Annotated in this window: 55 protein-coding genes and 2 pseudogenes; 3 read left to right on the top strand and 54 right to left on the bottom strand. The window is 42.5% G+C overall.

What is annotated here, in order from left to right; genetic code table 11:
* Positions 1-271 (bottom strand): annotated as a pseudogene (locus LG34_RS01860) (hypothetical protein); the annotation flags it as partial.
* A 330-nt stretch (positions 272-601) separates the two neighbouring features.
* Positions 602-1,024 carry a cell division suppressor protein YneA gene (gene yneA, locus LG34_RS01855; RefSeq protein WP_109214619.1) on the bottom strand — a complete coding sequence of 141 codons (423 nt, stop codon included), beginning with the start codon at positions 1,022-1,024 and terminating at the stop codon, positions 602-604.
* A gap of 268 nt (positions 1,025-1,292) precedes the next feature.
* Here yneA and lexA point away from each other — a divergent pair, with 268 nt between their 5' ends.
* A complete protein-coding gene (lexA, locus tag LG34_RS01850) occupies positions 1,293-1,910 on the top strand; it encodes a transcriptional repressor LexA (protein WP_109214618.1) in 618 nt (205 codons plus the stop codon).
* Between the two features lie 335 nt (positions 1,911-2,245).
* On the opposite strand, the gene LG34_RS01845 is transcribed toward lexA, so the two are convergent.
* From LG34_RS01845 to LG34_RS01715, 28 genes are all read right to left on the bottom strand, one after another.
* Positions 2,246-2,923, bottom strand: coding sequence for a hypothetical protein (locus tag LG34_RS01845; RefSeq protein WP_109214617.1), 678 nt, complete (start codon positions 2,921-2,923; stop codon positions 2,246-2,248).
* 104 nt (positions 2,924-3,027) lie between these two features.
* Positions 3,028-3,174, bottom strand: coding sequence for a hypothetical protein (locus tag LG34_RS16585; protein WP_015529224.1), 147 nt, complete (start codon positions 3,172-3,174; stop codon positions 3,028-3,030).
* Between the two features lie 131 nt (positions 3,175-3,305).
* Positions 3,306-3,659, bottom strand: coding sequence for a ribosome silencing factor (gene rsfS / locus LG34_RS01840; RefSeq protein WP_109214616.1), 354 nt, complete (start codon positions 3,657-3,659; stop codon positions 3,306-3,308).
* A gap of 4 nt (positions 3,660-3,663) precedes the next feature.
* The gene (yqeK, locus tag LG34_RS01835) at positions 3,664-4,257 is read right to left on the bottom strand and encodes a bis(5'-nucleosyl)-tetraphosphatase (symmetrical) YqeK (protein ID WP_109214615.1); all 594 of its coding nucleotides are present in this window, start codon (positions 4,255-4,257) and stop codon (positions 3,664-3,666) included.
* Positions 4,254-4,877, bottom strand: a complete 624-nt coding sequence (gene nadD, locus LG34_RS01830) for a nicotinate-nucleotide adenylyltransferase (RefSeq protein WP_109214614.1) — start codon at positions 4,875-4,877, stop codon at positions 4,254-4,256. The genes yqeK and nadD overlap by 4 nt, the downstream gene beginning before the upstream one ends.
* A 24-nt stretch (positions 4,878-4,901) precedes the next feature.
* Positions 4,902-5,189, bottom strand: coding sequence for a ribosome assembly RNA-binding protein YhbY (gene yhbY / locus LG34_RS01825; RefSeq protein ID WP_109214613.1), 288 nt, complete (start codon positions 5,187-5,189; stop codon positions 4,902-4,904).
* Positions 5,190-5,268: 79 nt separating this feature from the next.
* Positions 5,269-6,555 carry a GTPase ObgE gene (obgE, locus tag LG34_RS01820; RefSeq protein WP_109214612.1) on the bottom strand — a complete coding sequence of 429 codons (1,287 nt, stop codon included), beginning with the start codon at positions 6,553-6,555 and terminating at the stop codon, positions 5,269-5,271.
* Between the two features lie 70 nt (positions 6,556-6,625).
* A complete protein-coding gene (gene rpmA / locus LG34_RS01815; RefSeq protein ID WP_021738743.1) occupies positions 6,626-6,916 on the bottom strand; it encodes a 50S ribosomal protein L27 in 291 nt (96 codons plus the stop codon).
* A gap of 5 nt (positions 6,917-6,921) precedes the next feature.
* Positions 6,922-7,245: a ribosomal-processing cysteine protease Prp gene (locus LG34_RS01810; RefSeq protein WP_109214611.1), complete on the bottom strand. Its 324-nt coding sequence runs from the start codon at positions 7,243-7,245 to the stop codon at positions 6,922-6,924.
* A gap of 24 nt (positions 7,246-7,269) precedes the next feature.
* A complete protein-coding gene (gene rplU, locus LG34_RS01805; protein ID WP_109214610.1) occupies positions 7,270-7,578 on the bottom strand; it encodes a 50S ribosomal protein L21 in 309 nt (102 codons plus the stop codon).
* A gap of 101 nt (positions 7,579-7,679) precedes the next feature.
* Positions 7,680-8,873 carry a ribonuclease E/G gene (locus tag LG34_RS01800; protein ID WP_242979771.1) on the bottom strand — a complete coding sequence of 398 codons (1,194 nt, stop codon included), beginning with the start codon at positions 8,871-8,873 and terminating at the stop codon, positions 7,680-7,682.
* Complete coding sequence (locus LG34_RS01795) at positions 8,863-9,582, bottom strand: TIGR03936 family radical SAM-associated protein (protein ID WP_109214609.1); 720 nt, start codon at positions 9,580-9,582, stop codon at positions 8,863-8,865. The genes LG34_RS01800 and LG34_RS01795 overlap by 11 nt, the downstream gene beginning before the upstream one ends.
* A complete protein-coding gene (locus LG34_RS01790) occupies positions 9,566-11,437 on the bottom strand; it encodes a TIGR03960 family B12-binding radical SAM protein (RefSeq protein WP_109214608.1) in 1,872 nt (623 codons plus the stop codon). Before LG34_RS01790 ends, LG34_RS01795 begins: the two co-directional genes overlap by 17 nt.
* Positions 11,438-11,590: 153 nt before the next feature.
* Complete coding sequence (locus tag LG34_RS01785; protein WP_109214607.1) at positions 11,591-15,154, bottom strand: FtsX-like permease family protein; 3,564 nt, start codon at positions 15,152-15,154, stop codon at positions 11,591-11,593.
* 10 nt (positions 15,155-15,164) lie between these two features.
* Positions 15,165-15,869, bottom strand: coding sequence for an ABC transporter ATP-binding protein (locus tag LG34_RS01780; RefSeq protein ID WP_333491037.1), 705 nt, complete (start codon positions 15,867-15,869; stop codon positions 15,165-15,167).
* A gap of 151 nt (positions 15,870-16,020) precedes the next feature.
* Positions 16,021-16,299 carry a hypothetical protein gene (locus LG34_RS01775; protein WP_109214605.1) on the bottom strand — a complete coding sequence of 93 codons (279 nt, stop codon included), beginning with the start codon at positions 16,297-16,299 and terminating at the stop codon, positions 16,021-16,023.
* Positions 16,300-16,542: 243 nt separating this feature from the next.
* Entirely contained in the window at positions 16,543-17,826 is a 1,284-nt protein-coding gene (gene hisIE / locus LG34_RS01770; protein WP_109214604.1) for a bifunctional phosphoribosyl-AMP cyclohydrolase/phosphoribosyl-ATP diphosphatase HisIE, read from the bottom strand.
* 2 nt (positions 17,827-17,828) lie between these two features.
* Positions 17,829-18,422 carry an imidazoleglycerol-phosphate dehydratase HisB gene (gene hisB, locus LG34_RS01765; RefSeq protein WP_109214603.1) on the bottom strand — a complete coding sequence of 198 codons (594 nt, stop codon included), beginning with the start codon at positions 18,420-18,422 and terminating at the stop codon, positions 17,829-17,831.
* Between the two features lie 16 nt (positions 18,423-18,438).
* Positions 18,439-19,740: a histidinol dehydrogenase gene (hisD, locus tag LG34_RS01760; protein WP_109214602.1), complete on the bottom strand. Its 1,302-nt coding sequence runs from the start codon at positions 19,738-19,740 to the stop codon at positions 18,439-18,441.
* A gap of 1 nt (position 19,741) precedes the next feature.
* Positions 19,742-20,392, bottom strand: coding sequence for an ATP phosphoribosyltransferase (hisG, locus tag LG34_RS01755; RefSeq protein ID WP_109214601.1), 651 nt, complete (start codon positions 20,390-20,392; stop codon positions 19,742-19,744).
* 12 nt (positions 20,393-20,404) lie between these two features.
* Complete coding sequence (gene hisZ, locus LG34_RS01750; protein WP_109214600.1) at positions 20,405-21,589, bottom strand: ATP phosphoribosyltransferase regulatory subunit; 1,185 nt, start codon at positions 21,587-21,589, stop codon at positions 20,405-20,407.
* Positions 21,590-21,717: 128 nt separating this feature from the next.
* A complete protein-coding gene (locus LG34_RS01745; RefSeq protein ID WP_109214599.1) occupies positions 21,718-22,251 on the bottom strand; it encodes a Holliday junction resolvase RecU in 534 nt (177 codons plus the stop codon).
* Positions 22,251-22,898 carry a histidine phosphatase family protein gene (locus tag LG34_RS01740; RefSeq protein ID WP_181369250.1) on the bottom strand — a complete coding sequence of 216 codons (648 nt, stop codon included), beginning with the start codon at positions 22,896-22,898 and terminating at the stop codon, positions 22,251-22,253. The genes LG34_RS01745 and LG34_RS01740 overlap by 1 nt, the downstream gene beginning before the upstream one ends.
* A gap of 7 nt (positions 22,899-22,905) precedes the next feature.
* Positions 22,906-23,943 (bottom strand): RluA family pseudouridine synthase, encoded by a 1,038-nt coding sequence (locus LG34_RS01735; RefSeq protein ID WP_109214597.1) that lies wholly within the window; start codon positions 23,941-23,943, stop codon positions 22,906-22,908.
* Between the two features lie 117 nt (positions 23,944-24,060).
* The gene (locus tag LG34_RS01730) at positions 24,061-26,088 is read right to left on the bottom strand and encodes a YgiQ family radical SAM protein (protein ID WP_109214596.1); all 2,028 of its coding nucleotides are present in this window, start codon (positions 26,086-26,088) and stop codon (positions 24,061-24,063) included.
* On the bottom strand, positions 26,085-26,759 hold the full coding sequence (locus LG34_RS01725) for an HAD family hydrolase (protein WP_330427469.1): 675 nt from the start codon (positions 26,757-26,759) through the stop codon (positions 26,085-26,087). Before LG34_RS01725 ends, LG34_RS01730 begins: the two co-directional genes overlap by 4 nt.
* The gene (locus tag LG34_RS01720) at positions 26,756-27,490 is read right to left on the bottom strand and encodes a pseudouridine synthase (RefSeq protein WP_242979770.1); all 735 of its coding nucleotides are present in this window, start codon (positions 27,488-27,490) and stop codon (positions 26,756-26,758) included. The genes LG34_RS01725 and LG34_RS01720 overlap by 4 nt, the downstream gene beginning before the upstream one ends.
* A gap of 40 nt (positions 27,491-27,530) precedes the next feature.
* Complete coding sequence (locus tag LG34_RS01715; RefSeq protein WP_109214595.1) at positions 27,531-28,190, bottom strand: M23 family metallopeptidase; 660 nt, start codon at positions 28,188-28,190, stop codon at positions 27,531-27,533.
* Positions 28,191-28,218: 28 nt separating this feature from the next.
* Between LG34_RS01715 and LG34_RS01710 the strand changes: the two genes are divergently transcribed.
* Positions 28,219-29,178 carry a hypothetical protein gene (locus LG34_RS01710; protein WP_146190166.1) on the top strand — a complete coding sequence of 320 codons (960 nt, stop codon included), beginning with the start codon at positions 28,219-28,221 and terminating at the stop codon, positions 29,176-29,178.
* Between the two features lie 24 nt (positions 29,179-29,202).
* Here LG34_RS01710 and LG34_RS01705 read toward each other — a convergent pair whose 3' ends face one another.
* The 10 genes from LG34_RS01705 to LG34_RS01660 all read right to left on the bottom strand — a co-directional run bounded on the left by LG34_RS01705 (position 29,203) and on the right by LG34_RS01660 (position 36,541).
* Positions 29,203-29,850, bottom strand: a complete 648-nt coding sequence (locus LG34_RS01705; RefSeq protein ID WP_109214593.1) for an ATPase — start codon at positions 29,848-29,850, stop codon at positions 29,203-29,205.
* A 15-nt stretch (positions 29,851-29,865) separates the two neighbouring features.
* On the bottom strand, positions 29,866-30,351 hold the full coding sequence (gene coaD, locus LG34_RS01700) for a pantetheine-phosphate adenylyltransferase (RefSeq protein WP_109214592.1): 486 nt from the start codon (positions 30,349-30,351) through the stop codon (positions 29,866-29,868).
* A gap of 33 nt (positions 30,352-30,384) precedes the next feature.
* Positions 30,385-30,939 (bottom strand): 16S rRNA (guanine(966)-N(2))-methyltransferase RsmD, encoded by a 555-nt coding sequence (gene rsmD, locus LG34_RS01695; protein ID WP_109214591.1) that lies wholly within the window; start codon positions 30,937-30,939, stop codon positions 30,385-30,387.
* 54 nt (positions 30,940-30,993) lie between these two features.
* On the bottom strand, positions 30,994-31,557 hold the full coding sequence (gene pgsA / locus LG34_RS01690; protein WP_109214590.1) for a CDP-diacylglycerol--glycerol-3-phosphate 3-phosphatidyltransferase: 564 nt from the start codon (positions 31,555-31,557) through the stop codon (positions 30,994-30,996).
* Between the two features lie 19 nt (positions 31,558-31,576).
* The gene (gene rimO, locus LG34_RS01685) at positions 31,577-32,899 is read right to left on the bottom strand and encodes a 30S ribosomal protein S12 methylthiotransferase RimO (RefSeq protein WP_109214589.1); all 1,323 of its coding nucleotides are present in this window, start codon (positions 32,897-32,899) and stop codon (positions 31,577-31,579) included.
* A 116-nt stretch (positions 32,900-33,015) separates the two neighbouring features.
* Positions 33,016-33,276 carry a DNA-directed RNA polymerase subunit omega gene (rpoZ, locus tag LG34_RS01680; protein WP_109214588.1) on the bottom strand — a complete coding sequence of 87 codons (261 nt, stop codon included), beginning with the start codon at positions 33,274-33,276 and terminating at the stop codon, positions 33,016-33,018.
* Positions 33,273-33,914: a guanylate kinase gene (gene gmk / locus LG34_RS01675; RefSeq protein ID WP_109214587.1), complete on the bottom strand. Its 642-nt coding sequence runs from the start codon at positions 33,912-33,914 to the stop codon at positions 33,273-33,275. Before gmk ends, rpoZ begins: the two co-directional genes overlap by 4 nt.
* A 15-nt stretch (positions 33,915-33,929) precedes the next feature.
* Positions 33,930-34,181, bottom strand: coding sequence for a DUF370 domain-containing protein (locus LG34_RS01670; RefSeq protein WP_109214586.1), 252 nt, complete (start codon positions 34,179-34,181; stop codon positions 33,930-33,932).
* 11 nt (positions 34,182-34,192) lie between these two features.
* Positions 34,193-35,071 carry a YicC/YloC family endoribonuclease gene (locus LG34_RS01665; RefSeq protein WP_109214585.1) on the bottom strand — a complete coding sequence of 293 codons (879 nt, stop codon included), beginning with the start codon at positions 35,069-35,071 and terminating at the stop codon, positions 34,193-34,195.
* A gap of 93 nt (positions 35,072-35,164) precedes the next feature.
* A complete protein-coding gene (locus LG34_RS01660; protein ID WP_109214584.1) occupies positions 35,165-36,541 on the bottom strand; it encodes an MATE family efflux transporter in 1,377 nt (458 codons plus the stop codon).
* A 275-nt stretch (positions 36,542-36,816) separates the two neighbouring features.
* On the opposite strand from LG34_RS01660, the gene LG34_RS01655 reads away from it, so the two are divergent.
* Complete coding sequence (locus LG34_RS01655) at positions 36,817-38,556, top strand: Rqc2 family fibronectin-binding protein (RefSeq protein ID WP_109214583.1); 1,740 nt, start codon at positions 36,817-36,819, stop codon at positions 38,554-38,556.
* 257 nt (positions 38,557-38,813) lie between these two features.
* Here LG34_RS01655 and LG34_RS01650 read toward each other — a convergent pair whose 3' ends face one another.
* The 14 genes and pseudogenes from LG34_RS01650 to LG34_RS01585 form a co-directional block, all read right to left on the bottom strand.
* A complete protein-coding gene (locus LG34_RS01650) occupies positions 38,814-39,215 on the bottom strand; it encodes a P-II family nitrogen regulator (RefSeq protein WP_109214582.1) in 402 nt (133 codons plus the stop codon).
* 98 nt (positions 39,216-39,313) lie between these two features.
* The gene (locus tag LG34_RS01645) at positions 39,314-40,555 is read right to left on the bottom strand and encodes an ammonium transporter (RefSeq protein WP_109214581.1); all 1,242 of its coding nucleotides are present in this window, start codon (positions 40,553-40,555) and stop codon (positions 39,314-39,316) included.
* A 218-nt stretch (positions 40,556-40,773) separates the two neighbouring features.
* The gene (holA, locus tag LG34_RS01640; protein ID WP_109214580.1) at positions 40,774-41,754 is read right to left on the bottom strand and encodes a DNA polymerase III subunit delta; all 981 of its coding nucleotides are present in this window, start codon (positions 41,752-41,754) and stop codon (positions 40,774-40,776) included.
* 185 nt (positions 41,755-41,939) lie between these two features.
* Positions 41,940-42,857, bottom strand: coding sequence for a quinolinate synthase NadA (nadA, locus tag LG34_RS01635; protein ID WP_109214579.1), 918 nt, complete (start codon positions 42,855-42,857; stop codon positions 41,940-41,942).
* 121 nt (positions 42,858-42,978) lie between these two features.
* On the bottom strand, positions 42,979-43,830 hold the full coding sequence (nadC, locus tag LG34_RS01630) for a carboxylating nicotinate-nucleotide diphosphorylase (protein ID WP_109214578.1): 852 nt from the start codon (positions 43,828-43,830) through the stop codon (positions 42,979-42,981).
* The gene (locus tag LG34_RS01625; protein ID WP_333491030.1) at positions 43,823-45,118 is read right to left on the bottom strand and encodes an L-aspartate oxidase; all 1,296 of its coding nucleotides are present in this window, start codon (positions 45,116-45,118) and stop codon (positions 43,823-43,825) included. The genes nadC and LG34_RS01625 overlap by 8 nt, the downstream gene beginning before the upstream one ends.
* A gap of 264 nt (positions 45,119-45,382) precedes the next feature.
* Entirely contained in the window at positions 45,383-47,782 is a 2,400-nt protein-coding gene (locus tag LG34_RS01620) for a DNA internalization-related competence protein ComEC/Rec2 (RefSeq protein ID WP_181369249.1), read from the bottom strand.
* On the bottom strand, positions 47,766-48,752 hold the full coding sequence (locus LG34_RS01615; RefSeq protein WP_109214576.1) for a GerMN domain-containing protein: 987 nt from the start codon (positions 48,750-48,752) through the stop codon (positions 47,766-47,768). The genes LG34_RS01620 and LG34_RS01615 overlap by 17 nt, the downstream gene beginning before the upstream one ends.
* A 17-nt stretch (positions 48,753-48,769) precedes the next feature.
* Positions 48,770-50,200 carry a sensor histidine kinase gene (locus tag LG34_RS01610; RefSeq protein WP_109214575.1) on the bottom strand — a complete coding sequence of 477 codons (1,431 nt, stop codon included), beginning with the start codon at positions 50,198-50,200 and terminating at the stop codon, positions 48,770-48,772.
* Entirely contained in the window at positions 50,200-50,904 is a 705-nt protein-coding gene (locus tag LG34_RS01605) for a response regulator transcription factor (RefSeq protein ID WP_109214574.1), read from the bottom strand. The genes LG34_RS01610 and LG34_RS01605 overlap by 1 nt, the downstream gene beginning before the upstream one ends.
* Positions 50,905-50,913: 9 nt before the next feature.
* Positions 50,914-51,534: a helix-hairpin-helix domain-containing protein gene (locus tag LG34_RS01600; protein WP_146190165.1), complete on the bottom strand. Its 621-nt coding sequence runs from the start codon at positions 51,532-51,534 to the stop codon at positions 50,914-50,916.
* 195 nt (positions 51,535-51,729) lie between these two features.
* Positions 51,730-52,167: a DMT family transporter gene (locus tag LG34_RS01595; protein WP_109214572.1), complete on the bottom strand. Its 438-nt coding sequence runs from the start codon at positions 52,165-52,167 to the stop codon at positions 51,730-51,732.
* A gap of 401 nt (positions 52,168-52,568) precedes the next feature.
* Positions 52,569-53,762, bottom strand: a complete 1,194-nt coding sequence (locus LG34_RS01590) for an aspartate aminotransferase family protein (protein WP_109214571.1) — start codon at positions 53,760-53,762, stop codon at positions 52,569-52,571.
* Positions 53,755-54,187, bottom strand: a pseudogene (locus LG34_RS01585) (acetylglutamate kinase); the annotation flags it as partial. The gene LG34_RS01590 and the pseudogene LG34_RS01585, both read right to left, overlap by 8 nt.

Below are 54,187 nucleotides of genomic sequence, written 5' to 3'. Positions count from 1 at the left end.
TTACGCCAAGATTGCACCAGATACCAAGGAGTACAGATAAAACGAATCGCACGCCAATGGTTGTAAAAAGGGAAATACCCGTGGTAAATCGTACATCTCCGGTAGCACGTAGTCCTTTTCCCAGAGGATCCGCAAATGGAAAAACAACCGCATTTGCAATATTGTGAATCAGAACCAGCCAGATTACCAGATGTCTTGTCTGTTCGATAAAAAGCGGAATGATCATTCGTTTTAACTGTTTATTAGAAAAAAATTGTTCTGATTGCTGCATGTTCGTCTCCTGTTCGGTTAAGTGCTATATTATTATTCAAACGCCAATATATAAAAATATTACTTTATACGTGATGCATGTGAATAACTCTAAATCATGTGGTTATAGGATGTTTAAAAGAGATGCCCATTGAAATGGAGCATCTTTTATTATAGTTATACCTTTCAGGCATGTAGAGAATATAAATCGAACGCTTTGTTCGATTTATTTGTTTTTACAGATTGATCATATGTATTAGTAACATTCATGAATTGATATGATATTATATACAAGCACATAGAACACACATGGAGATTTTGTTAATATTTCTTATCAATTAACATGCTATAATTATAATTCTGAAACTGTTTCTACATAAGGAACCATTAAGTAAGCTCCACTCTCAATTGTATCTCCACTTAAATGATTCAGTTCTTTTACTTGCTTAATATATTCCTGTCTGCTGAAGGATTTCTCTCCCATATAGCGATCGGCAAGATCCCATAATGTATCGCCTTCTTCCACTTCTACTGTCTTATAGTAAACATTTTCTGTTTTTGCGGAAGACGCATTTACCTGATTGGCACGCAGACAATTGCTGATGATCAGAACAGAAGCTATGATTGTAAAAAACAGGATCAATGCAGTGATCAGTTGTCTCTTTGCGGCTTTTTTTCTTCGAATGGCACGTACACTCTGGCGGTGTGCAGTGGCAGCTTTTGCCTGTGCTCTCTGATATGGGTTTGTATAATAAATAACGGAATAGGTACTCATAATGTTTCTCCTCCTTTGTGAATATATGATGTTCGATAATTTGTTCGGAACATCTGTTCGATAATATTATTATATAAAACGTTTGTTCGAATGTCAAGAACAAGATGCGAACAAATTTTCGGAATATATGTTTGATTTCAAGATTCTGGTATGCTATAATTTAATCAACAGAAGGAAATGATTGCTTTTGTTTTTCGTTCGGGAATAATATACACTGCGTATAATGAAAGTAATCCCCGTTAAATGAATGAAGGAGAATTACAGCACTATGTCATACGGAAAAATTACAGATAAACAGAGAGAAATTTTAGAATATATTAAAGCAGAGATTTTAAACAGAGGATATCCGCCGGCAGTTCGTGAGATCTGTGAAGCGGTAAAATTGAAATCAACCTCTTCTGTTCATGCACATCTTGAAACATTGGAGAAAAACGGCTATATTCGTCGTGATCCGACCAAACCGCGTGCGATTGAAATCGTAGATGAGAACTTTAATCTGACCAGACGTGAAATGGTAAATGTTCCGATCGTTGGAAAAGTTGCAGCAGGGGAACCGATCCTTGCAGTGGAAAATATTGAGAACTACTTCCCTATTCCGGCAGAGTTTATGCCAAATGAGCCGACGTTTATTCTTCAGGTACAGGGAGAAAGTATGATCAATGCGGGTATTTTGGATGGCGATTATGTACTGGTTCAGCAACAGCCTACCGCGAATGATGGAGATATGGTTGTTGCACTTGTAGACGATTCTGCAACGGTTAAGACATTCTATAAAGAAAATGGATATTATCGTCTGCAGCCGGAGAATGACTTTATGGATCCAATCATTGTCTCAGAAGTCATGATCATGGGAAAAGTAATCGGAACATTCCGATTCTTCAAGTAAATCTTGTTTCGGGTGGCGCAAAAATTCACAAATATCACAGTGTAAATTGAGAACACCAGCAATTTTTCTCAAGGAGCGATTGTTAGCGACTGAGACAAATTGCTGGTGTTCTCTTATTAAAATTAAATAGTAAATTTTTAAGTCACAAAAATATCCTTTCGCAAACATGATTTTTCTGTTTTTCGTAAAAATCGTTATCCTCTGTTTTAAGCAATATTTGCTTGTTTCAGACGATTAGTAGTCTAAATAAAACCTTAATTTTATTTAGTTTGGAACTTGTTGTTGCTATCATAAATCGTTGAATTCCTCGATTAAAGAGGCTCATGATTTAGATTTTAATAACCCATTGCTTTAACAATATCATCGTCTTTCAGCTCAACACCGACTCTTATTTTTTCGATAAGATCTCGCTGCCAATCTTCTAGTTCGTCCACTCTCCATTCACTGATCTCTTGTGCAACGAAGCGACGTTCCCTATCCCATATACTTTCTTGCTTATCCTTGTCTGTATATGGGATAGATCTGTAATACGTTTTCTCACTAAATTCATACTTTACATTGAAATATAGATATCGGAAATATTCTGTGTAATGTATTTCTTTTGGAATTTCTGCACCATAATATTTGCCGTTTACTTCTTTGTAATGATATAGCTTCTGTTCAGAAAGCCGTATGTCAAATAACTCTTCGATTGTTTTATCTTTGTCTTCCGGGTGTTCTTTAAAGTGCTTTTCCTGCCACTCATCAAATAGATCAAAAGTATATGGTTGTTCGAATAGTCTTGATGTTTCTTTGCCACATATTTTTTCGCCAAAGAAATCTGCGCCACTTCTAAAACGTTCTATAATCCTTTTGTCCCTATTTGTTAAGGGCTTATTCTCCTGTATTTGTTGCTTGAATCTATGTGCCATAGACAGTTTAAGACTCCATTTTGTATATTCTGTATGTTCTTCTTCTGTCCATTCCGATTCAGGCTTTTTGAATTTTATGACATCCGGTTTAAAATTTTTCATAATATATCCGGCATAGTCTGCGACCGGAATTGTTTTAGGTATTTCGTTATTTATAATTATATTTCCTCCACATCTTCTTTTTCCCTGATATTTCCAAATGGTAGTTATTGGTCACAAGGGATTGTTCCCCACTTAAATGAAAATTTCACATCTTCTAAAGTAGGGTTTTTCTTTATTTTTACGAGATTTTTTAGGTATTCATTTAATTCTTTTTTGTTTTTTAGGTAGATTTTAGCTTTAAATTTTTTCATTTTGCCTCCATTAAAAAAGCGTATCACCGGTTTTGCCAGTAATACGCTTCGTTTTGTTGGTTGGTTTGCTACAGAATAATTGTTTTTACAAATTATAGAAAAATGCTAGTTACTTCTGTACAAAAAAAGAATTAAAGATCTTCTGGTGCGATAATCTTTCCATCCTGCCAGATTCTCTCCAGATCATAGAATAAACGATCCTCTTTAGAGAACAGATGAATAATAATATCTTTATAATCCATTAAAATCCAGCTGGAATTATTATTTCCCTCTTTCTGTGCACAGTGGAATCCAGCTTTGTACAGATCTTCCTCTGCGGCGTCCATCATTGCCTGTAACTGATTGGTATTTGCAGCGCTGGCAATAACAAAATAATCTGCGATGACAGAAATCTCACTGATATCGATTACCTGAATATCTTCTGCTTTTTTCTCAGAAAGTGCGTGGCAGGCAATTTTTGCCATGTTACGTGATACGTCGTTCATTTGTTCAGACTCCTTTCCTGTTCTGGCTATTATGCCAGTCTCTGTAGTATTCATAAGCGGAAACCGTAGTCGGATCCATGGGCTGATCTTCGTGAGCTTTCAGATAATCCACAGTATCTTTTAAAATCAGATAAGTGGTTTCGTCCAGATCCTTATCTGCCAGTTTACGCAGTTCTTTTAAATGTGGTGCTTTGTCGCGATTCGGCTCAATATAATCCGCAATAAATATAATTTTATCCAGCAGGCTCATATCCGGCACGCCGGTTGTATGCACGCGAATGGCATGCAGAATATCAAAATCAATGATCTGGTATTCGTGTTCTGCCAGGATCGCTCCGCATTTTGCATGCAGAAGAGACGGATTTTTGTATTCCGCATCGCTGATAGAGACACCATATTCCCGGCACAGTGCGATTTTTTTATCGTCTGCCATGTATTTTGCACAATCATGCAGTAAACCTGCCAGGGCAGCCTTTGCGCAGTCATAACCATGGATTTTGGCCAGATGCTGTGCAGTATCGGACACGCCAAGGGTATGTTCGTATCTTGCCGGTTTCAATTTATTTTTTAAATCTTTTTGGATTTCTTTTGTTGTCATATCGGATCCTCCCGATAAAGTGCATGATCTCTGATATATTCGTTTACAACATCTGGAACCATATACCGGATTGTCTGCCCGTTTGCGGCACGATCACGCAGCTCTTTGCTGGAAACACTGAAATTTGGTGTGTTTAAACGGTAGAAATCACAGTGGTATTTCTCACGAAGGTAGGTAATCTGACCATCCACCCGCTCTTCATCCCAGTTTCCGCGCACTGCCGCCAGTATTTTTGCATATTGACAGATCAGCTCCGGATGTCTCCAGTCATCAAAATCAAACAGGGAATCCGCTCCCAGAATAAAATACAATTCACATTCCGGATGTTCCTGATGCAGCTGCTGTAACGTTGCATAGGTATAATTTACTCCGGAATTTTGAATTTCACGATATGAGATAGAAAACTTCGGATTGTCTGCGATCGCGGCTTCTACCATGCGGCAGCGATGTACGCTCATATCCTCTCCCATAAACTGTTTGTGGGGAGCATGTCCTGTCGGCAGAAAGATCACATGATCCAGATCAAACTGTGCACAGGCATTTTCTGCGATCAGCAGATGCCCGTAATGGATCGGATTGAAGGTGCCACCAAAGATTCCCATTTTTTTATTCAGAGCCATATCTGATACTCCATTTCTGCCAGATTACGGTAAAACGATCTTTGGATCATCCTTATCCGGTTTGTATAAAACGATTTTCTTGCCGATAACCTGTACTACCTGAGAATGAGTACGCTCTGCGATCACGTTTGCAATCTCACGCGGATCATCAAAACAGTTTTTTAATACACTCAGCTTGATCAGCTCATGTGTGTTAAAACATTCAGAGATCGCATTTACGATTTCCGGTGTCACACTGGATTTTCCAACCTGAAAGATCGGCTCCAGATTCATGGCAAGACCTTTTAAATAAGCTCTCTGTTTACTTGTCATAATTATTCTCCATATGCTGACCATGCAAAGTTTCTTATCTAAAATATCAAAAACGTTCCATGATCAGACTTGTATATTTTTATTTATAGTAATCAAAGGAAAGACCATACATACGTACCGTATCTCCTTCCTGAATGCCTAATCCTTCCAGTTCCTCTAAAATTCCCTGATCTTTCAAGAAACGCTGGAAGAACAGGAAACCTTTCTCGGATTCAATATTGGTATAGCCAAGCATTTTTTCGATACGTGGTCCTTCTACCACGAATTCGTCCGTTTCTTCATCATAGGAAACGGTATACGGTTCATCCAGATACATTGCTGTGGATGGATCGTATTCCTGCTCAAATACAACCGGTTCAGAATCCATGCCCTGCAGCATTTCATTTACTGCATATAAAAGTTCTTTTAAACCTTTTCCGCTGACTGCGGAAATCGCAAATACACGGATGCCCTGCGGCTCAAATTCCTGACGCAGTTTTTCTACCGGATCTTCGTCACCGGCATAAATGGCATCAATTTTATTTGCTGCGATCACCTGTGGTTTTTTCGCCAGTTCCGGATTGTATGCTTCCAACTCTTTGTTGATGGCATAAATATCTGCAATCGGGTCACGACCTTCAGTGGATGCCGCATCTACCATGTGGATCATGACTTTGGTACGCTCAATGTGTTTCAAAAACTCATGACCAAGTCCGATTCCTTCCGATGCTCCCTCAATCAGTCCCGGAATATCCGCGATAACAAAGCCCTGTCCCTCGTCCAGATCAACCACACCAAGGTTCGGGTTTAAGGTTGTAAAGTGATAATTTGCGATCTTTGGCTGCGCATTGGTGACACGGGATAATAACGTGGATTTTCCAACATTTGGGAAACCGACCAGTCCGACATCAGCGATAACTTTCAGTTCCAGACGAACTTCCAGTTCGATGCCCGGTTGTCCCGGCTGCGCGTATTTTGGCGCCTGCATGGTAGCGGTTGCATAGTTCTGATTGCCTTTCCCACCACGACCGCCTCTTAAAATGATCTGGCGGGTATTATCACCGGACATATCGGCGATGACTTTATCTGTCTCAGCATCACGGATGATGGTTCCTGCCGGAACTTTCACAATGATATCTGCACCGTTTTTGCCGTGGCAATTACGCTTTCTGCCCTCTTCCCCGTTCTCAGCGGCATATTTACGACGATGTCTGAAGTCTGTCAGAGTGTTCAAACCTTCATCGACCTGGAAAATGACATCTCCGCCTTTTCCACCGTCGCCGCCGTCAGGACCGCCGTTTGGGACGTATTTTTCACGGCGAAAGCTGACATGTCCGTCTCCGCCTTTTCCTGATTTTATAATAATTCTTGCACTGTCTGCAAACATAATTTTCTTTTTCCTTTTTTATAGTAGAAAATAGACTCGGCTATAAAAGTCGAGTCTATTGATGGTTTTATTATTCGTTCGTTGCTACTGGATAAACGGAAGCCTGTTTTTTGTCTCTTCCTTTTCTCTCGAATCTTAATACACCATCTACTTTTGCAAATAATGTATCATCTCCGCCGATACCTACGTTCACGCCTGGGTGAATCTTAGTACCACGCTGTCTGTATAAAATATTTCCAGCTTTTACAAACTGTCCGTCTGCTCTTTTTGCTCCTAATCTCTTGGACTCGGAATCACGGCCGTTCTTTGTAGAACCTACACCTTTTTTATGAGCAAAGAACTGAAGATTCATGTTCATCATGTTTCTTACACCTCCTCGAAGATCAGATCAATATATTCTTCGTAGTTACTCTCCATGTTCTCTAAACCTAAAACCAGCGATTTCAGCAAAAGCTGCGCATCTGCTCCATTATTTTCTGTAATTCGAAAAGAGATCATTCCGTCCGTCTCATTGCTGTCGCAATAAAACAAAGTATCGGTAAACTCTTCAATGGAATTCATGCAGTTGATTGTCATTGCGGATACTGCGGCACAAACGATGTCATTTTCATCGGAATACTCTGCATGTCCCAAACAATCAAAACCAACAAACTGCTGATCATGGTTCTGGTAAACTGTTATTTTTACCATTACATGTTACCTTTTCAATTTCAATTAACCATTAATCTTTTCGATTTTAACTTTGGTAAAGCACTGTCTGTGACCGTTTTTGTTGTGGTAACCGGTTTTTCTTTTATATTTGTAAACGATTACTTTTTTGCCACGTCCGTTAGCTACAACGGATGCTTCTACGGTAGCGTTCTCAACAGTCGGATTGCCGATTTTCAGACTTCCGTCGTTTACTGCTAATACCTGATCGAAAGTTACTGTCTCACCAGCTTCTGCTCCAAGCTTTTCAATGGTAATGATATCGCCTTCAGAAACTTTGTACTGTTTACCACCTGTTGCTATAATTGCGTACATATGGCACCTCCTATTTATCATTACTCGCCAATTTCGGTGCTGCATGATCTGCAGTCTTATACCTCGTTGTGCGGCATCTTTTGTATAATATCAGAATGTTTCTATTCTGTCAACTGTTCTGCCAAACTTTTTTCAACTTTTTTTCTTGTGAGTTCTACAAGATTTAATCTGGTCATATCAACGACCTGAACCGGTACGGAATCTTCCCGGACGCATCGTCTTAAATGCTCCATGACCGTCTTCTGATCTTCCTCACGTTCCAGATTGATAAAATCAATGATTACGATTCCGGAAATATTTCTAAGACGTATCTGCGCGGCAGTTTCCGCAGCTGCTTCCAGATTGATCTTCAAAAAATGTTCCTGTCGGTCTTTTTTTGTCACACTTTTTCCGGTATTTACATCAACGACAGTCAGTGCTTCTGTTGGTTCAATGACAAGATAACCGCCGGACTTTAACCAGACCTTTTTTTGCAGGGCATCTTCTGTCTGTTTGTTCAGATTGTAAAGAGCAGCAAGCGGAAGTAAATTATCTTCATACAATCGAAGTGGAATCTGTGCAAAGGAAGGATCGCTTTCCTGCTGCTGCCGGATTGATTCAAAAACCTCCGGCAGATCGGTTATGATTTCTGTAAAGCCTTCCTGATAACTGTTTTGCAGATACTTCATGTAACTTTCCGGTGTCCGACTGACACAGGAAAAACAGGTACGCATCGTGGCTGTGCGAATCATCTGTGTTAGTTTTTCTTTTAACGATTCATATTCCTGTAACAGCAATTCATCGGATACTTCTCTGGCATTTGTCCGTACAATGATTCCAAAATTTTCGTTTTTGCAACCGGATAATACTTCCCGGTAATGTTCTTTTTCCAGTTTGGTCAGTTTTGAAGAAAAGCCAAGCCGGTGATCGCCGCTGGTCAGAACCAGATAGCGTCCGGTTACATTCAGATTTGCCGATACGGTAGGTGCTTTTGTCTTGACACTTTCCCTTGTCACCTGTACCAGCAGTTCGTCTCCCTGTACCAGTTTTTTGGAAGGGATCTTTTTGACAAAAATCGGTTCCGCTGCTTCTTCCATGGAATAATAACAGGCAAGTCCCGGTTGGATCTCAATAAAAGCCGCCCGGATGTTTGGGACCACTTTCTGTACCCGTCCTACATAAATATTACCAAGAATGGATTCCTGCTCTACCTTTCGACAGCGGACTTCCACTAAGCGTTGTTCCGATACCGTGGCGCACATGCGTATCTGACTGCCACAGATGGACGTATCTGTGATAATGACTTTATGATTCAAGGTTGTCACCTGCCTGATACAGCGGTCTTAAGCCTTCTTCTGTACGCTCATAAGTCTCCACTCTGTGGATCTGTATATTAAATGGATCATAGGTTTTCCCAAAATACTGATAAAAATCCTGTAATACCAGTTCCGGTTTGATATTATCGGTGCTTCCGGTGGAAAGCTGCAGGAAAAATCCCTGCCAGCCAAGTTCCTTTAAGTCACATGGATGGAATACATAGATTAACGGTTTGATGTCAATGACACGCTCACTTTTTTTCGTCTGCTTTGTCACTTCTATGGTTTCCCGTTCCTCATAATACTGATGGATTTTTTTCCCCAGTTCTTCCTGTGTAAAATCAACCTGATTTTTAAAATAAACAATATAGTCTGCTGCGGCTACCGAAGTCATCGCTTTTTTCGCATCCTGACGCAGAACAACATATTCTGTAATTTCAATTCCATCTACCATAACTGCGTTCAGTGCATCTCTGGATTCGTCGGTAGATTTTGTAGAATGTACTTCAATATCCAGATACTCGCCGTCACTGGTGATGCCGACACCAAGAGGAGCCGCAAAGGACATGATCTGGTGCGGGGAAAATCCCTCGGAATAGGCAATATCGATATTGGCACGGCGCATGGCTTTCTGAAAATAACGCATGATATCCAGATGTCCGATAAAACGCATGACACCATATTTTCGGAATTTAATTCTTATTCTCATAGCATACGCCTCCTTTGTATTTCATTGCTCCGCAACCGGCACATTTCTGACGGCAGTTCGGAGTAACGGTCTCTGCATTTGCTGCATGCCATTCACGCAGCAGGAAGTTTTTGGTGACACCTGCATCGATGAAGTCCCATGGGAAAAGCTCATCTTCGCTTCGCACTCTTGTTGTATAGAAATCGGTATCAATCTGATCTTCTGCAAATGCATCCAGCCAGATCTGCTCATCAAAGAATTCAGACCATGCTGCAAAAATACCGCCTTTTTCATAGATTTTGATCATGGTATCACAAAGACGTCTGTCGCCTCTGGCAAGAATACCCTCGATCATGGTGACATCTGCCTCATGCCAGTTGTAGCGGATACTTTTTTTATTTAACTGAGATTTGATGGTCTCATTTACGATTTTTGCACGACCAAGGAATTCGTCCTTGGTACACATCGGACTCCACTGGAACGGTGTGAATGGTTTCGGGACAAAGAAAGAAGTACTTACTGTAATCTGGCATTTTCCATTTCGCTGATCCTTCGGAATCTCGTAATAACGCTCCGCGATTTCCTCTGCCAGCTCACCGATAGCTTTCATATCTTCTACGGTTTCTGTCGGTTGACCAAGCATAAAATATAATTTTACCTTATTCCAGCCGCCTTCAAAGGCAAGTCCTGCACCGTGCAGAATATTTTCCTTTGTCAGACCTTTGTTGATCACGTCACGCAGACGCTGAGAACCGGCTTCCGGCGCAAAGGTCAGACTGCTCTTGCGGATATCCTGTACTTTGCTCATAACATCCAATGAAAACGCATCAATACGCAGGGACGGCAGGGAGATATTTACACCTTTGTCCTTAAATTCATCGATCAGGAAGGTCAACAGTTCTTCCAGATAGGTGTAATCGCTGGAACTTAAGGAACTTAAGGAAATTTCCTCATGTCCGGTGTTTGTCAGCATCTGATAAGCCTTTTCTTTTAACATTTCCAGATTGCGCTCACGTAACGGACGGTAAACCATACCTGCCTGACAGAAGCGGCAGCCACGGATACAGCCACGCTGGATCTCCAGCACGACACGATCCTGAGTGACTTTGATAAACGGTACCAGCGGCTTGTCCGGGTAAACGGATTCCGACATATTTTCTACTACCTGACGGTGAATGGTTGTCGGAATATCATCATAGATCGGATGAAAATCCGCAATGGTTCCATCTTCGTGGTAAGATACCTCATAAAAAGCCGGAACATACAATCCAGGGATTTTTGCTGCTTCATGCAGGAAATCATGACGGTTATAACTGCCATCCTCTTTCATACGCTCATAGAGATCAAAGAGGTCATCGTATACGGTTTCGCCCTCTCCAATATAGAAAATATCGAAAAAGTCAGCGATGGGTTCCGGATTATAGGTACATGGACCACCGCCAACGACGATTGGCATATCATCGGTTCTCTGACAGGCTTTCAACGGGATTTTGCCCAGATCCAGAATCTGTAAGATATTTGGATAGCAAAGCTCATACTGCAATGTCATGCATAAGAAATCAAAATCCTTAATCGGATCCTGCGTCTCCAATGCAAACAGCGGAATATCCTGTTCTTTCATGATTTTGTGCAAATCCGGCCATGGAGAATAGACACGCTCACAGTAGACATCGTCTCTTAAGTTAAACTGATGATACAAAATCTGAATGCCAAGATGAGACATACCGATCTCATAGACATCCGGAAAGGCAAATGCCACACGGATTTTGACATCATCCGGATTTTTGCGCACCATATTTACCTCATTTCCGATATAACGGGCAGGCTTGTCTATGGTTAATAAAATTTCATCCTTTAATGCAAGTTTATTATTCATTCTGTGTTTCCTTATCATTTTATTTATCCTGTGTTTTTCAGGTTTCTTAAAAAGCAGATTTTATTGTATGTGCAAGAAATATTTTCGTTATTTTTTATACAATGAATCTGCGCGATTTCTAATTGTAGCATACAGCACGAAAAAGCGTCAAGTTTACTCAACGCTTTTTAATGCATCTACCATATTGATATGATCCAGCAGACGGTTTGTGATCAGATCTACTGCCAGTGCAAACAGGAATGTCATGCCGCCGGCGAACAGATACGTGGACGGGTGTACCGATACCGCAAAATAGATGGAAGGCATCTTCAGTACACTGGTCAGAAGTCCGCTGAAAAATCTTCCAACCGGAAGTCCAAGCAAAATACCGATAACCGTAAGGATCAGTGTTTCCTTGTTGACATAGGAATGGACTTCTTTATCAAAAAATCCAAGTACTTTGATGGTGGCAAGTTCCCGCTCACGTTCGGAAATATTTGTGGTCGCCAGTGTAAAGAGTACGACAAATGCCAGTCCTGCTGCCAGTGCTGTCACAAGAACAACGACACAGTTGATCAATCCAAAGGATTTGGAAAATTCATCCCGCATCGCCTGTACACTGTTACAGGATACCACATCACTTTCCCTGGAAAGCTGGTCTGCATAAGCAACCGGATCTGTACAGGAATCCGACAAATGAGCCAGAATGGAATTTGCTGCATAGGAACCACTTCCAATCAGTGCCTCATAGCGACTCTGTCTGATGTAAATAGCATTTCCCAGATAGTTGCGGACAATACCACTGATCGGGAAGTCACATTCTTCCAGATCACTGTTCTGGATATGTAAGTCATCTCCCACAGAAAAATCCATGACTTCGGAAAGATTCTGCGTGATCAGAATATCAGCATCCGAAAGTTCCCGTTCACTTCCGTCTAAGGCTTCCAGACGAATATAGTCCTCAATCGGGGCATCATCCGGAATGATATAGAGCGGAATAGTTTCTTCGGAAGAATCATTAACAACCTGTATACTGTCTGTCTGCAGGGACAGATAATCCTGGATCTGATCATCAGAAGAAATCTGATTGGTAAAATTGTCGAAATCATCTGCTATTGTGACTGCCATCAGATCATAACGGGAAATATGTTCATACTGTTTTGGCATCAGATCTGTGACGGAGTTTTTAATTGCCATTCCAACGACAAGTAATGCCGTACAGCCTAAAATACCGCTGACAGTCATAAACAGACGTTTTTTATAACGGAACAAATTCCGGAAAGTTACTTTGTTTAAGAAAGACAGGCGTTTCCATAAAAATGGAATCTTCTCCAGAAATACTCTGGATCCTGCTTTCGGTGCCTTTGGTCGCATCAATGCCGCCGGACACTGTTTTAATTCGCTGTGGCAGGCACAGACAGCTGCAAATAATCCACCTGTAACAAACAGTAAAATACCGCTGATGCCGTAGCCTGCATGGAACAGGTACGTGTAGGATGGAATCTTATACATGGTGTCAAATACCATAAACAGGAACTTCGGCAACAGGATAAATCCGCCAATGTCTCCTAACAAACCACCACAAATACATGCGGATAAGGTATAGATCAGGTATTTTCCATATACTTTACGGTCAGAAAATCCAAGTGCTTTATAAATACCGATCTGTCCGCGTTCTTCCTCTACCAGACGTGTGATGGTGGTCAGACTGATCAGGATCGCTACGGACAAAAACAGGATCGGAAATACATTTCCAATGGTTTCAATGGAGTCAGCATCGCTCTGGATCGTGGTGTAACTTCCCACGGAACTGCGATCCTGTACATACCATTTTGTACGGTCGATCGCATCAATATCTGCCTGTGCTTCTGCAAATTTATCATCTGCTTTCGCACGTTCTTCTTCCAGCTTCTGGATCTGTTCTTCCAGTTCCTTGGAACCATCTTTCAGTTCCTGTTCCGCCTGTGTCAGTTTATCTTTGGTTTTCTGTAATTCCTGATCGGCACTGGCAAATTGTGTAGTTGCATTCTGCTCCTGTGTCTGCAGTTCCTTCAGACCGGCAGTCAGTGTCGTTTCTGAAGTTTGTAATTTCTGCTCCTGCTGCTGTAACTGCTCTTTTGCTGCATCTAACTGCTGACTTTGTGCCTGTAACTGTGTCTCCGCAGAATCAAATTGAGCAAGCGCCTGCTGCTTTTGTTCTTTCAGGGAAGCTGCCTGCGTATCCAGCTCCACAAGGGTTGCGGAAACGGTCTCATACTGTGGAAGTAACTGCGAAAGTCCCGATGGGATCTGCTGTATCTGAGCAATCTGTGCTTCCAGTGTTGCTTTCTGTGTTTCATAATCTTCGGCAGATGGATCTAGAAGTTCCAATTGTCCGTTTAACTGTGCACAGACTGCATCTATTGATGCCTGTAACTGTTCTGTTACCTGAGCCCTTGCGTCTGCATCCGGATTGCCAGAAGTTACACTGGCTTCGTAAGCTTCCCATGCGCTCTGCGGCCATGCATCACCAAATTGTGCCTGCATGGAAGAAATCTGTGCCTGAATCTGTTCTTTTCCGGATTCTGCCTGTGTTCGACCTTCTGTAAGCTTTGTTTCCGCATCGGACAGTTTCTGAAGCGTTTCCTGTTTTTGCTGCTTTAAGGTATCAGAAGCCTGTGTCAGCTGATCTGTATGTCCGCTTAATTCTTCTTTTGCAGCACTGATCTGCTGTTTTCCGGATTGAAGCTGCTGCCAGCCGTTCTCCAGTTCAGCATATCCATCTTTGAATTTCTGTGCAGCTAAGTTTTTTTGCTGCTGTAACTGATTCATACCGTCCTGTAATTGCTGCCAGCCGGAACAGATTTCGGTTCTGCTATCTGCCAGTTCTGTCTTGGCATCTGCAATCTGTGCGTCGGCATCCGCAAATTTTTCTGCTGCTTCGTCTTTTGCATCATGTAGCTCGCTCACGGCATCTGCAATAATGGAATCATAGCGCGCCTGCTCCCGGTCGGATTTGATTTCTTTTTCAATGCGTTTTTTTATGTCTGAAACCAGATCGGTATATTCTTCGGAAAAACAGGATAACGCTTCTGCCCCATTGATACGAAGCTCCACAGCAGAATAAACATCGTTATCCAAAGCTTCCTGCGTAACATAAAAGAAATATTTGGATGACTGAGAAGAACGAAACGACGCTGCTCCTTTATCGGCGATCAGATCGGTTGCATCCAGCATGACCGCTGTAATTGTATAGTTTTTTTGCTTTAAGGCAGAGGTTGTATCGGCATCCTCGCTGTTTTGCGGAGAAAGGGTTACCGTATCTCCGATCGTCTTGCCGGTGTCTGCACAATAATTTTGGGATACAGCGATTTCCGACGCCTTAGAAGGCATCGTGCCATCTAACAGACGTGGCTGGCTTAATCCGTTTTCATCCAGTAATTTTACATCTGCCTTCTGTTGCAGATCATCCGCCTGTACCAGAACGGTCTCACTGTAAGTTCCATGTGCTTCGGCTACTTCTTTGACTTGGGAGAGTGCCTCCACATCTTCATCGGTCAGACCAAAGGTGGACTGAATCTTAATGTCATATAATTTCTGTTCATCATAAAAACGATCAGCCGAAGCACGAAGATCCCGGCAGCCTGCCGACAATCCGGCAAACATTGTCACGCCAAGAAATGTGATGAGCAAAATGGAGAAAAATCGTTTTTTCTCAAGTTTGATTGTTCGAAAAATATCTTTCAAATATGCTTTCATTTGTCCTACACTACCACTCTATTTCTGAAATCGAAACCGGATGTTCGTTTCTGGTTTCACTGATCACCGTTCCGCTTTTAAACTGGATCAGGCGGTCCGCCATGGGAGCCAGTGCGGAATTGTGGGTGATGATCAGAACAGTGATTTTTTCCTTTCTGCAGGTATCCTGTAAAAGCTGAAGAATCTGCTTTCCGGTGTTGTAATCCAATGCTCCTGTCGGTTCATCGCACAGCAGAAGTTTCGGATTTTTTGCCAATGCACGGGCTATAGAAACACGCTGCTGTTCGCCGCCGGATAACTGTGCCGGAAAGTTTTTCATACGCATGCCAAGCCCTACTTTTTCCAACGTCTGTGCGGCATCTAAAGAATCCTCACAGATCTGGGAAGCCAGCTCAACGTTTTCTAATGCCGTCAGATTTGGCACCAGATTGTAAAACTGAAAGACAAAACCGATGTCCGTGCGTCGGTACTGGGTAAGCTGGCGTTTGCCAAAAGCGGTGACATCTGCGCCGTCCACCAGCACTTTCCCGGATGTAGCAGTATCCATTCCGCCAAGGATATTCAGCGCCGTTGTCTTACCGGCACCGGAAGCGCCAAGGATGACGGCAAGTTCCCCTTTTTCCACGGAAAAAGAAGCATCTTTTAATGCGAAAATGGAACTTCCGCCGGAATTATATTCTTTTGTAATATGGTCAAAATCGATATATGACATAATCTTTCTCCTGTGTAATTTATAAAAAATGTTAATTCTATTATAGTTTTATCTCAAATGAGAAGCAAGAAAGAAAGTATAAAATTTCCAGTAATGGATCCATTCTGGTTTGCGTTTATTCACTGCAAAATTTTTAAACTGTCTGGTTAAGCTTTTATAACCGGTTTAATACTTCCAGAATCTGAGGGAATTTGATGGAACTTTGGATCTGCTGTGTAATCTTTTCTGCGTTCCAGGAATGCCAGGAAAAATCGGTCTGACGCATGCCAAGGAAACCTAAAAACAGAAAAAGTGCCAGCACAAACCGAAGTCCAAGAAAACTTCGGGGACGTTTTTCCTGTTCTTCCGGATAAGTCTTTTTCCCCGGTGAGGCAAAGCTGTTTTTTACGGATTCTACATAATTTTTTCGATTTTCATATTGTTCCATCTGCATACCATACCCTCCTGTTTGTTGTTTCTCAAACCATAACAATGTTTCGATAAGTTTTTCGTCAAACAAAAAAGGCATATCATTACGTTTTTGTAATCATAGCCTTTTTGTATTTATATATGCGGTTGTCTTTTTTATATTCCGAAAGTTTTAAAGCCGAACACACGTAAGATATGTTACGCGATTCTGAACAACATAAGCTGACATATTTTTTCAGAATTGCTAAAATCCTCAAAACTAAATGCTCTAACGTTGTGAAAGTTCTTCTAAAACTTCTTCCCAGGTGATACCCTTATCAACCATCATAACCATCATATGATACAGGAAATCAGCGATCTCATATTTAATCTCTTCCGGATCCGGATTTTTGGCAGCGATGACGATTTCTGTTGCCTCCTCACCGACTTTCTTTAAGATCTTATCAATTCCTTTGTCAAAGAGGTAATTGGTATAAGAGCCTTCCTTCGGATGCAGTTTGCGATCCAGAATGAGATTGTACTCGTTTTCAAATACTTCCAGTGGATTTTTCTCATTGTATTCTTCTTTTACAATATCGGTGTAGAAGCAGCTGCGGTTGCCGGTATGGCAGGCAGCTCCAATCTGGGAAACTTTTGCCAGAATGGTATCTTTGTCGCAGTCGATGGATAAAGATTTCACATACTGATAATGTCCGGAAGTCATGCCTTTTGTCCAGAGTTCATTTCTGCTTCTGCTGTAATAAGTCATTTTACCAAGAGACAGGGTGGTCTGGAATGCTTCTTCATTCATGTAAGCAAGCATCAGTACGTCATTGGTCTTGTAATCCTGTACGATAACCGGGATCATACCATCGGAATTTAATTTAAACTCAGACCAGTCACAGGAAGATTCTAAGTGACCGGTTGCAATTCCCTGTTCTGCCAGATATGCTTTCAGTCCCATTACATCTGCATCATAGGCACTGATGGTTCTGGAAGATACACCAGTGATAGTTTCATCTGCCTGTAATGCCTTGCAGACGCTCTCGTTATCAGTCTCTGTCAGAAGCATGGAATATGGCATATCGGTAACGTTGCCAAGCGTTCCCATCAGTGCCGGGTCAAGCACGATCAGCTCACTTGTGTTGTTTTCTACATCTTCTTTCTGTTTAAAAAACAGGTCCACATTGTGGATGGATAATGCCAGTTTATCTTTGCCAAAACGTAATGCACCTTCTTTTGACACCTGTGCAGTCACATCTTTTACCGGATTTAAGATTGCTTTTTTACATCCGGCATATAAAATTTTCTTGATATCCTCCAGACGGTTGATATTTCCGCCGGCATAAACCGGAATCTCAGCTACGCGGTTGATTTCTTTCATGGTATGAAGATTCAGCTCATGCTCCGCGTCATTGTCGGACAGGTCAAACAGGTAGATTTTGTCAATACCGTTGTCGTTGTACAGACGGATCCGTTCGATTAGATCATCCTGCTCGGTATGATCTTTGAAACCGTTGACCAGTTTTCCGTTTTTTAAATATATGGTTGCAATTAAATTTTTTTTGTTCATCGTTATAAACTGCCTTTCGTCGATAAAATATCCGTTACACGCGGATCATAGGAGGAAGCATCATCCAGCGCTTTCCCGAACGCTTTAAACAGTGCTTCTATAATATGATGATTATTCGTTCCGGACAGAACCTTCATATGCAGGTTCATGCCTGCGGCGTAGGAAATCGCATAGAAAAATTCACGTACCATTTCTGTATCCATATCTCCCACTCGATCAGTCGTAAAGTCTGCGTCAAATGCAAAATACGGGCGTCCGGACAGGTCAATGGCACATAAGACCAGGGTTTCATCCATTGGCAGGATCATACTGCCAAACCGTTTGATGCCTTTTTTGTCGCCCAGTGCTTTCCGTATCGCATTGCCAAGGACAATACCGGTGTCTTCGATGGTATGGTGGCAATCTACTTCCAGATCTCCCTTTACCTGCAGATCCAGATCAAAGAAGCCATGTCTGGTAAAACCGGATAACATATGGTCAAAAAATCCAATTCCGGTGGAAATATTCTGTTTACCGTTTCCGTCCAGATTCAGAGACAGGGAAATATCTGTCTCGTTTGTTTTTCTCTGAACCTGTGAGATGCGTTTTTCTGCCATTTTTTCGCCCTCCGAATTATTTGTCTTCGTCTTCAAATCTGACGCGGATAGAATTTGCATGTGCAGTCAGCTGCTCACAGTCTGCAAACTGTGCAATATCTTTGTATACCGCATGCAATGCATCTCTGGAATAAGAGATAATGCTTGATTTTTTAATAAAGTCATCGACACTCAACGGAGAAAAGAATTTTGCTGTTCCGTTTGTCGGAAGGACGTGGTTTGGTCCGGCAAAATAGTCACCAAGCGGCTCGCTGCTGTATTCACCAAGGAAAATAGCTCCTGCATTTTTGATCTTTGTCATAACCTCAAATGGATTTGCAGTTACGATCTCCATATGCTCGGATGCAATTTCATTTGCAGTATCGATGGCAGTATCCAGATCCGGTGCAATCAGGATATAGCCATAGTTTTCCAATGATTTTTCAATAATTGATTTTCTGGAGAGAACTTCACAGAAACCATCTACTTCTTTGGATACTTCTTCTGCCAATTTTTCACTTGTGGTGATCAGGATTGCGGAAGCCAGTTCATCATGCTCTGCCTGAGATAACAGATCTGCTGCTACAAAACGTGGATTTGCAGTCTCATCTGCCAGTACAAGGATCTCACTCGGACCAGCGATGGAATCAATACTGACATGTCCAAACACTGCTTTTTTTGCCAGAGCAACATAAATGTTACCCGGTCCTACGATCTTGTCTACTTTCGGGATGCTCTCCGTTCCAAATGCCAGAGCTGCAATCGCCTGTGCGCCACCTACTTTAAAGACGCGGTCTGCACCTGCTTCTTTTGCGGCAACCAGTGTGGAAGGATTGACTTTACCCTCTTTGTTACATGGAGTTGTCATAATAATTTCTTCTACACCGGCGACTTTTGCAGGCATAATGTTCATCAGTACGGAAGAAGGATATACAGCTTTTCCACCCGGAACGTACACACCTGCTTTTGCAATCGGAGTTACTTTCTGACCAAGCATGGTTCCCGGAATGGAGCTGTCAAACCAGCTGTACTGTTTCTGTTTTTCATGATACACACGAATGTTTTCTTTTGCTTTGCGGATAACCTCTAATAATTTCGGATCAACCTGCTCATAAGCCTCTGCAATCTCAGCCTCTGTGACTTCGATATTTTCTGGCGTTACGGTTGCACCGTCAAATTTCTTTGTATAGTTAAAAATCGCTGTATCACCGTTTGTGCGGACATTTGCAATGATCTCATTGACACTGCTTTCATACTGGGTATAATTGTTCGGGCTTCTTTTTAACAGGTCTGTCAATATATTCTGAATGGTTTCCTTTGTAAGTTTTAACGTACGCATCTTAGTTTTCTCCTTTATTCATTACTTCACGCAGATCGGAGATCAGTTTGCCGATTCGCTCCTGCTCCATCTTCATACTTACCGGATTGACTACCATACGGGCAGATAACGGGCAAACTTCTTCTAAAACAGTCAGTCCGTTTTCGCGTAAGGTAGATCCGGTTTCGACGATATCCACGATGACATCAGCCAGACCAACAATCGGTGCCAGCTCAATGGAACCGTTTAATTTAATGATCTCTACGGTCTGATGTTTTTTATTGTAAAAATAATCTTTGGCAATTTTCGGATATTTGGTCGCTACGCGGATCTGCTCATGATGCTGCAGCAGATCTCTGGCAGATTCCGGTCCGCAGACGCACATTCTGCATTTCCCGAAACCAAGATCCAGTACTTCATAAATATTGCGGGCTTCCTGCAGGATCGTATCTCTGCCGACGATTCCGATATCTGCGGCACCGTACTCTACATAAGTCGGTACATCCGGTCCTTTGGAGAGGAAGAAACGCAGTTTTAAGTCTTCGTTTACAAAAATCAGCTTTCTGGTATCTTTATCTTTCATTTCCTCGCAGGTGATACCGATTTTTTCAAACATTTCAAGGGTCTTATTTGCTAAACGTCCCTTTCCTAATGCAAATGTTAAATATCTCATGGATCGGTCCTCCTACATGTAAAAAATAATATCCTGAATGTGATTCTGCTCGGCATATGTCTCGTATACTTCCCGGGTATTCTGCTCGGTTAATGGCATCAGTTCTACCTGCTCGCCACGGCTTCTGAGTACCTGTGCATCTTTGATGGCATCCTGACGGTATTGCCCACTGTAAATAAACCATTTGGTTGTATTCTCAAATGGAATACGTACGTTCTGTCGCTGCAGTGCCGCCATTAACTGATTGATGACAACCGCAAAACCAATGGATGGTGCAGATTTACCGAAAGACTGTAACAGATTGTCGTATCGACCACCGTTTACAATGGCTTCGCCGCTTCCGAATGTATATCCCGCAAAAATGATGCCGGTATAATAATTGAATCCGGATATCATTGCCAGCTCGTACGAAACATATTTGCGGATCTTGTATACTTCCAGAAGCTCATCCAGTTCTTCTAAACGTGTCAGTGCGTGGAATACTCTCGGATAATCAGCAGCCCATGCTTTGGCAGCTGTAATTTTTTCCTTATCCAGCATAACATCCGTCAACAGACCGAATAACTGTTTTAAATTCTCGTCTGCCACATGCTGCTCTACTACTTCCTGTACGCCGTACAGATTGCGGTTTAACAAAAGATTTCGGATCTCTTCCATAACATCTTCTTCCAGATTGGCAGCTTCAAATAAGCCTCTCAGGAAATCTGCATGCCCGACACTCAGCTGAAATTCTTTCAGTCCTGCTGTTTTTAAAAGCTGTGCGGAAAGTGCAAGCATTTCTGCATCTGCTTCTACACTTCCATCACCGATCAGCTCGGCACCGGACTGAGTATTTTCTTTTAAACGCCCCTGATAGCTGGAATTATTCCGAAACGTATTACCGGTGTAGCACAACCGGATTGGAATCGCCTGCTCCATATAATATTTGGACGCGCATCTTGCGATAGACGGTGTGATATCCGGGCGAAGCACCAGGGTATTTCCTTCCCGGTCAAAAAACTTGTATAAATCCTTGGACGGTGTGGTACCGATTTCTTTTCCAAAAATATCAAAAAATTCAAAAGTCGGTGTCTGAATCGGATGATAGCCGTAAGATTTTAATACGGTCAGCAGCCGTTCCTCCAGAATGATTTTGCGTTCACATTCATCATTATAAATGTCTCTGACACCTTCCGGCGTATGTAATAATTGATTCATCTCTTTTTCAGTCCCCTTTATGTTCCATTTTCAACTGTTTTTCACGCATTTTTCCGGAATCACTTTACTGTGCTACCGTGCTAACACACAAAAATCTTTAATCATTATATGAAATTACCTTTAAAATGTCAATCCCTGAGATTCAAATCTGTCTGTAAAGCATCCAGATAGGGAACCAGCAGTCCGTTATGACCGGTAAAAAAGTAACATTCTTCCAGTTCATCCAACCGAAAACTCTTTCTGCCACCTTCTTCCATTCGGATCCAGAACTTCTCTAACTGACGGAAGGTCAGGTAATAGAACTGATCCCGGTGAGAGTAAAAGATCAGGAAAAAAGCGATACCGCCCTGCCGTTCAAATTCCTGCATAAAGTCTACCTGATGCTGATGAATGTTTTGCAGCGGAAACGTATCCGTCTGACATTCCTTTGCATCAAAGCAGACCGGGATGCCCTGTACCGCACCGATATAATCAACGGTACTTTTCTGATCAAAATAAGCCAGCGTGATATGGCGGTTCTGCTGATCAATTTTGATAGGTGTGATCGGGGTTGGGACTTTCTGGATCAGTGCCAGATGATTTTCCCGGTAACATTCATTGGTTCGGTTGATAAATTCCTCCAGTGTGGAGCCACGCAGTCCGCGGGAGTTCCAGGTTGGCATTACAGTACTCCCCGATGCAGCAGTTCCGGATCGTCATAATATAAGATATTTTCCTTTTCAATCGTAAAGATCCCGTTTTCCAGACGAATCCGGTTGACACAGCAGTTTGGTTGATGGATCGACCAGAATTCATCTAACGGCATCTTGCGAAGATAGGTCAGAAATGCCCGGATGACAGCACCATGACAAACCACCAGAATATTTTCAATGGAAGGATCCTGTTCCATCGGAACTACCTCATCCTTTAAAAATGCGGCAATGCGGTCATAGAGATCCTGAAAGGAATCTGCGGTCTCATCTGCCATATACAGGGATGGGTGAAGGAAACAGTTCGCGATATTTTCATCTACTTCTTTTACCGCTTTGATTTTCTCACCTTCATATTTTCCGAAACACATTTCCCGTATCCGCATGTCTACCTGTACGTCTGCTTCCTGTTTTTCTGCAATGATTTCTGCTGTACGGACTGCCCGTTTATATGGACTGCTGTAAATGCGCTGAAAATGAATCTGATCTTTTTCAAATCCATCTCTGGTATCACGCGCCAGTTCTTCTCCATAAGGAGTCAGCTCAATATCGGAAGAACCCTGAATCAGTCCTTTTTTGTTCCAGAACGTTTCTCCATGTCTCATAAGATATAAATACATTTGTTTCTTACCTCTTTTTTCTGTTGTTTTCCGTAGGAGCGGTATGCAGCGCCCACTGCTCTGCTTTTTGAAAAGTTCCCGGTTCCGGTGCGGTAACGACGGTTCCTCCCGGAAATTCCATGTGGTATGCATGTAAAAGCTGAGAACGAATGCCACAGGCTTCCCGCAGCTTCTTATTTTTTGCCGGATCTCCGTATTTGCCATCTCCAAGAATCGGATGTCCGATGCTTGCCAGATGCGCACGGATCTGATGAGAACGACCGGTGATCAGATGCACTTCCAGCAGCGTTGTGTTTCCATAAGTCTGAACCGGATGATATGCTGTTTCAATATAGGACGCATCTTTTGTTTCTTTTGATTGAATAGAAACTTTATTCGTTTTGTGGTCTTTAACAAGATACCCCTTTAAATGTGCATCTTCGGTAATCTGTCCTGCCACCAGACAACGGTAATATTTTTGCATACTCCTGGATTTCAGAGCTTTAGCCATCTCCTGCAAACCATGCATGGTTTTTCCGGCAATCAAAAGTCCGGATGTATTGCGGTCTAACCGGTTGCAGATAGACGGATGAAAGGTACGAAGTTCTGCTCTGGTCAACTGACCACTCTCTAACAGGTAGTCGATGACAAGTTCATTGGCAGAATAATCGGTCTTTTCCGCTTTCTGTGATAACATGCCAACCGGTTTGTTCAAAATCAAAATATCATCATCTTCATAGACGATCTGAATTTTCGGATGGCGTACTGCTGTTGTTTTTGCAGCAGTTTTGCCTGTTTCAGATGCTGCTGAAACCTTTGATGCAGCTTCCGGAGTTTCTACCAGTGCAGAAGCAAATTTGGCAAAGGTTTCGTCAGACAGATAGATTTTGATCTGATCCTCTGCCTTTAAAACTTCCTGTCCGGTTGCTTTTTTGTCGTTTAATACAATGTTTTTCTTGCGAAGCATTTTATAGACAAAGCCTTTGGATGCCTGATTTAGTACTTTAAACAGGTATTTGTCCATGCGCTGTCCCGCTTCTTTGGATGAAATAGAAAATTCTTTCATAAAGGATGTTTTTCTCTTTCTATAAAATATTCAAAAATGATTTTGTCATTCTTATTGTGAGATGTGCATCATGCAATACATGATATTTTCTTTTGCACAGCTCTGTAATCTAAATAGTTATTTCTGCTTTTTCTTATGCACGTTACGAATGGATTTTTTCTTTTTCGGACGTGCTGTAACGGCAGTTCCGTTTTCCGGTCTGTTTCCAGTCTGGGAACGGTTGTTACCTTTTGTATGATTGCCTTTTTGGTTATTGTTCTGTCCTTTGTAAGAACCTTTGCCCCGATTAGTGTTGCCGGATTTGCCAGTTGCTTGTCCACGATATCCGCTGTCATTATCTGAATGTCCGCTATGCTTCGGACGAATCAGGCATTTCGGTCCAAATCCAATCAGATCAGTACGATGTGCCAGATGTAATGCTTCATAAACCAGATCATAATTTTTCGGATTCCGATACTGGATCAGGGCACGCTGCATTGCTTTCTCATGCGGATTATTAGTGACGTACACTTTTTTCATGGTTCGCGGATCCAGACCGGTGTAATACATACAGGTTGAGATCGTGGACGGTGTAGGATAAAAATCCTGTACCTGTTCCGGCATATAACCAAGATCGCGCAGATATTCTGCCAGTTCCACCGCTTCTTTTAAGGTCGAACCCGGATGGGAAGACATCAAATACGGTACCAGATACTGTTTTTTATCCAGACGTTCGTTGATCTTTTTATATTCGTCTTTGAATTTATTATAAACAGCTACCGGCGGTTTTCCCATCAGGGAAAGGACCGAATCGGAAATGTGTTCCGGCGCCACTTTTAACTGTCCGCTGACATGATGTTCACACAATTCCCGGAAAAAGGTCTTGTCCTTATCACAGATCAGATAATCAAACCGGATACCTGAACGGATAAACACTTTTTTTACGTTTGGCAGTTTCCGCAATTTACGAAGCAGACTCAGGTAGTCCGAATGATCTACTTTCAGATTCGGACATGGTGTCGGGAACAGGCATTGCCGGTTCTTGCAGACACCTCTGGTGAGCTGTTTGTCACAGGATGGTCCACGGAAGTTTGCCGTCGGACCGCCCACATCGTGAATATACCCCTTAAAATCCGGATCATGCACGATCTGTTCTGCTTCGGTTAAAATAGATTCGTGACTTCGTGTCTGAATGATACGTCCCTGATGAAACGTCAGTGCACAGAAACTGCATCCGCCGTAGCAGCCGCGATTGCTGACCAGACTGAATTTTACTTCCTCAATTGCAGGTACACCGCCTGCTTCTTCATAGGACGGATGATACGTTCTCATGTAAGGGAGTGCATATACATCATCCATTTCGCTGGTTGTCAGCGGTTTTGCCGGTGGATTCTGCACCACATAACATTTGTTTGGATACGGTTCAATCAAACGTTTTGCGGTAAACGGATCGGTATTGCAGTATTGCGTATAAAAGCTGCGCGCATAGGTTTCTTTGCTGGCGCAGATATCCTCAAAGGACGGCAGCATAATGCCATCGTAAACACTGTCAGGGTCTTTTGTTTTGTATACTGTACCATCGATATATGTCAGGTCTTTGATACTGATGCCGCTTTTGAGTCCCTCTGCCATGGCAATGATACTGCGCTCTCCCATTCCGTATAATAACAGGTCGGCGCCTGAGTCCAGTAAAATCGAACGTTTGACCTTATTTGACCAGTAGTCATAATGTGCCAAACGGCGCAGACTTGCTTCCAGTCCACCAATGATCAGTGGATTATGCTTATATGTTCGGCGGATCAGATTGCAGTATACAATGGTTGCATAATCCGGGCGTTTTCCCATAACACCGCCCGGTGTAAAAGCATCTTTCTGTCGGCGTTTTTTGGAAACAGAATAATGGTTTACCATGGAATCCATATTTCCGCCGGTTACGATAAATCCAAGTTTTGGTTCGCCCAGAATAGTGATGCTGTCCGGATCTTTCCAGTTCGGCTGCGAAATGATTCCCACCGTAAAACCGTTTGCCTGTAATATTCTGCTGATGATCGCGTGCCCGAAGGATGGATGATCCACATAGGCATCGCCGATCACGTAGACGAAATCAAGCTGTTTGATGCCCTGTGCCTCCATATCGGCACGACTGATTGGTAAAAATTGCTTCATTTTCTTAAATCCTCATAGGTATGATCCAGAACCTGTCTGAAATCTGTAATATAGTAATCCGCCAGCGCTTTTTTCTCAGCGGTAAGGTGGATGGAATAATCATCTTCGATGGCACACACCTGCATGCCTGCCCGTTTTCCTGCCAAAATTCCCATTGGGATGTCTTCAAATACCAGACAATGTTCCGGTTTTACCTGCAGTTTTTCTGCTGTTTTCAGATAGACATCCGGCTCCGGTTTGCCTTTGTTGACATCGCAGCTTGTGGTAACTGCATCGATATACGGTTCCAGATCCCGTTCTTTCAAAAACACATCCAGTAATAACCGGGAATTACTGGTGGCAATTCCGGTTTTGATGTGATGCTCTTTTAAATATTTCAAAATTTCACCGGCTCCGGGTTTTAACGGTGTCTCATGTGCATATTTATCCAGTGCGATCCGATTCCAGATATCTTTTAATTCCTCTACCGTTTCCGGAAGCTGAAAGGTACGGATAAAATATTCTGCCGTCTCCGTAAAACTCATTCCCTCGATCTCTTTATTTAACGTCGGCGGCATCGGAATCTTTCGCTGTTCGAAAAAGGTACGGTCAATATCTGCCCATACCCACATGGAATCCGTAATCGTACCGTCCAGATCAAAAATAACGGCTTCTTTATTTTCTAACATCATGATTGTTCTTCCTTTAACTGTTGTATTTCGCTTTCGGTCAGCTTCCGCCATGCACCCGGAGCAAGTGTCTCATCCAGCTGTAACGTTCCCATGGAAAGCCGTTTCAGATAAAGCACTTCCATTCCGACAGCATGAAACATGCGCTTGATCTGATGAAATTTGCCTTCTGTAATCGTGACACGAATCTCTGACTGCTCTGCGGAATGTAAAATTTCCAGAATTGCAGGAGCGGTCGGTTTCTTTTCTCCAATCTCCAGTCCTTCAGCAAAAAGTGTCACTTCCCGTTCGGTCACTGTTCCATCAATTTTGGCATAGTATGTTTTGGGGACATGTTTTCCCGGTGCAAGAAGCCGGTGATTTAAGGCACCGTCATCCGTCAGTAAAAGCAATCCTTCGGTATCTTTATCCAGTCTGCCTACCGGAGACAGATTACGCCGGCGTTCTGCCGGGATATAATCCATTACCGTTTTCGCATGTGCATCTTCGGTGGCAGTGACACATCCTGCCGGTTTATACAGCATCAGATAATGAAATTGTTCATACTGAATCGGCGTTCCATCCAGACAGACAACATCCGTCTGAGGAATTACTTTTTCTGCACCATCTTTGCAGACAACCTCATTTTTGCTGATGCGTCCCTGTTTGAGCATTTTTTTTGCTTCTGTGCGCGTTACGTTCAGCGTCTGGGATAAAAATTTATCCATTCGCATTGCTTTTATCTGTTTTTCCATTTATTTATTGTTCCTTGTTCTTTTCTTATCGTTATATGCTTCATTTATTATAGGTGGCAGACCCAAAATCTGCAAGTTTTTTATAATCTGCCAAAATCTGTTTAGATTCTGCTTTTTTCAGGTAGGGATAAGCATTGACGGCAACATCTTCTCCATTTGCATCCTGAACATAGATTCCTACATGCAGATGAACGGCAAACTGCCCGATAGTGCCCTCTGCACCATAGCCGGTATCACCCACAAACCCAAGAAACTGTCCGGCTTTTATGTTACTGCCCTCTGTCAGATCCTCTGCATAAGATTCCATATGTGCATAGTAATAATAAATGCCGGAAGAACTGCGAATACCAATGCGATACCCGCCAAGGCGCAGCCATCCAAGGGCTTCAATCACACCATCCGTCATACTGACGATCGGATAAATGCCGCGTTCGTTTTCGGTTGTCATCAAATCGGTTCCTTCATGATGCCGGTTTCCACCAAAAGTGCGCTCTGCCATCCAGGAATCCACATACTGACAGGGCAATTCTGCTTCGTTACGATCCGATGCAATGGGAAAATATTTGATTTCGTCACAGATCCTTTGATCTAATACCGGATCAATGGTTATTTCCGATGAAAACGGCAATTTTTTTACAAGAAAACAGTCAAACAGCGCACAGCAGAAAATAAGAACAAGCCAGATCAGAATCTTTTTCATATTTCGCTCCGGATTTAGGAATTACTTTATGATATGTCTAATAAAATGCAGTATGAAAAAGATTTTCTCTATCCTGATATTTACCCTTTGCCTGTTATATTGTATCGTTCGTCCAAGGCAGATTGCATTGGCTACCGCCGGTGGACTCGCCCTCTGGTATCATTCTGTCCTGCCGACACTTCTGCCTTTTAGCATTTTATCCGGAATTATGGTGCGTTCCGGCATTTATGACAGTCTGTCAGAGCGGATCTATCCATTGTTTTCCAAAATCTATCCGGTCAGAGCGCCGTTAATTTATCCACTTATTGCAGGATTTCTATTTGGCTTTCCCCTGGGAAGTAAAATCTGTGCTGATCTGTATGACACCGGCAAGATTACTGCAAAGGAAGCAGAAGTTATCAGTTGTATCAGCAATAATTTCGGTCCGGCTTTTCTGTACAATTATATGGTGCTTTCTTTAAATGGCGGTTTTCTGTCAGGGTGGATGCTTCTTTTGATCTGCTATCTTCCACCATTGCTGCTTGGACGTTTCGTTCTGTTTTCAGTTCAACATCAACTGTCGGAAAAAAGACCGCAAAAAATGCCGGCATCCAGATCTGCAATAAGCTTGAAAATCATCGATGACGGCATTATGAACGGTTTTTCTACAATGATAAAACTCGCCGGATATATTATGTTATTTGCAATTGCTGCGGATTTTCTAAAACAGTTTCCAATAAAAAACGACCTGATACTTTGCCTCTGTACCGGACTATTGGAAATTACCAACGGAATCCATCTGACTTCCGGGGCTGCATTGCCCTTTCATGTCAAATATCTGATCGACATTTTTATCGTTTCCTTTGGTGGTATCAGTGGTCTGTTTCAGACTGCTTCCATGCTGCGACAACTTTCATTCTCCCTGCGGCATTATGCATGTTTTAAACTTGCATGTGCAATTTTAGCAACAGGATTTCTGGAACTGGTCTGTCGACTTTATGCGATATAAACGAAGCGAAAATCCTGCTATGTATTATAACTGCTCCGGTTTGTTATCAGAACCAATGATATCATACTCTTCCGCATTGGAAGCTCCCTGATCTTCTGAAGCGGTATCTGCTTCCGGATCAGTTGCTTCTTCTTCCGAAGGAGTCAGTTCGTTTCTGTTTGCTTTTACAATATCGTAGCAGTTTTGAAGAGAAGACATCAGTCCGTCATATTTTGCTTTGTTTGTATCAATTGCATGAGTTACGATGTTCTCCAGGTTTCCAAGAAGATTATCGGTATATTCAATTGCAGCTGTACGGATATTGTCTGCATCCTCTGTTGCCTTGTCCAGAATCTCCTGTGCCTGGTTTGTAGCAATGGAAACGACCTCGTTTGCCTGTGCGTAAGCCTGCTGCATGATCTGGTGCTCGCTGACAAGTTCATTGGTCTGAATCTGTGCCTGAGCCAGAATCTCTTCTGCTTTTGCCTGTGCATCTGCAAGGATGGCATCTTTGTTGCTGATGATCTTCTGGTAACGTTTGATCTCATCCGGTGTCTTCATACGAAGCTCGGTAAGTAATTCTTCCAGTTCCTCTTTATTTACAATGATTTTTGTGTTTGACAGTGGCTGAAATTTGCAACTGTCTACGTATTCCTCGATTTCAGAAATAATCTGTTCAATACGGCTAGTCATTTGAATCTCTCCTTTTTATCTCGTTATGTTGAATTTGCTGTAAACTCTGTCAATCAGATCCTTTGGGACGAATTTGGAAATATCGCCGCCATAGGATGCAACTTCTTTCGTGATCGTAGAACTCAAATATGCGTACTGAAGACTGGTCGTCAGAAAAATAGTATCAATCTTGGGATTGATGGCATGATTTGTCTGCGCGATCTGCAGTTCATATTCAAAATCTGTTACCGCACGCAGTCCACGCACGATAATGGTTGCTCCGGTCTCATCTGCATATTCCGCTAAAAGTCCGTCGTATGCAGTCACAGTCACGTTCGGAAGATGTGATGTAAATTCTTTTATCATACTAACACGTTCATCCGCAGAAAACAACGGATTTTTCGCATTATTCTTTAAAACGGCAACGTTCAGTTCATCTACCATTTTGGATGAACGTTCAATGATGTCAAGATGTCCCAGAGTCATTGGATCAAAACTTCCGGGATAGATTGCTTTTTTCATTTTATCTTTGCGCTGTAAATTTGGCGCTCCCCTTTACTGTATTCTTTTCAGGAAAACATGCTGATTTGTCTTATAGCGTTTTATGCGGGTAATCTCAAATCCATATTTTTCCATCTCATAAGGATCGGTATCCAGTGATTCTTCCACAATAATGAGGGTGTCTTCTGTCAGAATGGAAGAATCTTTCAGATGTAATAACACATCATACTCCAGTCCAAGGCCGTATGGTGGATCCATAAAAATAATGTCAAACACATATCTGCGCTCCAGCATACGAAGGGCAGACAGGGCATCCATGCATTTTAAGTCACAACTGGATGTAAATTTGGTAAAACGGATATTCTCCTGAATACATGCGGCGGCTTTCTTACTGTTCTCGACAAAAACAGCTTTTTTCGCACCGCGGCTGACTGCTTCCAGACCAATTCCACCGCTTCCGGCAAACAGATCCAGAAAAACAGAACCTGGAACATCCATTTGTAAAATATTAAATAACGTCTCTTTGATTCGATCAGTGGTAGGCCGCGTATCTTTGCCTTCAATTGTCTTTAACGGCATACTACGGGCTGTTCCGGCTATAATTCTCATAGCGGACCTCCTAATATAATATAAATGAAACCAGATGTTTTTGATTACATCTGATTAATCCTGCTCTTTTAAAACAGCTTTGTTCTTGTTCAGATAATCGATCAGGGATACGATGGTCAGAACAAGTGCTACATAAGTTGCGATCGTTGCCAGTACATGGATCACACCAACACCCGCGATATAGAAATCAACATTGATGTTCAGGATAATCAAAATGATCATTGCCATCTGGAAAGTTGTCTTAAACTTGCCCCACATGCTTGCAGCGATAACGATCTGATGCTCTGCGGCAATCAGACGGAATCCGCTGATGATAAATTCGCGGGCAATAATGATGATGACAATCCATGACGGTAACAATCTTAAGTCTACCAGACAGATCATCGCGGAGCACACCAGCAGTTTGTCTGCCAGCGGATCCATAAATTTTCCAAAGTTTGTGACCAGATTGTATTTACGGGCAATTTTTCCATCCAGCATATCGGTGAGGCTGGCAACGATAAAGATCACAAGTGCCAGATAATCCCCGCTTGCGCCAAGTACGTCGGTCAGCAGGAAAAACACAAAAAATGGAATTAAAATCACACGAAAAATTGTAAGTTTATTAGGTAAATTCATAAGTTCCTCCTATCTCATATCAGATCAGTTCGCCGATCAGATCATATTCATATGCACCTGTAATACGGACTTTTGCAAAATCACCGCTGACCAGTTCGGCATCTGTGTTGACAAAGACCAGACCGTCAATATCCGGTGCATCGCGGTAGCTTCTTCCGACATAAGCATTTTCATCAGCAACTTTGCCTTCGATCATAACCAGGATCTCCTGACCTATCATGGTCTCATTTTTGTCAAGAATAATTTCTTCCTGAAGTTCCATGACATCTGCCTGCCAGTCTTCTTTCACAGATTCTTCCACCTGATTGTCAAAGATGGCTGCCGGTGTATTTTCTTCCGGAGAATAGGTAAACGCACCCAGTCGGTCAAACTCGGTCTTATTGATAAATTCCATGAGTTCTTCGTGCTGCTCCGGTGTCTCACCCGGGAATCCGCAGATCAGTGTGGTACGGATCGCAATATCCGGAATTGCGGCACGTAAAGCTGCGATCTTTTTCTCCAACATTTCGCGGTTTGTCTTTCTTCCCATCCGTTTTAAGATGTCAGAATTGATGTGCTGGATCGGCATATCAATATAATGACAGACTTTTTCGTTGTCACGAATTGCTTCGATCAGTTCATCGTAAATCTCCTCCGGATAACAGTACATCAGACGAATCCAGTAAATGCCCGGGATTTTGTTTAATTCGTTTAACAGAATATGCAGAGATTTTTTGCCATACAGATCAATACCGTACAGGGTTGTCTCCTGTGCCACAAGAATAAGCTCTTTGACACCTGCCTCTGCCAGATCTCTTGCCTGACTTAAGATTTCTTCCATCGGTACGGAACGGAAATCACCGCGGATGGACGGAATGATACAATAAGTACAATGCTTGCTGCATCCTTCCGCAATTTTTAAGTGTGCATAATGACCACCGGTAGATACACTTCGTTTTGCCTCGTGTATTTCAATACCGGTCAGTGGCTCGTATGCCTCATATTTATTGCCAAGCAGTACGTTCTCAATGGCATCGCAGATCTGCTCGGTAGAGTTGGTTCCAAGCACCGCATCTACTTCCGGAATCTCTTTTAAAATTTCATCACGGTATCGCTCTGCCAGACATCCGCACACGATCAGCGCCTTACAGGAGCCGCTGGTACGATACTGTGCCATGTCAAGAATTGACTGAATACTTTCTTCTTTTGCATCATGGATAAAACAACAGGTGTTGACTACGATTATATCTGCTTCCTGCTCATCATCCGTCACTGTAAATTTATGCTTTGTCAGTTTACCAAGCATAAATTCAGAGTCTACAAGGTTTTTATCACAGCCAAGTGAAATAAATAATACTTTCATTTGGTTCCTCCACTAAATTTTGTAATTGAAAAATTTTCGGTTCCAGAAATAACAATGCTGCCTTTTCACAGGCAGCATGTAACTTGAGACCGGAATTTCTTCCCGAAAAAGACGGATTAACGATCGCCTTCTTCTTTGATATCGTCGTCCTCACCAAGGATTTTTACATTTCCTGTGTATAACTCCTCAACGGCGATGGATAACGGCTTTTTGCCTGCTGCATTCGGTACAGTCGGCTCTGCGCCACCGATAATCTGGCGTGCACGTTTTGCAGATGCGATCACAATGGAATAACGGCTGTTTACAACCGGCTCCTCACCGTACTCTGCGTTGTTATTTACGACTTTCATTAATTCATTATAAGATGGATGTATCATGATAAATCTCCTTTCACAAACTGTTTTAAATCATTTTTTATTGTTTCAATGGTGTCAAGATTATGCTGCATACGCTGACGCTCTCCACGGATGATCCGGTGTACGTTCTCTACAGCGGCATCCAGTTCATCATTGATCACCAGATAATCGTATACTTCACAGCCATCGGCTTCTTCTACGGCTCTGGCAAGTCTGGAATTGATGACATCTTCTGTCTCCGTTCCACGTCCTGTCAGACGATCTTTTAAAATCTGTGCGGAAGGCGGTGTCACAAACAGTAATAATGTCTGTGGAAACTGCTCTTTAATCTTTAATGCACCCTGAATCTCAATCTCCAGAATGACATTTTTCTTTGCGTCAAGCTGTTCCTGCACATATGCTTTTGGTGTACCGTAGTAATTTTCTACATATTGTGCATATTCTAACAGTTCTCCTTTTTCAATCATAGAAAGAAATTCTTCTTTTGTCTTGAAAAAGTATTCTCTGCCATCTTCTTCGCCTTCACGCGGTCCGCGTGTGGTTGCCGATATGGATAATGCATACTCTTCCGGGTAACGTGCGATCAGTTCTTTCATGATCGTTCCTTTTCCGGAACCCGAAAATCCGGATATTACAATTAATAATCCTGAACCTGCCATGATTCAATCTCCTCTTTACAGCATTTCTTTTGTATTTTGAAATCTGCCTGCCAGTGTCTCCGGCTGAAGTGCAGATAGTATCACATGCTCACTGTCGGTCAGAATGATACTTTTGGTTCTTCTTCCCTGGGTCGCATCTATGATCCGTTCTGATTCTTTGGCCCGCTGAACGATTCGTTTTGCCGGTGCGGAGTCCGGATTAATGATGGTCACGATTTTATCTGTATTTACCACATTTCCAAAACCGATGTTGATTAATCCTGCCATACCTGCTCCTTTTATTCAATATTCTGAATCTGTTCCCGGACTTTTTCGATTTCCGTCTTTAATTCAATCGCAATGTCGGAAGTCTCCAGATCATTGGATTTGGAAAGAATCGTATTGGCTTCGCGATTCATCTCCTGTGCGATAAAATCCAGTTTTCGTCCGATGCCTTCACTTCTCTCCAATGCATTTAACATAGAAGTAATGTGGCTTTTCAGACGAACCGTTTCCTCATCGGTACAGATCTTATCGGCAAACAAAACAATCTCTGTGGATAATCTTGCCTCATCAATCTGGGTATCACCAAGCAGCTCGTTTACTTTTTCCATCAGTTTGCTGCGGTATTCCGCAATGATCTGTGGCGCACGCTGCTCTACTTTATCTACATTATCCCGCATGTGATGCAGTTTTTCAACCAGATCCTGCTTCAGATGTTCGCCCTCTGTGGTACGGGTAGCTACAAACTGTGTGCAGGCTTCACGAATTGCCTGGGACAGATCAGACCATAATTCGTCTTCATCTGCAGACTGTTCTTCCATTGTAAGCACTTCCGGATAACGGGATAAGCTGCTGACGCGGATATCATTTTCCAGGTTAAACTCGTCTGCCATCTGCTGCAGATAAGTCAGATATTCTTTTGCAATCGTGGCATTGTATTTAACTGCCAGAGTCTGTTCGGAATAGTCTTCGTAGCTGATGAACATATCTACTTTTCCGCGCTGCATATACTCTTTTAATAAAGTACGGATCGCTGATTCGAAAAAGTTCAGTTTCTTCGGCATGCGAATGTTAACATCCAGGTATCTGTGATTTACTGATTTCAGTTCCACTGTAATTTTGCGCTTCTCATTGGAAAGCTCACAGCGACCGAAACCTGTCATGCTTTTTATCATCTGTTTTGCACCTGCTTTATCTCGAATTCTTTTGTATACACATAATTACTGCTATACATAATCAATTTATTATAAAATGTTTTCTATCGGAAGTCAAATATTTCCGGCTTCCTTTTTCTTCATATCCTGAAACTGGCGTAAAACAAACCAGATTGTGATCACTGCGGCTGCCAGATCTGCGATCGGTCCTGCGTACATAACACCGTCGATGCCCATAATTAATGGGAGAATCAGGATCAGCGGCAGTAAAAACAGGATCTGTCTGGTCAGAGATACGATCATACCAAGTTTTGCCTTACCGATAGAGGTAAAGAAACCGGAAGACATCGGCTGGATGCCGTTGATAAAGGTCATAAACATAAAAATACGGAAATAACGTTCCGCAAACCGGAAATATGCTTCACTTCCTCCGCCGAACAGAGAAATGATCTGTCGCGGGAAGATCTGGAAGCAGATGAAAAATACAATACCTGCCACTACCGCTGCTGTAGCTGCTTTGCGGTAAGTTTCACGTACTCTGCTGTATTTTTCCGCACCATAGTTAAATCCGAAAATCGGCTGACACCCCTGAGAGATACCGATTCCAATCGACATAAAGATCATATTGACTTTGGAAATAATACCGGCACAGGCAATCGGAATATCTGCTCCATAGTCAGACTGTGCGCCGTATTTTCGCAAAATATTGTTCATTGTGATCTGTACGATTGCCATGGCAACCTGATTGATTCCGGAAGCCATGCCAAGTGCTGCTATTTCTTTCGCATAATTTCCCCGTGGGATCAACTGAGACTTTGTCAGTTTCATTTTGGAGAATTTCCAGAAATAGATCAAAATCATAATTCCGGAAACCACCTGTCCTAAAACGGTTGCCCATGCAGCACCTTTGATGCCCCAGTGACAGACAAAAATAAACAGCGGATCCAGAATCGTATTGATGATCGCACCAGTCAGCATACAAGCCATGGAAAAAGACGGGCTTCGATCAGCACGCACCAGATGGCATCCTCCGGTTGTCAGTGTCAGAAATGGAACACCAATGGCTGTGATCCCCGTATAATCAAGCGCATACGGCAGTACTTCCTCGGTGGCGCCAAACACATGCATCAGCGGACTTAAAAAAGCTAATGTCACGACAGTAATGATCACACCACAGATGACCAGTAACGATAATCCACATCCGGCATAATTTTTCGCTTTTTCTGTATGACCGGCACCGGATTTCAGATTAAAATTGGAGGCACTTCCGATTCCAAGCAGCAAGGCTACCGCGGTACAGATGATATTGACCGGGAATGCAATATTTGTCGCTGCATTTCCAAGCATACCAACACCCTGTCCAATAAAAATCTGATCTACGATATTATATAAGGAACTTACCATCATGCTGATGATCGCCGGAATCGTAAATTTTAAAATCAGGGAGCTGATCTTTTGAGTGGCAAGCGGATTTTGTTCTTCTACAGACATGGAAAAGCACTCCTTTCGCTTCGTTATTTGTATCTTGTTATTTCAGTCGTAAAATCATATATATTTCACTTTTTCATTTTTTACGGTTAAACATCCAATATAATAACACACCATTTCCGTTTTTTCCAGTTTTAATTTGCTTTTTTGCCAAAATCATGCTACCATTTTTTATTAGCGAATCACGCATTTTCAAATAAAAATCGTATCAAAATAATATGTAAAAATTTTATTTGCATCAAAAAAGTGATTCAGACAGTGAAGTTAGGAGGAGTTTTATGGCTCTTGATGGTATTGTAGTTGCCAGTCTGGCAAAAGAACTACAGGAAAATTTTACAAATGCAAGGTTGAGTAAGATCGCGCAGCCGGAAAAGGATGAGCTGCTTCTTACCATGAAGGGATCAAACGGTCAGAAACGTCTGCTTTTGTCTGCAAGCGCTTCTCTGCCACTGGTCTATATTTCAGATAAAAATAAACCAAGCCCGATGACCGCACCGAATTTCTGCATGCTGCTTCGAAAACATGTGGCAAATGGACGAATCACTGCGATCACGCAACCGGGAATGGAACGAATCATTGTGTTTGAGATCGAACATCTGGATGATCTTGGTGATCTCCGGCATAAAAAACTGATCATTGAGTTGATGGGAAAACACAGTAACATCATCTTTTGTGATGAAAATGACATGATCCTTGACAGTATCAAACATATTTCCGCACAGGTAAGTTCTGTCCGTGAAGTACTTCCGGGGCGCACCTATTTTATTCCGGCGCAACAGGACAAGATGAATCCATTAGAAGAAACGGCAGAACATTTTACAGAGCATGCGCTTTCCAAGCCATGCGGAGTTGCTAAAGCAATCTATACTTCTTATACTGGTATCAGTCCGTTAGCTGCGAATGAATTCTGTTATCGGGCAGATGTAGATGGTGATGCGCCATGTGCTTCTCTGAATGAAGCTCAGAAAGAAAAACTGGCAGAGGTCTTTCTGGCAGCGATGATCGATATCCGGGAAGGTCGTTTTTATCCAAATATCATCATGCATCAGGACGAACCGGTGGAATATGCGGCAATCCCGTTGACTTCCTACGCATCGGATACCGTAGTTTCCTATGATTCTATTTCGGAAGTGCTGGAAAACTATTACGCACAGCGTAGTCTCTATACCCGTATGCGCCAGAAATCCGCGGATCTGCGTCATGTAATCACAACACTGCTGGAGCGTAACCGTAAGAAATACGACCTGCAGAAAAAGCAGTTAAAAGATACAGAAAAACGGGAAAAATACAAAGTATACGGCGAACTGATCCATACGTATGGATATCAGTTAGAGGAAGGATGCAAAGGATTTGATGCGTTGAATTATTATACGAATGAGACGATTCATATTCCGTTGGATGCTACGATTTCACCACTTGACAATGCGAAAAAGTATTTTGACCGGTATGCAAAACTGAAACGCACGTATGAGGCGTTGACAGATTTGATTGAGGATACACAGCTTGAAATTGATCATCTGGATTCTATTGCTACTGCATTGGATATTGCAGAGACAGAAGCTGACTTACAGCAGATCAAGGAAGAAATGATGGAAAGCGGTTATATCAAGCACAAATATTCTAAAAAGAAAACACAGGGCAAGAGCAAACCGTATCATTACCGTTCTACCGATGGATTTGACATCTATGTCGGTAAAAACAATTTCCAGAATGATGAGCTTACCTTCAAATTTGCAGAAGGCAATGACTGGTGGTTCCATGCAAAAGGCATGCCGGGTTCTCATGTGCTTGTGAAAACAAAAACAGGTGAAATGCCGGATCGCACGTTTGAAGAAGCCGGACGTTTGGCTGCTTTTTATTCCAAAGGACGTGGTAATGAAAAAGTAGAAATTGATTATCTGCAAAAGAAAAATGTAAAAAAACCGAATAAGGCAAAACCGGGATTTGTGGTTTACTATACAAACTACTCTCTCACCATTCAACCGGATATTACAGGGCTGGAACTGGTTTCTGAATAATCTGTTTCGATTGTATATTATTCTTACAATTATGTGACTATGGTGAAATGAGCGCAAAACATTCAACATGCTAGTATGGTTGACAAATGTAGATCATGAACTGATTTTGCTCATGACATAATATTTGAAGTCAAACCTTTTTGCTTCATAAGTTAACAAAAAATGGATGTCAAGATTTCTGACATACACTGTTCAGAAAATGGCATCCATTCTTTTTGATTATTTAACTTTAAGATTATTTTTCCGGTAGATTACGATTACAGGTTTTCTTTTGTCTCTGGATTTCGTGCATATTCCTGCCGCTGCTCATCACCCCAGATCGCATGTTCATTCTTTTCATTCGTACGAATCTTGGTAGCGGTGCGGAGTTCATAGCTGAAAATTTTTCCGTCACCGACATTTCCAGTGTAAGCTGTTTTTTGGATCGTATCAATGACCTTTTCTTCCCATTTTTCAGAGGAAACTACAATCTCCAATTTAATCTTCGGCAACAGGTTGATTTCTACCTCAGAACCACGGACATAACGCTTTAATCCACGCTGGGTGCCACAACCCATGACCTGTGAAACCGTAATACCATTGACATGAATGGCATTTAATGCCTCTTTGACATCTTCGAATTTTTCTTCATTTATAATTGCTTCTACTTTGATTAACATAGATATCTCCTTTTGATTGTCCTGATTTTTTCAAAATATCATCTGATTTTCAAACTTTCACGTTTTTCAGAACATCGAATATTTTTCACATATATGTATTAATCCCAACCATTGAAGGACGGATAAGCTTTCTCACCATGTTCGGACAGATCCAGACCGATGGTTTCAGAACGGTCATCCACACGAATCTTTGTAAAGATGCGTACGATTCCGATACAAACCAATGTTCCGACTACTGCGATGGCAATTGTGATACCGATACCTGCCAGCTGTGCTAGAAACAGATGTACATCTCCGAATACAAGTCCATCCCAGCGTGCAGCACTGTTGATCGATGATTTTCCAAATAATCCGGTTGCGATACCGCCCCAGATACCACCGATACCATGGCATCCGAATGCATCTAACGCATCATCGATTTTCAGTTTCTGTTTGATCAGTTTTACGCCGAAGAAGCAGATTGGGCTGACTAATGCTCCAATGATAAATGCGGACCAGATCGGGACGAAACCTGCTCCCGGTGTGATTGCAACTAATCCAACAACTAAACCAGTGGATGCACCAACCAGTGTCGTTTTCTTATCCATGATCACATCCAGAAGCATCCAGGATAATAATGCAACTCCGGCGGAAATAGCGCTTGTCATAAACGCATGTGCGGCAAGTCCGTCTGCTTTTAAAGCACTTCCGGCATTGAATCCGAACCATCCAAACCACAGCATGGAAGCTCCCAGAACAACGAATGGAATGTTATGTACACGATAAGCAACTTTATTATATCCTTTTCTGCGTCCAAGTAAAATGGCTAATGTTAAAGCAGTGATACCGGAATTGATATGAACGACGTTTCCACCTGCGAAATCAACAGATCCGATGGCTGCCAGCAGTCCGCCTTCGCCCCATACCATATGTGCCAGCGGATAATATACAACGACTGACCACAAAGCGATAAAGAAAAATAATGCTTTAAATTTCATTCGACCAACAAGAGATCCTGTGATCAGTGCCGGTGTAATGATGGCAAACATCATCTGGAAAGCGATGTATACCAGATGTGGGATACTGTCTGCATAAGGTCCTGCCTCTGACATGTTAATGCCATGTAAGAATGCCCAGCGGAAATCTCCGATAATGCCTCCGTGGTTGCCACCAAAAGCAAGGGAATAACCAAAGGCTACCCACATTACAACGGCAAGCCCCATGATGGATACACATGCCATCATTGTGTTTACTACATTTTTTCTTCGAACCAGTCCTCCATAAAAGAATGCCAGACCTGGTGTCATAAAAAATACCAGCGCTGAGCAAATCATCATAAAAGCGGTATCTCCTGTGTTCATTTTCAAAATCCTCCTTAATAACCGGAAAATGCGACTCCATTCATTTTCCCTATTTCAACTCTCTGTGTTACCGAAAAATTATCCAGGAACACAAAAAGACGCCTGGATGAATTCATCCAGACGTCTTTGTCTTTCTGCGTCTGATTCTAGCACAGTAAAAATGTAATTGCAACACTTATTTGTGCCAGAGCCTTAAATTTTATACACAATAACAAATTTTACCCCTGCATCGTGGAAATAATCAGTAATTCTACCGCAAGCTGATCGGCCATCTGACCCGTTTTAATATTTTCATCGGTCTGTACGCTGGCACGCACGATCTCCTCTAACTGAGCCAGAGAAAAACTTTTTGCCTGTCCAAGATATTTGCGTACGGCAAATTCCGGAACACCGGCTTTTGCTGCCATTTGTTTGTTGTCAAAGCCTTTTCCCGTCATATCCCGAAGTTGCATCAGAATCTGGAAATGACGTGTCACCAGATACAAAATCCGCATGGCAGGTTCTTTGAGCATCAGCAGGTCATAATACAGATCCAGTGCTTTTTTCTGCTCCTTGCGTCCAATGGCATCTACCATATCAAAAATCTTACCATTGATCTGGTTGGCACAGATTGCTTCGACATCTGCCGCTTCAATCACGTCTTTTTCCATGGTATAGCAAAGCAGTTTTTCTAATTCCTGCGTGATCAGCTCCATATCGGTGCCGGTTTTGTCTAAGAACAGTTCCATCACCGGACGGGTGATCCGCTTGTTTTCTTTCTTTAATTTTCCAAGAATCCATTGCATCAGTACGGCATCCGTCTGACGCTTAAATTCTACCACGCTGCCAAACTTTTTGACCTGCTTATACATTTTGCCGCGCTTATCCACTTCTTCTTCCACAAAAATAAAATACGTGGTTTCCGGCAGTTCTCCCAGATATGCTGCAAGATCTTCGGGACTTTTTTTGAAAAATCCACTGTTTTCCACAAAAATCACACGCCGCTCTGCAAAAAACGGCATGGTCTCCGACAGATCGATCAGCGATGCAGGTCGGATATCTTTTCCGGAAAAGACAGAAGTGTTCATTGTATCTCCTTCTACACACAAACTGTCTCTCAGACGGTCTCTGTACTGCCGGACCAGATATGCCTCTTCGCCATATAGCAAATAAATATGTTTAAAATTTCCTGTTTTTAAATCTTCCTGTAATATTTTCATGTCTCAAAGTATAATATGATTCCGAAAAAAACACAAGGCAGGAAAGAAAAATCTCTCCCGCCATAAGTAATTATAATATTACAATTTCTCATATAGATTCAAACACAACAATACCCAGTGAATATTTCACACACGCATAATTATTCCCTGAGTATATGATTGTGAACAGCAATACATGATATTCATCAACCGCCAAGTTCTACCATACGGTAAATACATCTGCCGGCACCTTCCATGACATGCTCCGGCAGGGTAATTTCTTCGCCGCCGCAACCTTTCAGGCAATTATAAATATCCATCAATGTTGTGATCTTCATATTCATACAGGTTAATTGTACAGTCAGTGGATAAAACTGCTTCTCCGGGCATTCAAACTGTAAATGCTGTACGATGCTGTTTTCAGTACCGATAATAAACTCTTTATGATCGGATTTTTTTGCAAAATTCATGATTCCGGTAGTCGAACCGACATAGTCTGCCTGTGCAACGACTTCCTGCCGACATTCCGGGTGAACCAAAAGCAACGCGTTCGGATGCAGCTCTTTTGCTTTTCTGACGTGCTCCGGCGTTACGATCATATGACGCGGACATCCACCGGTGTAAAAAGCAAATTCTTTCTCCGGAAGCTGCTGTGCCACATAACGACCAAGGTTCGGGTCCGGAATAAATAAAATCTTATCTGCATCTAATTTTTTACAGATTTCAACAGCAGAGGATGAAGTAACACATACGTCACACTCTGTTTTCAGTTCAGAAGTGGTATTGATATAGGCAACCACTGCATGATCCGGATATTTTTGCTTTAAAGCGCGTAAAAAATCAAGGTCTAACTGCTCTGCCATCGGACATCCCGCTGCCGGATTGGCAAGCCATACCGTTTTTTCCGGACTTAAAATTTTACAGGTCTCTGCCATAAAACGGACACCGCACATAATAACGCCTTTGCAGTTACTTTTGGATGCCTGTACGCTTAAGCCATAAGAATCACCCATATAGTCAGCTACTTCCAAAATTTCCTGTCCCTGATACGCATGTGCAAGGATACAGACATCCTGCTCCTTTTTCATACGCATGATTTCCTGCTGTATTTCTGCTATTGTCATTTTATTTTCTCACTTTCTTACACAAATTCTGAATCAATCTCCTTTTTCATGGCATGACTCATTTGTAAAAATTTGTTTCTCTACGTATGTTATGAAAAGAATCGTTCACGAATCTCCCATATTAAATCGCATGTAAATGTTTCATGGAAATATCCAGAATCGGTGCAGAATGTGTCAATGCACCGCTGGAAACAAAATCAACACCGATCTCCCGGATGCGGGCAATGTTTTCTTTTGTGATATTTCCGGAACACTCTGTCTGTGCACGTCCATCGATCAGTTCTACTGCCTGACGCATAGTGTCCGGTGTCATATTATCCAACATAATAATGTCTGCACCGGCATCAACTGCCTCTTTTACCTGCTCTAAAGTCTCTACTTCAATTTCGATTTTACGGACAAACGGCGCATAAGCTTTTGCCATTTGGATAGCATTTGTAATGCTTCCGGCAGCTCCGATATGATTATCTTTTAACAAAACACCGTCCGAAAGGTTGTAACGATGATTGCAGCCACCACCAACCCGTACGGCATATTTTTCAAAAATACGACAGTTCGGCGTTGTTTTTCTTGTATCCAGTAAAGTTACTCCACTGCCTTCCAGAAGGTCTGCCACCTGACGGGTATAAGTTGCAATGCCGCTCATCCGCTGCAGATAGTTCAATGCCACACGTTCTCCGGAAAGTAATACGCGGATATCACCGGTAACCGTTCCAATCAGATCTCCCGGTTTTACGCGGTCTCCGTCTTTTACCTGAAATGTCACAACCGTTGCCGGATCCAGTAACGTAAACACGCGGGCATAGACATCCAGACCTGCCATAATGCCATCTTCTTTTGCAATCAGATCTACGGTTCCCTGCTGCGCCGTTGGCATTACCGCATTGGTAGACACATCTTCGCTTGTAATATCTTCTTGCAGTGCCAGACGGATCAGTTCGTCTGCCTGCAATTTCATCGTAATACTATTCATGACTCTTTTTCATCCTTTCGATCTCACTGCGTACTGCTTTATGGTATTCACCCAAAATAGCATCCCGGTCTTCGTATCTGCTGCAATCCAGTCTGCCCGATGCATCAAATTCCGGTTCTTCCCCAAACATAATGTCATCTGCGGCTCTCCGTGCAAATACCAGAGACTCCAGCAGAGAATTGCTTGCCAGACGGTTTTTGCCGTGTACACCGTTACAGCTTGTCTCTCCACAGGCATACAATCCCTTCATGGAGGTACGACTTCCCAGATCAACTTTGATGCCGCCCATAAAATAATGCTGCGCCGGAACAACCGGGATTGGCTCTTTGCATGGATCATATCCCTCATCCAGACAATGCTGATATATATTCGGGAAATGCTTCAGAATCGTATCCTTGCCCAGAGGACGCATATCCTCCCAGACACAATGACTGCCCTCTTTTTCCATCTGTGCAAAAATTGCTTTACTTACTGTGTCACGCGGTTGCAATTCGTCCGTAAACCGCTGACCATTTTTATCCAGCAGCAGAGCACCCTCACCACGAACGGACTCTGATACCAGAAAACGTCTTCCCGGCTTTTTTGAATACAACGTGGTTGGATGAATCTGTATGTAATCCAGATGCTCTAATACAATCTGGTGCTTCATTGCGATTCCAAGAGCGTCACCGGTAATATGTGGAAAATTGGTGGAATTCTGATACAATCCACCCAGACCACCACACGCTAAAACGACATGTTTGGCACGTACCGGGTATACCTCATTTTTTTCATCCATGATAATAATACCGCCGCACACGTTATCTTTGACGATCAGATCTACCATGGTCATATATTCACAGATTTCGATATTATCTTTCGTATTTACCTCATCTAACAAAGTCTGAGTGATCTGTTTTCCGGTCTCATCTTCATGAAACAGGATACGTGGCTGGGAATGTGCACCTTCTCTGGTAAAAGCCAGATTTCCCTGTGCATCCCTTGCAAAATCAACGTGTCTGCGTACCAGATCCCGGATAATACTGTTTGAACTGCGGATCATCAGTTCCACTGCTTTTTCATCGTTTTCAAAATGTCCCGCACGCATGGTATCCTGAAAATAATCGTTGTAATCGCCTTCTCCACGAAGCATGCAGATACCACCCTGCGCCAGAAATGAATCGGACTGATCCGCTTTCTGCTTTGTGAGTAATAATACTTTTTTTCGCTCCGGAAGATTCAATGCACAGTACAAACCAGCAGCTCCCGTACCAACTATAATGACATCATAATACTCTTTCATATTCATACTCTTATCCTCTTTCCGGGCAGCATATATTAGCATGCGATTTCCCGATTTGGCTTATAGGGAAAAAGCGTTTAAACTGACCTAATATACACTGCCCGGATTCTTTTTGTGCTTTTGCCATTATACTATCATGGTTTACAGGTGTCAAGACACCTGTTATTATATCTGTCAGGATATGTAAAAATACATAATAGTTTACACGCGACATTTGTAAAAATAATCATTTCCCGAATACATGTGATGCGTAAACTATAACAAAAATACCTACCTTTTATCTTTGATAAAATACACTTCCTTCCATTTGCCATGCTCTTTTACAACGGAAATCTGTCCGCTTTTCATCGTATATGCAATGGATGTGTCTGCCTGTTCCAACCGTTCGATTGTCTCCGATGCCGGATGCCCATATCGGTTCTTTTCTCCACAGGAAATCACAGCTACCGCTGGTCGTATAGCTTCCAGAAACGTTTCGCTGCTGGAATAAGCAGAACCATGATGTGCTGTTTTTAAAACAGTTACTGGTTGCAATAAGTTTCGTTCCACCAAAATCTGTTCCTGTTCACTGCCAAGATCCCCTGTCAACAGAACAGAAAAACCATCGGATTCATAACGCCACACCTGCGACAGCGCATTTTTCTCCGTTTCTGCTTCTTCTGCCTCTGGATACAGACAGGTCATCGTGGCATTCTGCATCGTCAAAGTGGTATTTGCCTGAACAAATACAACTTCTGTTCCGTTTTCTTTTGCCAGCGTTACCAGATGTTCCAGTGCATCATCCGCCGGTGCTGCTTTTGCCAGCAATAATCGGCGAATCGGATAGCCGGATTCTAACGCTTCTGTCAAACCGGAAATGTGATCAGCATCTGTATGTGTCACGATCCATGCATCGATCTGCCGGATACGGTGATATTTTAGAAATGGCAAGACGCGATACGTTCCCACAGCACTTTCACTGGTGCTTCCACCATCAATAAAAATATGTTTCTGCTTTCCATCAGAAATCATAATGCCGTCGCCCTGCCCCACATCCAGAAAATATATTCCAGACAGATCTTTGGGCGGCACCAACAGGCACAAGGCAAAACATGCAACACATATTCCGGCAAAAACAGATCTTATTTTAGAATAAAGATTCCACTTTTTCCCAAAATGATATACGATCACATATCCACCAAAGATTCCATAATATAAGATCAGTAATTTCATAGACGGTTGTCCTGTAATCCACAAATGTCCCGGGAGCCTGTCCGTCAGATCAATCCCGGTTTCGTAAATATTTAAAATCCAGTGGCAGAGAATCAGAATCCACTTGGAACAAACCGGTAATTTCATACCGACAACTGCGCCAAGTACTCCAAAGCCAAGCAGCCAGCCACATAACGGGATCACCAGAAGGTTTAAAAACAGTGCATACACCGGAATTTCATAATAAAACCATGCCGTCAATGGCATCAGCCATAATTGCAAAAACAGATTCAGTCGCAATCGTTTCCAAAAGTCCTGAAACCATGTCCCAACACGACCTTTTATATGATTTTTTCTCTTCTCTGATGCAGTTTGTATTGCTTTTTCTCTCTCCGATCGCAGACCGGAATATACCGTAATCGCAAGTAATGCTGTAAAAGAAAATAAAAATCCACTCTGATAAATTGCAAAGGGATTGCGAAGCAAAATGATACAAGCAGCCAGCGCCAGTCCATGGGAAGCATCGTATTTTCGCCCAAGTATTTCTGCGCCCATGATACATAGATACATGATGACTGCCCGCTGCGCGGACACACCAAAACCACTCATCATGGCAAAGTCAATCACACAGAGACTGCTAAGCAGCGCTGCACAGGGGTAAGAACGCCGACAGCGGCGGAGAAAACGGTACACACTAAATCCAAATACCGATATATGTAATCCTGAAACTGCCAGAATATGCGAAATCCCGGCTTTTCGATAGCTTTCCTTTGTCTGCGCATCCAGCTGTGCATTACTTCCCGCTACCAGCGTCGATAAAATGCCGGCATCACGCTCATTTAACTCTGTAGTATATGTTTGCATAATTTTTTGTTGTAACTGATACAGAACTTCCCGTATTGAAAAACGCGAAGGCTTTTGTACGGTAACAGTATCCGCGTAAAAACGGCAAGTAATATTCATTTGCTGATAATAAGCAGCAAAGTCAAAATTGCCTTCATTCCTTGCAGGTAAAAAAACGTCCAGTTCTCCTTCAGCGGTAAGTATTGTTCCGATAGAACAGTTGTCTTTTGTTGTATATAATAAAATATTGCCCAGAAACACGGGCGTTTGATCTGTCTCCAGATACGTTTGTTTGATTTGATATAGATATTTGTCAGATTTTTGTTCTTTTTGTGTCAGGATTCCACTGATACGAACCGATGTTTCCATGTGCTGTTCTGCCAGTGAAACCCGTTTTGTGTACTGCATTGCCTGATGCCGTGTCAATCCAAACCCGGATAGCACAGCACCTGAAAGAAGCAATGCTAATATCACGCATTCTTTTTTTGCCGGGTGCAGATAACACACTGCACCAATGCCTGCCAGAATCAAAATGGCAGGAAGTATCTGGTGCTGCGGCATTTGCCCGGCAAGTAAAATTCCCGCCGTATAAGCTGCCGCAAACAGCCAGATGTGATGCCTATTCGCCAGAATCAAGCAATCCCTCCTTCTCCTGTTTCTGTACGATCTCCACATCGTCGCCTTCTTCCGTCACAAGATCCAGATTGCGTTTATAATATTCTTTCAGGGACATCTTATCCCGATAAGTCAGGTTTGTTTTTCCGTTGACTGCGATCTGGACGGTCTTTACCGTATCCAGTTCCGTCAGTGAATCAACGATCGAATAAATGATTACATCTTCCCGAATCTCAAAATTTTGAGCTAAGAATCCTTCATCCAGATTCACCAGACACACACCATCCATAACGGATACGCTGACCAGATTTGTTCCGAACGGAATCGCTGCCTGCGCATTGGAAGAACGCGGTCCGTCTAACAGCTGCTCCATTACCAGTTTTTCAATAGAAGTATTGCTGGAGTAATAAACATGCTGCGTCTCACGTACCAGTCCGTCACCATTCTCCGAAGCAAAATACAAGGTCAGGTTCGCTTCCTGAATGTTGTTGATCTTCTCTCCCGGATTTTCCACAAAGGAATCATTGGTCAGAATGCCAACCTCTACGCCGTTCGCATCCTTCAAAGGCAGGTTATCCACATACATGGAAACGCCTTCGACGCCTTCAATCTGCATCATATTATGCACAATCGCGCCCCGGCATAAAACCTCCTCCAGCGGCGCAATCTTGCCATATTCTTTGTTAAAATACAGATAAAGCTGATGATCGGTATATTCATAACGTTCAATTTCCACTTTGTCCGATAAAATCTGCTGATAATCCACATCGTCGGTCTTTTCCGACATCTGTGTGATAAATTCTTCAATCAGTCCTTCCGTATCTGTAGCAGAAGGATCATATGGTTTGTTTACAATTTTTGTTCGCTGTTTGTTCAGATAATACATGGAATAGCCGCTGCTTTCCGCTTTTTCTTTTTTACAGGCGGTCAGCATACTGCCCATGGAGATCAGAACAAACAGTAAAATACCAAAACGTATTAATTTTCTCATGGAATCCCCCTTACCGGTTACCCTGCAATATAGGTGAGCGGAATACGAACCGTAAATGTCGTACCTTCGCCCTCCAGACTGTGAACCTTAATGGCGCCACGATGCATAATGATCGCATTTCGTGCAATGGCAAGTCCCAGACCGGTTCCGCCGATTTCTCTGGAATGTGATTTATCCACGCGGTAAAAACGCTCAAAAATACGTGTCTGTGCCTCTTTTGGAATACCAATGCCGTTATCTTCTACTGTTACAAAGAAATTCTGATGATCTGCGTTCAAAGTCACGTGTACCCATCCTTCTGCATTGTTGTATTTGATACCATTTTCAATGAGGTTTGACAGTGCAAGTGTCAGCTTCATCTCATCTACTTCTGCCACAACCGGGCGGAAACTTTCCATTACCAGCTCTACATTCTGCCGCTGTGCGATCGGTTTCAGCCGCTTCATAATACGTTCCAGAAGTTCATTGATGTTTACACTTTCGATATTGATATTTCCTGCCGCTTTATCCATTTTTACCAGAGACAGCAGATCGTTGATGATCTTGTTCTCACGGTCAATTTCCGCACCGATATCGGACATAAACTCCCGGTAAAGTTCCACCGGCGTATCCTCCTGACCGATCAGGGAATCTGCCAGTACTTTCATGGAAGTCAGCGGTGTCTTCAACTCATGAGACACATTTGATACAAATTCCTGACGGCTTTCATCCAGCGTCTGAAGACGGCGGAGCATTTCATCACAGGCATTCGATATTGTATCAGTTTCAGAATAAGAATGGACACTGATAAAGTCTGCCTCATAACCATCCTGGACATCTGTAATGGATTTCGTTAAACGCTTAAACGGTTTTACCAACGCTCCGGATACAGCAAAGGCAACGATCACTACTGCCACGCCTGCCAAAAATTGAAGCATCAGTGCGTACTGTTTTAAAATCTGCAGCGTTGCAACAATACTGTCGGTAGACACGCTGACCAGCATCACACCAATGACATTTTTGCCGGATTCATCGTTGATCGGCAGTGTCATTTCGATATAACGGTTATCAGAATCGTATTTCTGGACGGTTTCTCCCTGATATGCCTGCATGACTTCTTCGGAAAGAATCGTTTTCTGCTCATCCAGCGCATATGTATCTTTTACAATGTGAAACGCCTGATCAATCAGCATCACCCTTCCATCATAAATGGTAGAAAGCTGTTCTAACTGCGTCGTAATATTCTGTGAGGAAGTATTTTCCAGATAATTATTTGCCACGATTTGTGTTGCCAGCAGTTTTGCCTGACTGGTAATATCTACCGTGCGGGTTTCCACAGCCCGGGATTCGTAGGCAGATAAAATGCCCGCCCGCAGCGAAAAGCCGGGGGCGATGCCAAATACGATCAATAATAGAAAAATTCGAAATTTCAGACTTTTAAAATATGAGATCACTGTTTTCAATGCCATTACCTCTGCTGATCAGAATGATAATAATAGCCGACGCCCCATTTGGTGTGAACGTATTTCGGCTCACTTGGATTGGTCTCCACTTTTTCACGCAAACGACGTACATGTACGTCTACGGTACGAAAATCTCCCTGATTCGGGTTCTGATATCCCCATACAAGGTTCAGAAGTTTTTCTCTGCTGTATACTTTCTCCGGTGTCTTTACCATCAGTTCCATCAGATCAAACTCTTTTGCAGTCAGCTTGATCTCACGTCCGCTGATAAATAACCGTCTGCTCTCGCAATCCAGTCTGACGTCTCCGTCCACAATGACATTCGGATTCGTATCTACTTCCTTCTTCGCGGTACGACGCATAATCGCTTTTAAGCGGGCTTTTACTTCCAGAATGTTAAACGGTTTCGTTATGTAATCGTCTGCACCGTATTCCAGTCCCAGAATTTTGTCCATATCATCGCCTTTTGCGGTCAGCATTACGATCGGAACGGAAGAAAATTCACGAATCTGCTGGCACACCTGAAATCCATCCAGCTTCGGCAGCATAACATCCAATAGAATGATATCATAACGGTTAGCATGCGCCATTTCCAACGCTTCCTCGCCATCATAGGCACAATCCACTTCCATACCATCCTGTTCCAGACTGAACCGGATTCCTTTCACGATTAATTTTTCATCATCTACAACCAGCACTTTCCTTGCCATTTTGTCACCTCATTGCACTGTAATATTATCTTTTAACTTATCAAATGTTCCCTGTTTGATGCCATCCACTTCCATAATTCCTTCAATCGAAGCAAAGGCACCATGTTTTTCTCTGTAAGCGATGATCTGTTCTGCTCTGGTCTGTCCAATGCCCTTTAATGTCATCAGTTCTTCCGCGGATGCTGTATTAATATTCACTTTCCCGTCGGATCGGATACCACTGTTTTGTGTGGCAGCGTCTTCCTGTGTGACAGTCTCCTCTCCCTGAAAGGGAATCCGGATCATCTGCCCGTCCGTCAGCGGTTCCGCAAGATTTACAGCTTCTGTTTTCGCTGTATCCAGCATGCCACCCGCCTGCTCCACGGCTTCATAAATTCGACTGTCAACAGACACTTCATAGACACCCGGTGTTGCCACCGCGCCGCACACATAAACGTACAAAGACTCTGACACGGGTTCCGCTTCATTGACGGAATCAGCGGAAGCCTGTTCTTTCGACGTTTGTTCCGTAACAGACAGTTCGTAAGCATCCTCGGCACCATTATCCAGAAACTGATCCGGATTTGCCCCACATGCGGTCAGCATGCAGATCATACCGATGCTCACAATCATCCTTAACCATCGTTTCAATATAAAATTCACTCCTTTACCTGTCGGCAAAGAAGGTTCCCTCAAATACCTGTAACAATTTTATCAAATATTACAAATATTACAAGCCTTGTTTTTGTTATCTAAAAAATTCTTAATAATTTCTAAACAGTAAGGCAAAAGTTTTTCGCGTTAGCAAAGCGTACTTATCTATTTCGAATTCGTACACCAGTTTTACTACTTCCGCTCCCACTGAAATATAACTACGCCTGTGATTGCAATTGCCATTCCAATCAGTTTCTGCATCGACCAGTCTGCTTTCTCCGTCCCAAACCACCCAAGCAGTTCAATGACGTACGCTGTAATCATCTGAGCAACCACGATAAACAGTACTGCCTGCGCCGGACCAAGAGTATTCATACTTTTTACAACCGTCAGTGTGATAAACGCACCGATCACACCGCCCACCAGCACATATTTCGGTTGTACTTTCCAGAGTGCTGCAAAGGAGCTTCGATCTGAAATGCCCCACGCCGCCAGGCAGACTGCCAGCGCGGTAAACTGTACCCAACTGTTTGCCACCCATAGACTGCTCTGCTTTGTTACATCGGTATTAAATACACCTTGAACACTCATTAACATTCCGGATAAAATCGCAATTAAAATTCCCACCATAAGTCCCGCTTCCTTTTTACTTTACATGATATATTTGCATAAATATTCTGCGCATTCTGGCAATACGCCAATCGCTATATCAAACGAATCGTTAGAAATAATCAAAGCGCGTTATTGATATAGTTTTTTCATTTACGTCTGATATATTTTTATGCATGTATCTACTATCATGTCACGAAATAGATTTTTTATACTTGAGAACTTTTCCTTTCCGTTGAGAGCACGTATCCGCTTATGCACGCGTAAAAACAGACAGTCATGCTTTCCAAAAGAAAAACACAACTGTCTGCCTGATTTTTCAAGTCAAACGATTCAAATTGGACATATGTAAGACTTGGTGCATGATTCTGGTCAGCGTAAGCTGTCATATTCTTCTCAGAATCACTGCACTCTGCATTTGCTTAAAATGTAGCAAGAACCTCATCTAATTTCGCGATCATCTCATCCACATGCTCTTTTTCAATCACAAGTGGTGGAACAAAACGAACTACGTTAGAACCTGCCGTAATGATGATCAGACCTTTCTCCAGTGCTTTTGCAGCTACCTGACCAACCGGAATAGTCATTTCCAGTCCCTGCATGAGTCCCATACCACGGCGGTCTGTGATAAAGTCATATTTTGCAGCCAGTTCATCCAGCTTCTGCTCCAGATACGGTGCGATCTCATGTACATGGTTGATGATCTGATCTTTTTCAAAAATATCAAAAACTGCGCTGACAGCAGCTCCTACGAACGGGTTTCCACCGTAAGTGGTTCCATGATCACCAGGTGCCAGAGATTTATCTGCCACTTTCTGTGTCATCATAAATGCACCTACCGGCACGCCACAGCCAAGTGCTTTTGCAACGGTCATGATATCCGGCTTTACACCATAATTCTGCCATGCAAACATTGCTCCGGTACGTCCCATACCACACTGGATCTCATCCAGAATGAGTAAGATGTCTTTCTCATCACAGAGTGCACGCACACCTTTTAAGAACTCCGGATCAGCCGGATAAATACCACCTTCGCCCTGTACGGTTTCCATAATGATCGCACATGTTTTATCAGTGATCTGTGCTTTTACGCTCTCCAGATTGTTATACTCTGCAAAACGAATACCCGGGATCAGCGGCTCAAACGGCTCCTGATAATGTTTTGTTCCGGTAACAGATAACGCACCAAGACTTCTTCCGTGGAAAGAATGCTGCATTGCGATCACTTCGTGACCTGCATGTCCATCTCTGGTATAAGCATATTTTTTTGCTGCTTTTAATGCACCCTCGATAGCCTCTGTACCACTGTTGGTAAAGAAAATACGATCCATATCTGCGGCAGCCAGTGCTTTTTCAGCTGCTTCCATGGTTGGTACATTATAATATAAATTAGAAGTATGTAATAATTTATCTACCTGATTTTTCAGAGCATCATTGTACTCTTTTTTGCCATATCCAAAGGCGCAAACGGCGATACCAGCCGCAAAATCAAGATACTGTTTATTGTCTGTATCATACAGATAAACGCCCTCGCCGTGATCTAAAACAACCGGGAAACGATTGTAAGTATGAAGCAGCGCCTGCTCTGCATGGTCAATATAATTCTGTTTATTCATGGTCAAATCTTGCCTCCTCATCTCCAAGGATCGCTGTACCGATTCCTTTGTTTGTGAAAATTTCCAGTAACAGGCAGTGAGCCATACGTCCGTCTAAGATATGAACTCTGGAAACACCGTTTTCTACTGCATGGATGCAGTTATTTAATTTCGGAAGCATACCGCCAACGACATAACCGCTGTCAAGCAGGTCTTTTGCTTCAGAAACTGTCAGTTCAGAAATCAGTGTAGACGGATCTTTCGGATCACGGTAAACACCTTCGATGTCTGTTAAAAATGCAAGTTTTTCCGCATGAACTGCTGTTGCAATCGCACATGCCGCATCATCTGCATTAATATTATAAGTTTGATAATCATCATCCAGACCGATTGGGCATACGATTGGAAGAAAATCTTTCTCTAACAGATCAAATAAGATCTTTGGA

The sequence above is a fragment of the Eubacterium ramulus genome, assembly GCF_003122485.1.
Taxonomy (GTDB): domain Bacteria; phylum Bacillota; class Clostridia; order Lachnospirales; family Lachnospiraceae; genus Eubacterium_I; species Eubacterium_I ramulus_A.
Note: the sequence above shows the minus strand (reverse complement) of the source record. Positions and strands in the feature narration are given on the sequence as shown.

Coding starts and splice junctions, on each gene's coding strand:
- LG34_RS01710 (WP_146190166.1), top strand. CDS start 28,219: ATGATATGTCTAATAAAATGCAGTATGAAAAAGATTTTCTCTATCCTG.
- nadA (WP_109214579.1), bottom strand. CDS start 42,857: ATGACAATAGCAGAAATACAGCAGGAAATCATGCGTATGAAAAAGGAG.
- LG34_RS01615 (WP_109214576.1), bottom strand. CDS start 48,752: ATGAGAAAATTAATACGTTTTGGTATTTTACTGTTTGTTCTGATCTCC.
- gmk (WP_109214587.1), bottom strand. CDS start 33,914: ATGGCAGGTTCAGGATTATTAATTGTAATATCCGGATTTTCGGGTTCC.
- hisG (WP_109214601.1), bottom strand. CDS start 20,392: ATGAGATATTTAACATTTGCATTAGGAAAGGGACGTTTAGCAAATAAG.
- rsmD (WP_109214591.1), bottom strand. CDS start 30,939: ATGAGAATTATAGCCGGAACAGCCCGTAGTATGCCGTTAAAGACAATT.
- rsfS (WP_109214616.1), bottom strand. CDS start 3,659: ATGAACGACGTATCACGTAACATGGCAAAAATTGCCTGCCACGCACTT.
- LG34_RS01775 (WP_109214605.1), bottom strand. CDS start 16,299: ATGCAGATGGAACAATATGAAAATCGAAAAAATTATGTAGAATCCGTA.
- rpoZ (WP_109214588.1), bottom strand. CDS start 33,276: ATGATACATCCATCTTATAATGAATTAATGAAAGTCGTAAATAACAAC.
- rplU (WP_109214610.1), bottom strand. CDS start 7,578: ATGTACGCAATTATAGCAACAGGTGGTAAACAGTACAAAGTTTCTGAA.
- LG34_RS01595 (WP_109214572.1), bottom strand. CDS start 52,167: ATGGTGGGAATTTTAATTGCGATTTTATCCGGAATGTTAATGAGTGTT.
- LG34_RS01645 (WP_109214581.1), bottom strand. CDS start 40,555: ATGAACACAGGAGATACCGCTTTTATGATGATTTGCTCAGCGCTGGTA.
- holA (WP_109214580.1), bottom strand. CDS start 41,754: ATGAAAATATTACAGGAAGATTTAAAAACAGGAAATTTTAAACATATT.
- yqeK (WP_109214615.1), bottom strand. CDS start 4,257: ATGACAACAAAAGAAATCCAAAAAGATTTAAAAAATAAATTGAAACCG.
- LG34_RS01660 (WP_109214584.1), bottom strand. CDS start 36,541: ATGTCTGTAGAAGAACAAAATCCGCTTGCCACTCAAAAGATCAGCTCC.
- hisD (WP_109214602.1), bottom strand. CDS start 19,740: ATGCGTACGTTAAAACTTACAAAGGAAACCATTCAGAATATATTGACA.
- nadD (WP_109214614.1), bottom strand. CDS start 4,877: ATGGCTCTGAATAAAAAAATGGGAATCTTTGGTGGCACCTTCAATCCG.
- nadC (WP_109214578.1), bottom strand. CDS start 43,830: ATGAATAGTATTACGATGAAATTGCAGGCAGACGAACTGATCCGTCTG.
- LG34_RS01735 (WP_109214597.1), bottom strand. CDS start 23,943: ATGAAAGAATTTTCTATTTCATCCAAAGAAGCGGGACAGCGCATGGAC.
- yneA (WP_109214619.1), bottom strand. CDS start 1,024: ATGAGTACCTATTCCGTTATTTATTATACAAACCCATATCAGAGAGCA.
- LG34_RS01655 (WP_109214583.1), top strand. CDS start 36,817: ATGGCTCTTGATGGTATTGTAGTTGCCAGTCTGGCAAAAGAACTACAG.
- yhbY (WP_109214613.1), bottom strand. CDS start 5,189: ATGACAAGTAAACAGAGAGCTTATTTAAAAGGTCTTGCCATGAATCTG.
- coaD (WP_109214592.1), bottom strand. CDS start 30,351: ATGAAAAAAGCAATCTATCCCGGAAGTTTTGATCCAATGACTCTGGGA.
- LG34_RS01610 (WP_109214575.1), bottom strand. CDS start 50,200: ATGGCATTGAAAACAGTGATCTCATATTTTAAAAGTCTGAAATTTCGA.
- LG34_RS16585 (WP_015529224.1), bottom strand. CDS start 3,174: ATGAAAAAATTTAAAGCTAAAATCTACCTAAAAAACAAAAAAGAATTA.
- LG34_RS01670 (WP_109214586.1), bottom strand. CDS start 34,181: ATGGCAGGATTAATCAACATCGGTTTTGGAAATGTGGTAAATACAGAT.
- hisIE (WP_109214604.1), bottom strand. CDS start 17,826: ATGAACAAAAAAAATTTAATTGCAACCATATATTTAAAAAACGGAAAA.
- LG34_RS01715 (WP_109214595.1), bottom strand. CDS start 28,190: ATGAAAAAGATTCTGATCTGGCTTGTTCTTATTTTCTGCTGTGCGCTG.
- LG34_RS01810 (WP_109214611.1), bottom strand. CDS start 7,245: ATGGTAAAAATAACAGTTTACCAGAACCATGATCAGCAGTTTGTTGGT.
- obgE (WP_109214612.1), bottom strand. CDS start 6,555: ATGTTTGCAGACAGTGCAAGAATTATTATAAAATCAGGAAAAGGCGGA.
- LG34_RS01745 (WP_109214599.1), bottom strand. CDS start 22,251: ATGCCAACCTGGAACTCCCGCGGACTGCGTGGCTCCACACTGGAGGAA.
- rpmA (WP_021738743.1), bottom strand. CDS start 6,916: ATGATGAACATGAATCTTCAGTTCTTTGCTCATAAAAAAGGTGTAGGT.
- LG34_RS01650 (WP_109214582.1), bottom strand. CDS start 39,215: ATGTTAATCAAAGTAGAAGCAATTATAAATGAAGAAAAATTCGAAGAT.
- LG34_RS01785 (WP_109214607.1), bottom strand. CDS start 15,154: ATGAAAGCATATTTGAAAGATATTTTTCGAACAATCAAACTTGAGAAA.
- LG34_RS01795 (WP_109214609.1), bottom strand. CDS start 9,582: ATGAGAATAAGAATTAAATTCCGAAAATATGGTGTCATGCGTTTTATC.
- LG34_RS01845 (WP_109214617.1), bottom strand. CDS start 2,923: ATGAAAAATTTTAAACCGGATGTCATAAAATTCAAAAAGCCTGAATCG.
- hisZ (WP_109214600.1), bottom strand. CDS start 21,589: ATGAATCAATTATTACATACGCCGGAAGGTGTCAGAGACATTTATAAT.
- LG34_RS01740 (WP_181369250.1), bottom strand. CDS start 22,898: ATGTATTTATATCTTATGAGACATGGAGAAACGTTCTGGAACAAAAAA.
- LG34_RS01605 (WP_109214574.1), bottom strand. CDS start 50,904: ATGGCAAGGAAAGTGCTGGTTGTAGATGATGAAAAATTAATCGTGAAA.
- hisB (WP_109214603.1), bottom strand. CDS start 18,422: ATGGCAGAAAAACGCATCTCACAGGTTCAGAGAAAAACAAACGAGACA.
- LG34_RS01705 (WP_109214593.1), bottom strand. CDS start 29,850: ATGACTAGCCGTATTGAACAGATTATTTCTGAAATCGAGGAATACGTA.
- LG34_RS01590 (WP_109214571.1), bottom strand. CDS start 53,762: ATGAATAAACAGAATTATATTGACCATGCAGAGCAGGCGCTGCTTCAT.
- LG34_RS01625 (WP_333491030.1), bottom strand. CDS start 45,118: ATGAATATGAAAGAGTATTATGATGTCATTATAGTTGGTACGGGAGCT.
- LG34_RS01665 (WP_109214585.1), bottom strand. CDS start 35,071: ATGATAAAAAGCATGACAGGTTTCGGTCGCTGTGAGCTTTCCAATGAG.
- LG34_RS01720 (WP_242979770.1), bottom strand. CDS start 27,490: ATGGAAAAACAGATAAAAGCAATGCGAATGGATAAATTTTTATCCCAG.
- pgsA (WP_109214590.1), bottom strand. CDS start 31,557: ATGAATTTACCTAATAAACTTACAATTTTTCGTGTGATTTTAATTCCA.
- rimO (WP_109214589.1), bottom strand. CDS start 32,899: ATGAAAGTATTATTTATTTCACTTGGCTGTGATAAAAACCTTGTAGAC.
- LG34_RS01725 (WP_330427469.1), bottom strand. CDS start 26,759: ATGATGTTAGAAAATAAAGAAGCCGTTATTTTTGATCTGGACGGTACG.
- LG34_RS01790 (WP_109214608.1), bottom strand. CDS start 11,437: ATGAATAATAAACTTGCATTAAAGGATGAAATTTTATTAACCATAGAC.
- LG34_RS01730 (WP_109214596.1), bottom strand. CDS start 26,088: ATGAAGCAATTTTTACCAATCAGTCGTGCCGATATGGAGGCACAGGGC.
- lexA (WP_109214618.1), top strand. CDS start 1,293: ATGTCATACGGAAAAATTACAGATAAACAGAGAGAAATTTTAGAATAT.